54 protein-coding genes (1 of these 54 running past the window's edge) are annotated in these 57,671 nt (G+C 35.0%); 27 read left to right on the plus strand and 27 right to left on the minus strand.

From position 1 onward, the window contains the following. On the plus strand, positions 1-294 hold a 294-nt coding region (locus ACSHWW_RS04995; protein ID WP_435681325.1), incomplete at its 5' end, for a T9SS type B sorting domain-containing protein. A 101-nt stretch (positions 295-395) separates the two neighbouring features. Here ACSHWW_RS04995 and ACSHWW_RS05000 read toward each other — a convergent pair. The 9 genes from ACSHWW_RS05000 to ACSHWW_RS05040 all read right to left on the minus strand — a co-directional run bounded on the left by ACSHWW_RS05000 (position 396) and on the right by ACSHWW_RS05040 (position 6,062). Next, complete coding sequence (locus ACSHWW_RS05000) at positions 396-779, minus strand: DUF2809 domain-containing protein (RefSeq protein WP_435681326.1); 384 nt, start codon at positions 777-779, stop codon at positions 396-398. Then, entirely contained in the window at positions 779-1,480 is a 702-nt protein-coding gene (locus ACSHWW_RS05005; protein WP_435681327.1) for a hypothetical protein, read from the minus strand. The genes ACSHWW_RS05000 and ACSHWW_RS05005 overlap by 1 nt, the downstream gene beginning before the upstream one ends. A 9-nt stretch (positions 1,481-1,489) precedes the next feature. Beyond that, a complete protein-coding gene (locus tag ACSHWW_RS05010; RefSeq protein WP_435681328.1) occupies positions 1,490-2,173 on the minus strand; it encodes a DUF1361 domain-containing protein in 684 nt (227 codons plus the stop codon). 4 nt (positions 2,174-2,177) lie between these two features. Then, the gene (locus ACSHWW_RS05015; RefSeq protein ID WP_435681329.1) at positions 2,178-2,480 is read right to left on the minus strand and encodes a hypothetical protein; all 303 of its coding nucleotides are present in this window, start codon (positions 2,478-2,480) and stop codon (positions 2,178-2,180) included. Beyond that, the gene (locus tag ACSHWW_RS05020; RefSeq protein WP_435681330.1) at positions 2,477-2,809 is read right to left on the minus strand and encodes a hypothetical protein; all 333 of its coding nucleotides are present in this window, start codon (positions 2,807-2,809) and stop codon (positions 2,477-2,479) included. The genes ACSHWW_RS05015 and ACSHWW_RS05020 overlap by 4 nt, the downstream gene beginning before the upstream one ends. Further along, on the minus strand, positions 2,802-4,211 hold the full coding sequence (locus ACSHWW_RS05025; RefSeq protein ID WP_435681331.1) for a DUF4153 domain-containing protein: 1,410 nt from the start codon (positions 4,209-4,211) through the stop codon (positions 2,802-2,804). Before ACSHWW_RS05025 ends, ACSHWW_RS05020 begins: the two co-directional genes overlap by 8 nt. Before the next feature lie 11 nt (positions 4,212-4,222). Next, a complete protein-coding gene (locus tag ACSHWW_RS05030; RefSeq protein WP_435681332.1) occupies positions 4,223-4,729 on the minus strand; it encodes a hypothetical protein in 507 nt (168 codons plus the stop codon). Positions 4,730-4,941: 212 nt separating this feature from the next. Beyond that, the gene (locus ACSHWW_RS05035) at positions 4,942-5,232 is read right to left on the minus strand and encodes a winged helix-turn-helix domain-containing protein (RefSeq protein ID WP_435681333.1); all 291 of its coding nucleotides are present in this window, start codon (positions 5,230-5,232) and stop codon (positions 4,942-4,944) included. A 194-nt stretch (positions 5,233-5,426) separates the two neighbouring features. Further along, positions 5,427-6,062, minus strand: coding sequence for a hypothetical protein (locus ACSHWW_RS05040; protein WP_435681334.1), 636 nt, complete (start codon positions 6,060-6,062; stop codon positions 5,427-5,429). Positions 6,063-6,245: 183 nt separating this feature from the next. Here ACSHWW_RS05040 and ACSHWW_RS05045 point away from each other — a divergent pair, with 183 nt between their 5' ends. Further along, on the plus strand, positions 6,246-6,611 hold the full coding sequence (locus ACSHWW_RS05045) for a DUF1801 domain-containing protein (protein ID WP_435681335.1): 366 nt from the start codon (positions 6,246-6,248) through the stop codon (positions 6,609-6,611). Beyond that, positions 6,612-7,373 (plus strand): glycoside hydrolase family 25 protein, encoded by a 762-nt coding sequence (locus tag ACSHWW_RS05050; RefSeq protein ID WP_435681336.1) that lies wholly within the window; start codon positions 6,612-6,614, stop codon positions 7,371-7,373. Here ACSHWW_RS05050 and ACSHWW_RS05055 read toward each other — a convergent pair whose 3' ends face one another. The 9 genes from ACSHWW_RS05055 to ACSHWW_RS05095 form a co-directional block, all read right to left on the minus strand. Continuing rightward, entirely contained in the window at positions 7,374-8,546 is a 1,173-nt protein-coding gene (locus ACSHWW_RS05055; protein WP_435681337.1) for a cytochrome-c peroxidase, read from the minus strand. A 106-nt stretch (positions 8,547-8,652) separates the two neighbouring features. Continuing rightward, positions 8,653-9,135, minus strand: coding sequence for a GIN domain-containing protein (locus ACSHWW_RS05060; RefSeq protein ID WP_435681338.1), 483 nt, complete (start codon positions 9,133-9,135; stop codon positions 8,653-8,655). 164 nt (positions 9,136-9,299) lie between these two features. Next, positions 9,300-10,118, minus strand: a complete 819-nt coding sequence (kdsA, locus tag ACSHWW_RS05065; protein ID WP_435681339.1) for a 3-deoxy-8-phosphooctulonate synthase — start codon at positions 10,116-10,118, stop codon at positions 9,300-9,302. 46 nt (positions 10,119-10,164) lie between these two features. Then, on the minus strand, positions 10,165-10,473 hold the full coding sequence (locus ACSHWW_RS05070) for a rhodanese-like domain-containing protein (protein WP_435681340.1): 309 nt from the start codon (positions 10,471-10,473) through the stop codon (positions 10,165-10,167). Position 10,474: 1 nt separating this feature from the next. Then, the gene (locus ACSHWW_RS05075; RefSeq protein ID WP_435681341.1) at positions 10,475-11,890 is read right to left on the minus strand and encodes an MBL fold metallo-hydrolase; all 1,416 of its coding nucleotides are present in this window, start codon (positions 11,888-11,890) and stop codon (positions 10,475-10,477) included. A 103-nt stretch (positions 11,891-11,993) separates the two neighbouring features. Further along, entirely contained in the window at positions 11,994-12,689 is a 696-nt protein-coding gene (locus ACSHWW_RS05080) for a thioredoxin family protein (RefSeq protein ID WP_435681342.1), read from the minus strand. Between the two features lie 8 nt (positions 12,690-12,697). Continuing rightward, positions 12,698-13,180: a TlpA disulfide reductase family protein gene (locus ACSHWW_RS05085; protein WP_435681343.1), complete on the minus strand. Its 483-nt coding sequence runs from the start codon at positions 13,178-13,180 to the stop codon at positions 12,698-12,700. Positions 13,181-13,293: 113 nt separating this feature from the next. After that, on the minus strand, positions 13,294-13,791 hold the full coding sequence (locus ACSHWW_RS05090; protein WP_435681344.1) for a YkgJ family cysteine cluster protein: 498 nt from the start codon (positions 13,789-13,791) through the stop codon (positions 13,294-13,296). Then, a complete protein-coding gene (locus ACSHWW_RS05095; protein ID WP_435681345.1) occupies positions 13,791-14,354 on the minus strand; it encodes a DUF2059 domain-containing protein in 564 nt (187 codons plus the stop codon). The genes ACSHWW_RS05090 and ACSHWW_RS05095 overlap by 1 nt, the downstream gene beginning before the upstream one ends. A 30-nt stretch (positions 14,355-14,384) precedes the next feature. Here ACSHWW_RS05095 and ACSHWW_RS05100 point away from each other — a divergent pair, with 30 nt between their 5' ends. Next, the gene (locus ACSHWW_RS05100) at positions 14,385-15,158 is read left to right on the plus strand and encodes a membrane metalloprotease (protein WP_435681346.1); all 774 of its coding nucleotides are present in this window, start codon (positions 14,385-14,387) and stop codon (positions 15,156-15,158) included. 101 nt (positions 15,159-15,259) lie between these two features. Here the strand turns inward: ACSHWW_RS05100 and ACSHWW_RS05105 are convergent, their stop codons facing one another. The 3 genes from ACSHWW_RS05105 to ffh all read right to left on the minus strand — a co-directional run bounded on the left by ACSHWW_RS05105 (position 15,260) and on the right by ffh (position 18,006). Continuing rightward, positions 15,260-16,147 carry a bifunctional 5,10-methylenetetrahydrofolate dehydrogenase/5,10-methenyltetrahydrofolate cyclohydrolase gene (locus ACSHWW_RS05105; protein ID WP_435681347.1) on the minus strand — a complete coding sequence of 296 codons (888 nt, stop codon included), beginning with the start codon at positions 16,145-16,147 and terminating at the stop codon, positions 15,260-15,262. Positions 16,148-16,219: 72 nt separating this feature from the next. Continuing rightward, positions 16,220-16,609: a four helix bundle protein gene (locus tag ACSHWW_RS05110; RefSeq protein ID WP_435681348.1), complete on the minus strand. Its 390-nt coding sequence runs from the start codon at positions 16,607-16,609 to the stop codon at positions 16,220-16,222. 68 nt (positions 16,610-16,677) lie between these two features. Then, positions 16,678-18,006: a signal recognition particle protein gene (gene ffh, locus ACSHWW_RS05115; protein ID WP_435681349.1), complete on the minus strand. Its 1,329-nt coding sequence runs from the start codon at positions 18,004-18,006 to the stop codon at positions 16,678-16,680. 220 nt (positions 18,007-18,226) lie between these two features. Here ffh and ACSHWW_RS05120 point away from each other — a divergent pair, with 220 nt between their 5' ends. Continuing rightward, complete coding sequence (locus ACSHWW_RS05120) at positions 18,227-19,588, plus strand: peptide-N-glycosidase F-related protein (RefSeq protein ID WP_435681350.1); 1,362 nt, start codon at positions 18,227-18,229, stop codon at positions 19,586-19,588. A 120-nt stretch (positions 19,589-19,708) separates the two neighbouring features. Here ACSHWW_RS05120 and ACSHWW_RS05125 read toward each other — a convergent pair whose 3' ends face one another. Then, the gene (locus ACSHWW_RS05125) at positions 19,709-20,140 is read right to left on the minus strand and encodes an FKBP-type peptidyl-prolyl cis-trans isomerase (protein WP_435681351.1); all 432 of its coding nucleotides are present in this window, start codon (positions 20,138-20,140) and stop codon (positions 19,709-19,711) included. Between the two features lie 133 nt (positions 20,141-20,273). Beyond that, positions 20,274-21,341: a ligand-binding sensor domain-containing protein gene (locus ACSHWW_RS05130; protein ID WP_435681352.1), complete on the minus strand. Its 1,068-nt coding sequence runs from the start codon at positions 21,339-21,341 to the stop codon at positions 20,274-20,276. A gap of 214 nt (positions 21,342-21,555) precedes the next feature. Here ACSHWW_RS05130 and ACSHWW_RS05135 point away from each other — a divergent pair, with 214 nt between their 5' ends. The 6 genes from ACSHWW_RS05135 (at position 21,556) to typA (ending at position 30,310) form a co-directional block, all read left to right on the plus strand. After that, positions 21,556-22,182, plus strand: coding sequence for a hypothetical protein (locus ACSHWW_RS05135; protein ID WP_435681576.1), 627 nt, complete (start codon positions 21,556-21,558; stop codon positions 22,180-22,182). Beyond that, the gene (locus ACSHWW_RS05140; protein ID WP_435681353.1) at positions 22,169-23,305 is read left to right on the plus strand and encodes an AAA family ATPase; all 1,137 of its coding nucleotides are present in this window, start codon (positions 22,169-22,171) and stop codon (positions 23,303-23,305) included. The genes ACSHWW_RS05135 and ACSHWW_RS05140 overlap by 14 nt, the downstream gene beginning before the upstream one ends. Beyond that, positions 23,278-24,024: a hypothetical protein gene (locus tag ACSHWW_RS05145; RefSeq protein WP_435681354.1), complete on the plus strand. Its 747-nt coding sequence runs from the start codon at positions 23,278-23,280 to the stop codon at positions 24,022-24,024. The genes ACSHWW_RS05140 and ACSHWW_RS05145 overlap by 28 nt, the downstream gene beginning before the upstream one ends. Beyond that, entirely contained in the window at positions 24,017-26,539 is a 2,523-nt protein-coding gene (locus ACSHWW_RS05150; protein ID WP_435681355.1) for a hypothetical protein, read from the plus strand. Before ACSHWW_RS05145 ends, ACSHWW_RS05150 begins: the two co-directional genes overlap by 8 nt. Further along, positions 26,529-28,406, plus strand: coding sequence for a hypothetical protein (locus ACSHWW_RS05155; RefSeq protein ID WP_435681356.1), 1,878 nt, complete (start codon positions 26,529-26,531; stop codon positions 28,404-28,406). The genes ACSHWW_RS05150 and ACSHWW_RS05155 overlap by 11 nt, the downstream gene beginning before the upstream one ends. A 98-nt stretch (positions 28,407-28,504) precedes the next feature. Next, a complete protein-coding gene (typA, locus tag ACSHWW_RS05160) occupies positions 28,505-30,310 on the plus strand; it encodes a translational GTPase TypA (protein WP_435681357.1) in 1,806 nt (601 codons plus the stop codon). Positions 30,311-30,823: 513 nt separating this feature from the next. On the opposite strand, the gene ACSHWW_RS05165 is transcribed toward typA, so the two are convergent. Together ACSHWW_RS05165 and ACSHWW_RS05170 are read right to left on the minus strand one after the other, a co-directional pair. Next, positions 30,824-33,541 carry a CHAT domain-containing protein gene (locus ACSHWW_RS05165; RefSeq protein WP_435681358.1) on the minus strand — a complete coding sequence of 906 codons (2,718 nt, stop codon included), beginning with the start codon at positions 33,539-33,541 and terminating at the stop codon, positions 30,824-30,826. A gap of 36 nt (positions 33,542-33,577) precedes the next feature. After that, positions 33,578-33,958 carry a hypothetical protein gene (locus tag ACSHWW_RS05170; protein ID WP_435681359.1) on the minus strand — a complete coding sequence of 127 codons (381 nt, stop codon included), beginning with the start codon at positions 33,956-33,958 and terminating at the stop codon, positions 33,578-33,580. 104 nt (positions 33,959-34,062) lie between these two features. Here ACSHWW_RS05170 and ACSHWW_RS05175 point away from each other — a divergent pair, with 104 nt between their 5' ends. The 6 genes from ACSHWW_RS05175 to ACSHWW_RS05200 all read left to right on the plus strand — a co-directional run bounded on the left by ACSHWW_RS05175 (position 34,063) and on the right by ACSHWW_RS05200 (position 39,199). Beyond that, positions 34,063-34,626, plus strand: coding sequence for an RNA polymerase sigma factor (locus tag ACSHWW_RS05175; RefSeq protein ID WP_435681360.1), 564 nt, complete (start codon positions 34,063-34,065; stop codon positions 34,624-34,626). Further along, positions 34,626-35,414, plus strand: coding sequence for a tetratricopeptide repeat protein (locus tag ACSHWW_RS05180; protein WP_435681361.1), 789 nt, complete (start codon positions 34,626-34,628; stop codon positions 35,412-35,414). Before ACSHWW_RS05175 ends, ACSHWW_RS05180 begins: the two co-directional genes overlap by 1 nt. 96 nt (positions 35,415-35,510) lie before the next feature. Then, on the plus strand, positions 35,511-36,449 hold the full coding sequence (locus tag ACSHWW_RS05185) for a hypothetical protein (RefSeq protein ID WP_435681362.1): 939 nt from the start codon (positions 35,511-35,513) through the stop codon (positions 36,447-36,449). A 2-nt stretch (positions 36,450-36,451) separates the two neighbouring features. Continuing rightward, a complete protein-coding gene (locus tag ACSHWW_RS05190) occupies positions 36,452-36,742 on the plus strand; it encodes a hypothetical protein (protein WP_435681363.1) in 291 nt (96 codons plus the stop codon). Between the two features lie 67 nt (positions 36,743-36,809). Continuing rightward, a complete protein-coding gene (locus ACSHWW_RS05195) occupies positions 36,810-37,901 on the plus strand; it encodes a DegT/DnrJ/EryC1/StrS family aminotransferase (protein WP_435681364.1) in 1,092 nt (363 codons plus the stop codon). Beyond that, positions 37,901-39,199 carry an O-antigen translocase gene (locus ACSHWW_RS05200; RefSeq protein WP_435681365.1) on the plus strand — a complete coding sequence of 433 codons (1,299 nt, stop codon included), beginning with the start codon at positions 37,901-37,903 and terminating at the stop codon, positions 39,197-39,199. The genes ACSHWW_RS05195 and ACSHWW_RS05200 overlap by 1 nt, the downstream gene beginning before the upstream one ends. Here the strand turns inward: ACSHWW_RS05200 and ACSHWW_RS05205 are convergent. Then, positions 39,183-39,566: a hypothetical protein gene (locus tag ACSHWW_RS05205; protein WP_435681366.1), complete on the minus strand. Its 384-nt coding sequence runs from the start codon at positions 39,564-39,566 to the stop codon at positions 39,183-39,185. The two genes, ACSHWW_RS05200 and ACSHWW_RS05205, sit on opposite strands and share 17 nt — an antisense overlap. A 1-nt stretch (position 39,567) precedes the next feature. Then, positions 39,568-39,963 (minus strand): hypothetical protein, encoded by a 396-nt coding sequence (locus ACSHWW_RS05210; protein WP_435681367.1) that lies wholly within the window; start codon positions 39,961-39,963, stop codon positions 39,568-39,570. 158 nt (positions 39,964-40,121) lie between these two features. On the opposite strand from ACSHWW_RS05210, the gene ACSHWW_RS05215 reads away from it, so the two are divergent. From ACSHWW_RS05215 to ACSHWW_RS05260, 10 genes are all read left to right on the plus strand, one after another. Next, on the plus strand, positions 40,122-40,889 hold the full coding sequence (locus ACSHWW_RS05215; protein WP_435681368.1) for an exonuclease domain-containing protein: 768 nt from the start codon (positions 40,122-40,124) through the stop codon (positions 40,887-40,889). A gap of 129 nt (positions 40,890-41,018) precedes the next feature. Continuing rightward, on the plus strand, positions 41,019-43,796 hold the full coding sequence (locus ACSHWW_RS05220) for a helix-turn-helix transcriptional regulator (RefSeq protein WP_435681369.1): 2,778 nt from the start codon (positions 41,019-41,021) through the stop codon (positions 43,794-43,796). 245 nt (positions 43,797-44,041) lie between these two features. Beyond that, entirely contained in the window at positions 44,042-47,065 is a 3,024-nt protein-coding gene (locus tag ACSHWW_RS05225) for a SusC/RagA family TonB-linked outer membrane protein (protein ID WP_435681370.1), read from the plus strand. A gap of 10 nt (positions 47,066-47,075) precedes the next feature. Further along, positions 47,076-48,533 (plus strand): RagB/SusD family nutrient uptake outer membrane protein, encoded by a 1,458-nt coding sequence (locus tag ACSHWW_RS05230; protein WP_435681371.1) that lies wholly within the window; start codon positions 47,076-47,078, stop codon positions 48,531-48,533. Between the two features lie 10 nt (positions 48,534-48,543). Next, positions 48,544-50,577, plus strand: a complete 2,034-nt coding sequence (locus ACSHWW_RS05235; protein WP_435681372.1) for a hypothetical protein — start codon at positions 48,544-48,546, stop codon at positions 50,575-50,577. Between the two features lie 10 nt (positions 50,578-50,587). Then, positions 50,588-52,237 (plus strand): family 16 glycosylhydrolase, encoded by a 1,650-nt coding sequence (locus ACSHWW_RS05240; protein ID WP_435681373.1) that lies wholly within the window; start codon positions 50,588-50,590, stop codon positions 52,235-52,237. A 1-nt stretch (position 52,238) separates the two neighbouring features. Next, positions 52,239-54,563 (plus strand): beta-glucosidase BglX, encoded by a 2,325-nt coding sequence (gene bglX / locus ACSHWW_RS05245; RefSeq protein ID WP_435681374.1) that lies wholly within the window; start codon positions 52,239-52,241, stop codon positions 54,561-54,563. Beyond that, entirely contained in the window at positions 54,560-55,315 is a 756-nt protein-coding gene (locus tag ACSHWW_RS05250; RefSeq protein WP_435681375.1) for a glycoside hydrolase family 16 protein, read from the plus strand. The genes bglX and ACSHWW_RS05250 overlap by 4 nt, the downstream gene beginning before the upstream one ends. A 25-nt stretch (positions 55,316-55,340) precedes the next feature. Next, positions 55,341-56,672 (plus strand): T9SS type A sorting domain-containing protein, encoded by a 1,332-nt coding sequence (locus ACSHWW_RS05255; RefSeq protein WP_435681376.1) that lies wholly within the window; start codon positions 55,341-55,343, stop codon positions 56,670-56,672. A 116-nt stretch (positions 56,673-56,788) separates the two neighbouring features. Further along, positions 56,789-57,671, plus strand: the 5' portion of a protein-coding gene (locus ACSHWW_RS05260) for a T9SS type A sorting domain-containing protein (protein WP_435681377.1). Its footprint extends 434 nt past the window's final position; the window shows 883 of its 1,317 coding nt (coding positions 1-883); it begins with the start codon at positions 56,789-56,791; its stop codon lies off the right edge, out of view.

The following is a 57,671-nucleotide window of genomic DNA, read 5'->3' on the forward strand; positions in this document are numbered from 1 at the left end:
AATGGTTGTGGAACAGTTTCTATGGATGCTGTGATTATAGGTGGACCACCATATTTCACACCTAACCAAGATGGATATCACGACACATGGCAAGTAATTGCTATCGAGACTGTACCAGATGCTAACATCTACATCTTTGATCGTTACGGAAAATTACTAAAGCAAATTGATGCTCAAGGAATAGGTTGGGACGGAACTTATAATGGTAATCCTATGCCATCTAGTGATTACTGGTATTTAGTAGAATTAAGTGATGGTCGTAGTTTTAAAGGGCATTTTGCTTTGAAGAGATAATTTTTTAAAGCTTCATTAAAACACCCCAAAGATTTTAAAATCTTTGGGGTGTTTTGTTTTGCGATGTATTGGAATTACGCTTTCGCGAAAGCGTAATTATTCTACTTTAAAACTCCTTTATACTTTTCAATGATTAATATAATTGCAAAACCAATCGTATAACACAGCATATCCCACCAAGAAAAACTGGTGCCTATTATAATTCTAGCCCAGCTATATTCTCGCAAACCTAATAGGTCAATAATTTGTAAATATTGAGCCGTTTCTACGAGGTAACTGAACATTAAAGTAAAAATAGCCACATGCAAAATACGGTGTGAAGTCACTGCCATAAAGAAACAATAGAGTAATCCTACGACAAGGACGTCGCCTAGAAATGGCCTTACAAAGGAGTCGTTTACAAATAATGCGATACAAACTTCTATAGCAAATAATAGAATGGCTGCGATTAGGTAATATACTCTAGGACTTCGTTTTATATTCATTAATCTCTTTTTTTATTAATAATTTCATTTATTTTCTCATGAAGATTTATTCTAATCCATTCATCTAATTCTTTTTCGTCATAATTTGCAGGTGACGCCGCATGCCATGGACTTTCTTCATTAACCAATACAGTTGAAGAAGTAAGGTCATATAAAGAATGATACAAATTTTCTCTTTCCATCACTAGATAATTATTAATAATAAAAATCCTAACGTTTTCATCGTTTTTTGGTCCTTCATCGTAATTAGATAAAATGTGTTTAAACGATTTCTCATCAACACCATTGAAGTCTCTAAAACGCTCGTGGACTTGATAATTTTCTTTAGTGAACTTAACTATATCCCAAGACATATCGTCAAATCCTGCTAAGGAAAAAAAGAGCACATAAACATTCTCTTTATGGATTACATGTTGCAAATAGAGATAGTCATTAAAGTAATTAGATAATATCTGCATTTTAATTTCTAGATATTTCTCTGATCCTTCTTTATTAAGATACTTAGTTGCGGAGTCTAAATATGCTGGAGCAATTGTTACACTATCTAGAATTACTTGAGCATCTAATAATTCCTGAAATTCCAATTTATTAGCTTCTTGAAGATAGTAGTGGCAAGATCTTGGTTTTATATCTTGAGAGTTTGCAGTATTTATAAAGCCAAACAGATAACCTAACACAAGGATGTTTTTTACATATTTCATTTTACTAAGTTATAATGAGGACTTCGTTTCATAATTGACAAATAATCGGTAAAACACCATTAAAAATATGCTCATAGGTAAGATTTGCAACCATGCCGTCTGGTGCGATAATGGATGTATGAAAATAGCAAATGTATCTATGAAAAGTTGATCTGGATGCTGGATGATATCCCAACTGTTCCATCTTAAATCACGACCTAAGTAAATGCCTAGTGCACATAAAAAGAGCACACCATATTCTGCTGTTTTTATGATATAATTTTTATGGATCAATTGGATAGATATGAGTCCTTGAATCATTTGCTGCAGACTTTTAAAACCTGCCCAACAGCCTGTGATGGCAAAACATGATATAAGGATACTGTCATAAATCATCCAGCTGCCGCTAGCATGTTTTATATGTATTAAATCGGTGATTATATAAGGTGCGTTAGGTAAAACAAGCAACCACAAACCAAGAACTGGAACTGATAACAAACGCGCTTTTTTAATGCTCATATGAGGTATAATCGAGCTGGTAAACCATAGACTCAAAAAGTAAGGCAGTAGTGCTAGGAATAAATTCCAGACTAAAAATAACATATAGAAATCATGAGTGATTTTCATGCGTACTGCTAGAAACAGCATACTCAATATGCTTAACAGGAGTAAGTTGCTTATTTCGCTATAGCGATTTAAAAGAAGTGTTTTCATAAATCTAAAATTCTAAAACGATTAAAAAGTAACTAAATGCTATTGGGATATTTAAAAGTAGAATTCCAATAGTTTTAAAAGTTTCTACTAAAGAAGTTTTCTGACCTATCGCCGCTATGATTACTAGAATAAGTACAAGACAGTTCCATACAAATGCGACCATTAAATAGCCCATTCCCATTTCTACTAAATTATTCTCTTGAGTAATTATAAATACCAATAATAACATGGTTCCCACGAGAAATGACCCTAAGGCATTCCAGTGTGCAAATCGATTGATAGGTTTTAAGTTTTGTAAGTAAGTCATAATATAATTTTACCGTTTAAATGAGTGTTGAGCAATACCATTCCAGTGAATATCGGAATGTTGAGCAGCATCATGTATAATGTGAAAAAGGTTTCGATTAATCGATTGGAGCGTATTAATAAATTAATAAATACGCTCATCGCTACAATCACATTAATAATTACAACTATAAATGTAAATGCAAAACCTATAACAAAAATGAAATCTGCTCGTGTTGAGAAATAGCTTACCATTAATAGCAACATTCCCAGGAACGTGATAAATGCTGTTTTAATTCCAAACCTGTTTGCCGAATCAAATTCTTCTAATCTATGAAACCACTTAGTCATTGTCTTTCTTTTGGTTACCTTCTTTAATTTTATAAGCGATATAATTAAAGTCTTGCCAGTCGCGATCTATAAAATGTTCTTCCCAGTAACGTGCAGAGCTGTAACCTAGCTTATTATTGAGCTCTTGCGCATCGTCATAGTATCCATATTCTTTAAGAATAAGAGCATTTTGTGGAAGTAAACGCTCGAGTTGTTTGTTATCTACAAAGTCATTCTTGAGATTGTATTCTGTAACCACAGCAGACCAATTAAATAGCGAAAACAAAGAGACAATCACAAAGCTAATCGTCAGGTTGCGACGCCATAGATATACAAAATTTAAACGATGTTGCACTTTAAAGTAAGTAGTCACAAGTCCTATCATACACAGTGCGAGATACACTACAACTCCTATACGCTTCATGGATAAACCATATTGATCCATGTAAAGCGACGTTTTGATAAAAATGCTTGCAATCAATAGTGCATTTAAACCTATCCATAGAAAAGTCAGTGTCTTAAGAGTGCCATTTTCTTTTATGAAATTTAAGCTTCCGCGAAAGAAGGTGGCGATAATCACTACTGCCAGAATTATACTTACCATGCTTGCATAAACACCCGAGTGCACCGCACTGCTCAGTTCTGAGGCTGCAAAATCTTTGATATTTGTTATGAACATAAACTCAGAGATCAGTACGATTACGAGAAGTACGTTTAAAGCAGCAATAGAAAAAGTTCCTAGTTGTAACTCATTTTTAGTTTTGAGTTGTTGGTTTTCGTTCTGAGCTTTAGGAAGGAGAATATTATCTGTTTGAATGTCATCATCAGTAAGTGGAGTTAGTGCTTGAGGATCGGCAATATTTGCCATGATAAATCCACCTATGATGGCTGTAAAGAACCAAAATCCATCTATAAAACTCAAGTCTATAAATCCTAACCACTCTGCAAATACCGGATTTGCTAGACTGTATAAATAAGAGAACAAACTTATGAGTAGAATAGGAATGATGGTAATACGTGCTATTTGAGCGGCTGCATATTTGGGTTCGTTTTCCTCTTTGATTTTTTTAATGTTGAATATAAAATTATGAAACATCCCAAAAAACGCATTGTACAAACCATTTAACCAGGCTACATAAATACTTGCTTGGGAACTTGCCACCATACCTATAAAGAGAAAAACAGATAAGAAATAACACAGCATCGCCATACCAGAACCATGCATGATTATCGCAATAGATGATGCGATCATTCCCATCGAACTAGCTATAATACTAGGTTTAAGAAGAGACTTAGTATTCATAATGGCAAGCGCGATAATTAAGAACAGAGCATATAGCGCTGTGTTAAGTCCTAGAGAATGATTGTAGAATAAAGTAGCAAACGTGATACTTCCCAGAATAATGATGATTGATTTTTTCATGATATGATAAATTAAGATTGGGTTTTAAATTTTGAAATAGGTGACGATAAACATTGTTTAAAATCGATGTGATGAATAGGAGCAGTGTTCTTACCATTTGCAAGTGCTGTGGTAAAATTTGCATATTGATCTAGATATAGAATCATTCCTACGAGCATGGCAAGTGCTACAAAAGGACTGCGCTTCCCATTTCCCCATAACCAGAACTGCATGGCAATTTCTTGAGCGGTATCTACTTTAAAACCAGTAAGCACGTGGAAAACATCATGGTCCTCACAACGTGGTTGTGGTTCAAACTTATGTTGCAGTAAAAAACAACCTAGATGATAACCTAAACTTTCGCTAGGATAGGAAAGCAGTTGTCTGGTATGAATATGCCAAGGATTTCCCTTTTTGAAGAATACATAAAGCACACTTGATACATTAAACCCAAAGCCAACAAATAGCTCTCTGAGATATTGTAAAGTACTTTGTATTTCAAAGTTAATAGGTAAAAAAATAGTTTTTGAATTTTTCATAGCGATTCTATTTAGTGTGAATAGAGAGTAATGGAGTAGGGTTGTTCATGATTTTTATATGATTATTTTAAAATAGTTGATCTGTTTTCACAGGCATTTTTTACTTCGTTATTCGTTATTCGTTATTCGTTATTCAATTTCAATATGACTGCCTACTACATTTCAAGTTGCGTAGCAATCTTAAAATCAACCTGCCTACTGCCTACTAATTATTAACCTTTCAAAAGCTTTTCTAGAGCAGTGATGTGTTTTTTAAATTCCAGTTTACCTATGTCAGTAGCTATGTACTTCGTATTAGGTTTGCGGCCTATAAAACTTTTCTCGACTCTTATGTATTCTTCTTTTTCAAGAGCTTTGGCATGACTGGCCAGGTTTCCATCAGTGACATCTAGCAATTCTTTGAGCTCTTTAAAATCGGCATGATCGTTCACGACTAGGACAGACATAATACCTAGCCTAATGCGGTGATCAAATGCTTTATTTAATTTATTAATGAGACTCATTGAGAGAGTTATAGGTTTTTAGCTATTGGTTAATTGTTTTTCGTGGTGGAATACCTTCCGCCTTAACTGTTCTGTTTTCAATTTTGGTTAGTTCATGACATTAAGCTTTCATTATTTTTAAAATGACCGCCTACTACATTGATATGCAAAGCGTAGCGAGCAAATCAATCAAAACTGCCTACTGCCTACTGAACTTATCGATCATATTTATAATACATCACAGCACCATAAACGATATGACAGATCCCAAATCCAGCGGCCCAAAAATATAATCCATAACCTATGAATTGTGTATTTATTAATCCTAAAGCAATACAGGTTAAACCTAGATATAGAACTGTACCAATAGTATATTTTGAAGCATTTACACAAGCTAACCCATAAAAAATGAGCATTGCTGGCGCCACCAGTCCTATGATTTTATATTGAAGTAAAACAAGAACTATCACTCCACCAGTAAACAATGGAATTGCAAAATGAGCAACTAAGCGCTTCGTTTGACTGGACCAAATGCTTTGCTTGTGTTTACGAGCTTTCTTTTGTGTAAGTAGAAACGCCGTCACTATGGAAAGTAATGCAACTATTCCGGCGACTAGAATAATGAGCATCCCATGATTCTCTGCAATACTTGAAACCATGAGTTTTTCATAACTAAAAGTATCTCTGCGTATTCCGGCATCATTAATAATGCAATAACCTACCACACTACCTATGAGTGCATAAATCCCTGCCATCACACCGCTCATTCCCGATAAGGAAATAAATCGTGTGGATTTATCCATAATGGATCTGATCTCTTTTAAATCGTCTAGAACTTTATCTTTAGTCATAATTAAAGTACTTTGAAATACAAAGTAAATACATTTTATTCATTTCTCAACTATTTATTTGGATTTATTTTTACAGTAGAAGAGTATTTGTGAATTACGCTTTCGCGAAAGCGGAACCTAAAAAGTAAAGTTTATCCAGAGCATGTTGCTGTCCAAAAGCCTAAAAAGAATAACTTTACTACCATGAATCCTGCACTTGAGTATATCAATAAAACGCCCGAACCGTATCGTGACATTATGTTGCACTTGCAAGTTCTTGTGGAACACGCCATACCAGAGGCTCAACTCAAGTTCAAGTGGAGACTGCCTTTTTATTATCTGGATGATAAAACGATGTTTTGCTTCTTTAATTTTAGGAAGAAATTTGTGGATTTAGGGATGAGTTATGGGAATGAATTAAGTAATCAACATGGTGTTTTAATAGCTGGTGAAGGACGTAAAATGTTGCGTTCCCTGAGATTTGAAACTGTAGAAGATATAGATGATCGAGTAGTTATGGAGACCTTAAAAGAGCTTAAAGGCATACGTTTGAGCCATAAAAGGAAATAGATGAGAGCAAAAAAGTGGTTGGCAAGCATTATTCTCATGACAGTTATAGCTGGTGTTTTATACGTCAATAGATATCCTATATATAGATGGTACATCTATCAAACGAGATATGAATCCTCACTTGCTTATAAAAGTAAACGCATCCAGCAATATGATATTCATGGAATAGATATCTCTCATCATCAAGGTAAAATAAACTGGTCTGCGATTAAACATCCTGATAGTACAAAGCAAATAGACTTCGTCTTTATAAGAGCAGCAGTAGGTACTGATACTGATAAACGTTTTAAAGAGAACTGGAAAGGAGCCGCAAACGCCGACATTAAAAAAGGTGCTTATCACTATTACTGGAGTGATGTGAATAGTGCTAAACAAGCTGCGGTTTTTACCAGTCAGGTAACTCTTAAAAAAGGAGATTTGCCTCCAGTGCTGGATATAGAAGACACTTCAAATGTTCAAAATAAAGCCTCTTTAAGGAAAGGTCTTAAAAACTGGATTAAAATTATAGAAGCTCATTACGGTGTGAAACCTATAATTTATAGTGGTGAGGCTTTTTATAGAGATGTCCTCAAACCCGATGCTTTCTTTAAAGAATATCCGCGTTTATGGATAGCCAACTATAATAGAGTAGCTGAGCCTCGAGTTTCTTGGCATTTCTGGCAGTATAGTGATCGATTTCCAGTAAGTGGTATTAACACGCTGGTAGATGGAAATGTTTATGGTGGTAATGAAGAAGAGTTTGAGGAACTATTAGTGCCTTAACTATTGATTTTCAAATGGATTACTCCACTTAGGATTTGTGTAGATATCACTACCGCTTAGTGTTTTTAGGAAATTAATAAGAGCCTGTTTATCACTATCGGTTAATTGTAATTGTTGACCTACCGCGCCATTTGCTCCACCACCTTGAAATAAAATAGGATCAACAAGTTGTTGATTAGTCATATCTATATCATTATAGTGATTCACCATTTCTAGTAAAGTAGAAAACGAGCCGTTATGCATTAATGGTCCGTTAAGGTTCCCATTTGGGTCTGTGAGATCTCTTAAGGTAGGAGACCTTGTGTTGTTATGATCAAAAACGTTTGGATCTGCAATGGTTGCTATGACTCCATTATTATGAATATTATCTTTTATGGCAAATTCTGGTGCCACGTGACAGCTTACACAGCCTGCGCCACCATTTTCTGGTGTGGTTATGAATAAGAATTTCCCTCGATTTTCAGACATGTTATAATTAGGAAATGCTGGTCCTGGATCGCCTGTTGTCATTAAACCTTGATCATATTTTGAATCAAAGGATTGAATACTTAATACAAAATGTGATAAACTTTCTTGTAATCTTTCTTCAGTAATGGTTTCATCACCATAGATATGATTAAAAAGAACTTGATAGTAATCTATAGCAGCAAGTTTTACTAATAGATCTTCAAAAGTTGGAGCACCTTGTTCTCCAGAGAATCCCATTTCTGCATGGTCTTTAATGGGTTGTGTCACTTGACCTTCAAGTGAATTTACTCTTTCATTCCAGAAGTAATTTGTCCCAGGTTGAAATCCTGCATTAACCAGTCGCATACTATGTCTTCCAGTAACTCCATTAACACCTATACTAGCAACTGCGGTATCACTAAAGGCGTGTTCTTGCTGGTGACAGCTAGCACATGATATAGAGTTGTCAGTAGATAATTGTTTGTCATAAAATAAGATACGACCTAGTGTTGCTTTTTTATTATCGATATCATTTCCTTGATTAGAAAATCGGATGTAAGATGGAACACTAGTATTTTGATAGCTTGCTGGTGCCTCTAGGTTGATTTCATTCCCAAATGCACTTTCTAAGATTGCTTGATCCGTAGGCTTGTACTCATCTTTTTCACTTTGACAAGAGATTAGAAAAGTAAGTATAGCAAGGAAGAAAAAGAATTGAACTTTCATAAGTACTTTAATTGTCAGACTACTAAAGTAACTTAAAGTTTGAAAGCACACAAAAAAAGCTCTTATGTAATAAATAAGAGCTTTAATTATTCAACTTAGATAAGTTTTATTCTTGTAAGGTACCGTTGATGCTTTCTTGAACCTTTTTTGCGTTTTCAAAAATGGCTTTACTATTTGCATCTCTAGAAATCACTAGATTTTCTATGGTTGCATCACTTAAATCTGTGATGTAGCTTCCTTTCATAGATAAATAAAGGCTGTCTAGAAATGTAAACTTAGAAAGTAACATATTTCCATTTCCATTTAATGCAATTGCCTTTAAACTATTAGTAAAAATGCGTATTCTTAATCCTGGAATATCACTACCATTTTGCTGGATTGTTAGTGTGTTGTTCTCAGAACTAATAGAGAAATTTTTCAATTGCTCTTCACTTGCTGTAAACATGACTTGATCCTTATAAGAGTAAACAATTTCCACGTTTGCATTTGCATCAATTTTAATTTTTGAGAAAGATGCTACTTCCATGTTGATCTGTGCAAATCCCAGAGTTGTGACCAGGAATGCTGCAATACATAAATACTTTTTCATAATATAAAGTTTTAATTGTTAGGTGTATAGATAGGACTTAGCATTATAGGCAATGTTACAGAATAGCAATTGTTTAACACTTAAAATGAACAATTGGTAAACAGTTAAACAAAAAAAAGCCTGCAAAACTTAATTTGCAGGCTTAATAAAACTTTTAATTCTTTTTAGAACGATTGGACGGTTTTTCTAATGGCTACTAACCGTGTTAACAAACCTTCTAAATATTGTAAATCGAGCATATTTGCTCCATCACTTTTAGCATTTGCAGGATCAAAGTGCGTTTCTATGAATAATCCATCTACATGATTTACTATTCCCGCACGAGCAATAGTTTCTATCATTTCAGGTCTTCCACCAGTTACACCGCTAGTTTGATTAGGTTGTTGTAAACTATGAGTAACATCCAGTACTGTAGGAGCAAATGCTCTCATGGTAGGAATACCTCTAAAATCTACAATCATATCTTGATAACCAAACATAGTTCCACGGTCTGTGATCCATGCTTTATCGCTTCCAGAGTCTTTTACTTTTTGAACCGCATGTTGCATCGCTTCAGGTGACATGAATTGTCCTTTTTTAAGATTCACTACTTTTCCCGTTTGAGCGGCTGCAACAACTAGGTCAGTTTGTCTTACTAGGAATGCTGGAATTTGTAATATATCTACATATTCAGCAGCTTTTGCCGCATCGCTTACTTCGTGAATATCTGTAACAGTAGGAACTCCAAAAGTTTCAGAAACCTTACGTAAAATTTTTAATGCTTTTTCATCACCTATTCCCGTAAAGCTATCGATACGACTACGATTAGCTTTTTTGAAACTTCCTTTAAATACATAAGGGATTTTAAGATCATCAGTGATTTTCACCACTTTTTCTGCAATGCGCAGTGCCATTTCTTCTCCTTCTATGGCACATGGTCCAGCGAGTAGGAAAAAGTTATCAGCATTTGCGTGCTTAATTTGTGGGATATCAGATAATTGCATTTCTTTTTCTTTAGTTTGTAAATAGATTTTGGTCTAAATGTGGAGATTAAGCTCTATCGCCATCCCATTCACTGAAACCGCCTATAAGATTATAAGTAGTTTCAAAACCCATCTGGTCCATGATCTGGCAAGCCTGACCACTACGTCCACCACTGCGGCAGTAGATGTAGAAATTTTTAGTCTTATCCATTTTTTCCAGTGCCGCCATAAGTTCTTGCGGTTGGAAAATGTCGTAGTGTAAAGCGTTAGGAATCATACCTTCTGTGACCTCGTCGGCAGTGCGTACATCTATGATTACCGCATTGCTATCTGTTGCGGTAAGTTCTTTCCATTCCTGTTTTGTTATATCTTTCATATTAAAGTGAACAACTTGGTGTTTCAACAATTTTTTGAGTTCCTAAATTAGTCTTTTTTATTGCTCCAAAGCCGCCTTCTACATTCACTACATTATTAATGCCATGAGTGGCTGCAATACTTGCAAAAATCACAGAGCGATAACCACCACCACAATATACGTGGTAACGATTTTCTGCTTTTAATTCTTTCACATTGCTATGAATATCATCTAGAGTGTAAAGTGGTACATTTTCTACATGAGCGCTATTGTATTCTCCAGGTTTGCGAGCATCAATAGGATTACTTACAGTACCGTTAGTAAGTCCATCCATGAATTCTTGTGCTGTAACATTTTCTATTTTCTGTGTTTCAAAACCAGCCTCTTTCCATGCTGTTATTCCGCCTTTTAAATAGCCTTGTGTATTATCATAACCTACACGAGCTAGTCGAGTTACGGTTTCTTCCTCACGATTTTCTGGTGCAATAAAAACTATTTTTTGATCTATATCTTCAATTAAAGCACCTACCCAAGGAGCAAACTGCCCATCGAGTCCTATAAACCATGATCCAGGAATACTAGCAGCAGTGTATTCTTGAGGTGAGCGCACATCGAGAACTAGATAATCTTGATCATCCACGAGAGCTTTAAATGAATGAGCATTCATGGCCGTATTTCCTCGAGCTATGATTTCATCTATACTTGAATTCACACCTTTATTCATTGACACGTTTTTAGGGAAATAACCTGGTGGTGGCGCAATTCCTGTGGTCAGTTCTTTAACGAAATCTTCCTTACTCAAGTCTGCTGCGAGAGCATAGTTTGTTTTCTTTTGATTTCCTAAGGTGTCATATGTTTCCTTGCTCATGCTCTTACCGCATGCACTTCCTGCACCATGCGCAGGATAAACTATAATATCATCTGGAAGTGGCATGATTTCGTTACGTAGAGAATCATATAAATGACCAGCAAGATCTTCAGTGCTTAAATCAGATTTTGCGGCTAGGTCTGGACGTCCTACATCGCCTATGAATAAAGTGTCTCCAGTAAAAATCGCTTTTTCTTTTCCTTCTTCGTCTTTTAATAAATAACACGAGGATTCCATAGTGTGGCCTGGCGTGTGTAATAGTGTAAAAGTTACATCTCCTACTTGGAATGATTGTCCATGTTTCGCTTTCGCGAAAGCGTAACTCGTCTCAGCATTTGGGCCCAAAACAATCGTCGCACCAGTTTTATCTGCAAGATCTACGTGACCAGAGACAAAATCTGCATGAAAGTGAGTGAGGAATACATATTTAATGGACACATTATCTTGAGCTGCACGGTCTATATATTGTTGTACTTCTCTTAATGGATCTATAATTACAGCCTCACCAGCCGATGCGATGTAGTAAGCACCTTGGGCAAGACATTTAGTATAATGTTGTTCTAATATCATGTGTAATGAACTATTCTTTTTGCAAAAATACGATTTTGAAATGTTTCCAAATAAGAAAGCCCATGCATAAACATGGGCTTGCTATCAATAAAATTGATACTTATTAATTCTTAATAGAACAGCCTATTGCGACTGTTTTAGTAGGGTTAACTTCCTCATTATTTAATAACTGATTTACGGCATCACGTAAGTAGTCATTTTTAATCGCGCTGGCATCTTTATGATTATCATCTATAGCACCTATATATTTCACCACGTTATTACCATTTTCTTTGCGCAGTAAAAATACGTGTGGAGTTTTAGTCGCTCCATATTGCGGATATATTTTCTGTCCAGCATCAAATAAATAAGGGAACGTAAAACCTTTCTTTTGAGCTCTTATTTTCATGTTCTCAAAACTATCATCGGGATAGGTAGCAGGATTATTAGGATTAATAGCAATGACTGGATAACCTTTTTCCTTAAATTCTTTATCGATGGCGATTATACGATCTTCATAAGCCACTGAATATGGACAGTGATTACAAGTGAATATGACTATAAATCCTTGAGCATTTTCATAGTCCTTTAAAGAAACCATTTTATCATCCACGTTTTTAAGAGAGAAATCTGTCGCTTTATCACCGATCTCATAGCCTTTCCTCACGGGCGCATTATCTAGGATCTTTACAGAAGATGTGCTGTTCATATCCTCACCAGACATATCCATGCTCGTAGACCCAAAATTTAGGGAACCACTTATTAATACGAAAGCAAGAGCTACTACAGCTACTAAGGTTAAAATTTTGAGCGTTTTCATCATCATCTTTATTTTTTGAGCAATGTTTCTACTTCTTGCTCTAATTCATTAAAATCAAATTCTTTATTAAAAAACTTACTTTCGTTTTTATACTTAAATAACGTTACAGGTATAGCTCCATCCCAATGTTCGTCTACTAACGGAATATACTCTGCCGCATATGGATGATCTAATAGCTTTACTTGAGACTGAATACTATGAGTTGCAAGAAACGGATTTACTTTGCTTTCCAGATTTTCAACATCATCCAGTGAGATTAAAATTACCTCAACTTGATCTCCATAGTTGGATTGCAATTTTTCAAATGCCGGCAATTCATCTACGCAAGGTTTACACCATGTAGCCCAGAAATTAATTACCTGAACTTTATCCGGTTGAGCGTCCATGATTTGGGTAATGCCATTTAAATCTATAACAACAGCTTGTTGAGGTGCCCGTGAACTGCAAGCCACTATAAAAATTAAGAAAATTATGGAATAAATACCTTTCATGTTTCAAATATATTTAATGAAAATGAAATAGTTCTAATTTTTAACTATCATTAGCATTGTCATGTTAAATGCTCTTAATATTTGTAAGTATAATAGCAGCTAAAATAAAAGCCTTAATTCATGGGAATTAAGGCTTTCATTTTTTCTACTATTTTAAACGCAGCTGGACATATTGCGGTATTCTTTACCGTAAGATTTCCCAGTTGCTGGAATTTACGTCGATCTGTATGTGGATATTCTCGGCAGGCCTTAGGGCGCACCTCATAAATGGAGCAGTAATTATCTACTCCTAGAAAATGACACGGCGTTTGTTGCAGTACATAATCTTTATCCTCATCAACTCTTAGAAATTGGTCTATGAAATCACTCGGTTTCATCTTGAAATGTTTTGCAATTCTATCGATGTCTTTATGAGTGAAAAGCGGACCAGTTGTTTTACAACAATTTGCACAAGTAAGGCAATCTACCTCTTCAAAGGTCCCGTCATGCAAGACTTGCATGCGACCGTCTAAATCTTTAGGAGCTTTTTTCTTAAGCTTTTTAAAATAGGCTTGATTTTCCTTTTTCTTTTGTGCAGCAAGTTGTGGAAGGGATTTTAAAAAATCTTCCATTAATTACATCTTCCCATAGGCATGGAGCTGGTGTAACCCATTTGCTTTAATTCACCTGTAACTTCACAAAAAAGTTCACGAGACCAGTAAACACTTGCGCTTTCTTTTGCTTTATTAATACGATCCATACGACCGAATAGTTTAGTTCCTGTATTAGATTGTCTAAAAGCCTGATAAGCCATCTTATCTTCCTCACTCATTGCATTTGGATTAGACTTCAATTGTTTTCCAGCACTAGAAGTGTAGAAGTTGATCAAGTTGCTCAAGTCTTGCTTATCATCAAAGATGCTGCGATATTCACTTGCAAGAATTCCTTTTAACTTAGCTACTGACGCACTTTTGTTAGCCGCATATTTTGCCCATATTTCTGCTGGAACTTCTTGAGTTTGATACGCATCTTTAAACATTTTCAGCATACCATCATAGGCTGCGTTATATTCTGCATCGATGCCACTTATTTCAAAGTACTTCATCATTAAAGATTGGTAAGAGTCGTTTGATTGCGCTTTCGCGAAAGCGGAAAAAACTAACAGAGTAAGGAATAATTTAATAGTGTGCTTCATTTTTATTTATTTTCGGTAAAAATATATGTTATGAAAAAGATAATTCAATTATTGTGCCTATTTATCATCGGCATCGGATTAAATGCATGTTCGTCAGACGATAAAGATAGTGATACTGGAGGTATTCTTTCTAACAAACTTAATTTAGGCGCTAGTGCACATGGGTTATTGAGTGATGAAGTCTATAAGAAAATAATTATTGAAGCCGTATATGTGGATGGATTTAAGCCAGAACAAGCTTCCTTAAATAACTTAATGTCTTTTTTAAATGCACGCCTTCATAAATCCCAAGGAATTTCATTAATCGAAAGAAACGTGCCTTCTCAAAATATGAGTTCTTATACTCTTGATCAGGTTGCAAGTCTTGAAGATCAATTGAGAACACAATTTAATACAGAGGATACTCTTGCTATATTTATTTTATTTACTGAAGAATCAAATGCGTCTGACACTAGCAACAGTGTGACTCTTGGAACCGCTTATAGAAATACTTCACTAGTCATGTATCAAAAAACCATCGAAGAATTGAGTGGTGGAGTTGGACAATTTAGTAGGGTTGATGTGGAAACTACGGTTTATGAGCATGAATTCGGTCACATTATGGGATTAGTAAACGTGGGAACTATGATCCAATCAGATCATGAGGATTTAGTGAATACTGGTCATTGCGATGTAGATGGTTGTTTAATGAATGCAGATTTAGACACTCTTAATCCGTTAGGAATGACGGGAATGATGGGTTCTGGTATATTATCGCTGGACGCTCAATGTATTGCAGATCTGCAAGCTAATGGTGGAAAGTAGCTTTATTTATAACTCTGCGAAATAGTTTGAAATTTTGCTGTACATAAAAAGCCTGTTTATGAATTTATAAACAGGCTTTTATATTAAACGTAAAATAGTATTTATCTCTGTGCTGCGCGGTGTCTTTCTCTTGCAAGCAATGTGTTTTTTAATAACATAGCAATGGTCATAGGACCTACACCACCTGGAACTGGAGTGATATGGCTTGCTTTTTTAGAAACGTTCTCAAAATCTACATCACCAGTTATGTAATAACCACGTTCGCGAGATTCATCCGGCACTCTTGTGATTCCTACGTCTATTATGACGGCATCATCTTTAACCATTTCGGCTTTTAAGAATCCTGGAACTCCTAATGCTGTAATAATAATATCTGCTTGAGATGTGATTTGGGTAATGTTTTTAGTATGACTGTGAGTAAGTGTTACTGTAGAGTTACCAGGGAATCCTTTTCTTCCCATTAATATACTCATAGGACGACCTACTATGTGAGAACGACCTATTACTACGGTGTGCTTACCTTGTGTATCAACATTATAACGATCCAGTAATTCTAAAATCCCAAATGGTGTAGCTGGAATAAAAGTGCTCATATCGAGTGCCATTCTTCCAAAGTTAGTAGGGTGGAAGCCATCTACATCTTTATCAGGATCAACGGCCATCAATACTTTTTGTGTGTCAATTTGTTTAGGAAGTGGAAGCTGAACTATGAATCCGTCGATTTCTGGATTATCGTTTAATTTCTTAATCTCTCTTAATAATTCTGTTTCACTAGTGGTATTGGGCATGCGAACCATAGTGCTTTCAAAACCTACTCGCTCACAAGCTCTCACCTTAGAACCTACATAAGTTAAACTAGCGCCATCATTCCCTACGATTACCGCAGCCAGGTGAGGTACTTTTTCACCTTTGTTTTTCATTTCCTGAACGATTTCAGTGATTTCGTTCTTAATGTCGTTACTTGTTTTTTTTCCGTCGAGAATAATCATAATTTCTGATTGCCTATTTTCTAATTACTTCGTAATTAATTATTACCAATTTTTAAAGTTGGACTCTTAATCCTAATCGTATTTATTACCTCTGCGTTCACTGTTTTTTAAATATTTCATAAATCCAGCAATTTGCTTTTTACAATTTTCCATTTGAGCTGATATATCATCAAATTGGATTTGTGTAATATACTTGCGATCCAGACATCTATATAGTTGTGATTTTGATTCATCACAACTTGCTTTGGCAATACTTAAAAATTGAATAAATTCTTTATTTCCATCTCTATCAAAACCTTCCGCTATGTTATCCATAATAGAACCCGTTGAACCATTAAGCTGATTCCATAGTTTATAATCTTTCTGTAAATCAGATAAAAGATAAACTTCATGAACTTTATCACATATAACTCTAGCGATTTTCCAAATCTCTAAATCTTCAAAAGTTGTAAAATGTGCCATAACTTATCAAACGAAAAAATCGGCAATCCTATTTTGCGAAGCAAAATGGAATGAAAAATTGGCGATTTTTAGCGCATTTTACCTAGCGCGTTCATCATCGCTTTTCCTTTTCCACCTTGCATCATTTTCATCATCTTACTCATTTGGTCAAACTGCTTTAAAAGTTGATTTACCTCAGTAACAGTTGTACCACTTCCTTTTGCAATTCTCTTTTTACGTGAACCATTAATTACATGTGGTTGTGTTCTTTCTTCAACAGTCATAGAATGAATGATAGCTTCTATTCCTTTAAAAGCATCATCGTCTATATCTACATCTTTAAGCATTTTGCCGGCTCCTGGGATCATTCCCATAAGATCCTTCATATTACCCATTTTCTTGATTTGCTGGATTTGAGAAAGGAAATCGTCAAAACCAAATTGGTTCTTGGCAATTTTCTTACTCAATTTACGAGCCTGCTCTTCATCAAATTGTTCTTGCGCACGCTCTACAAGTGAGATAACATCTCCCATACCTAGAATACGATCTGCCATACGGTCTGGATAGAAAACGTCAATCGCTTCCATCTTTTCACCAGTACCTATAAATTTAATAGGCTTATCAACTACAGACTTAATAGATAACGCTGCACCACCACGAGTATCACCATCAAGCTTTGTTAATATCACTCCGTCAAAGTTCAATCGCTCATTAAAAGCCTTGGCAGTATTCACAGCATCTTGACCTGTCATGGAATCCACGACAAATAAAGTTTCTTGTGGTTTTACAGCCGCGTGAACATTTGCAATTTCAGTCATCATTTGCTCATCAACAGCTAGACGACCAGCGGTATCAATAATAACGACATTAAAGCCATTCTGTTTTGCATGAGCAATAGCTGCCTCAGATATCTTTACAGGATCTTTTTCATCACGATTAGAATACACTTCTACACCTACACTTTCACCTACTACGTGCAACTGATCAATTGCCGCAGGACGATATATATCACAAGCTACCAGAAGAGGTTTTTTACTCTTTTTGGTTTTTAAGAAATTAGCTAGCTTACCAGAAAATGTCGTTTTACCAGAACCTTGTAGTCCTGACATTAAAATAACCGTAGGATTACCAGTAAGGTTTAATCCTATGGCATCACCACCCATTAATTCTGTAAGCTCATCCTTTACAATCTTGGTAAGAAGTTGACCAGGCTTAAGTGTAGTAAGTACACCTTGACCTAGCGCTTTTTCCTTAGCACGAGCTGTGAATTCTTTAGCAATTTTATAGTTTACATCGGCATCTACTAGGGCGCGACGTATTTCTTTAAGTGTATCTGCTACGTTTACCTCGGTAATGCTACCATGTCCTTTAAGGACGTGCATGGCTTTATCGAGCTTGTCAGTTAAATTATCAAACATATTTTTGACTCATTTTTTGAAGATTGCAAAGATACCATTTCGTCACTTTATGTTCAAGCATTTATAGGCTTTTGTAAATATGTTGTTCCCTAGGATTCAGATTGTTTAAGTTGATATTTAAAATAAAGCTTTTCATTACCTTAAATTGTTAATTTAAATTCCATAATTCTGTGTTTTACAATCTTATGATTACATTGCTATTTGATTCTTAAAATTTATTATGAAAGCAATTAAAATTTCATTGCGTCTTTTTTGTCTGATATTAACCACTACGTTAATGGTGAACTGTAGTTCTGAAAAAGATGGTGGATCAGGATCAGGCACTACTAATGATCCTAGTTTATCTGCATCTGTTAGTCAGTTATCTTTTAACGACACGCAAATAGATAATGTGTCGGCACTTAAAATTGTAAATCTGACCTTTGCAAATCTTACTAGTGATATCAACCTTTCAGCAACGAGTGCTTTTGAGCTATCGCTTGATGGAGCTACTTTTTCTAATAACCTAGTCTTTCCTTTAGTCAATCCTTCAACAGCTGTTTTTGTTAGGTTTAAGCCTGTCGCGGTAGATAATTATCAAGGTGCTCTTACTATTCAGAATCCAGCAATTGCAAATGATATTGTTATTAACTTATCAGGCGCTGGAACTCCTAGGGTCCAAAACGTTCAGACATTCTCAAGAGAACGACTCGCTTTTGGTGGTGGATTTTCTCAAAGCGCTACACAAACCTTTGCGCTACCTACAGATTTATCAAATGTAGAAGCGATAAAAATGTACGTGAAATTAACTTGCCCTACAGGTGGTTGTGATGAATGGGATGTGTTTGCAAATGTAAAAGTGACTGATGCTGCAAGTGGTGAAAAGTATGAACTTGCAAGATTTATTACACCTTACTGGAATGATAACAGTCAGTTGCCTCGTGGCTTTGAATATGACGTAACAGATTTTAAATCATTGCTCACAGGAAATGCAGAGCTTAGAATTTTCACAGAATGCTGGAATGCCAATGGTTATGAAGTAAGTGTAGATTTTGATTACATAGAAGGAACGCCAGATTTTCCATATTATGCCGTTTCTAGACTGTTTAATTATGACAGTCATTCACTTGCAGGAATACCTTATGGAGTAGCGCACTCCATGGATTTAACTAGAACGGTTTCTGTTCCTGCAAACTCACAAAGTACACATTTGCGTACAGTAATCTCTGGTTGGGGACATGCAACACCAAGTGATGCTGGCGGACGCACTTGTGCAGAATGGTGTTATAGAACACACAATGTTCTTATCAACGGAGCAAGTATGTTTCAGCATGATCTTGCACCACTTGGATGTGCAAGTAATCCTGTCAATAATCAATCTCCAGGTAATTGGGCTCCAGATCGTGCAGGCTGGTGTCCTGGAATGGAAGTGCCTACTCGCATAGATGATTTTGCGACAGCTATGGCAGGTTCTACTTTCAGCTTTGGATATGATCTTGAAAACTGGACTAATGATGGAGCGAGCAATGCATTTTATGCGATTTCCACATTTGTGGTGGTGAAAAGTGATACACCTATAAGTAAGCCAGTTGTTGTGGACTAGTGTACTTATTGCGCTTTCGCGAAAGCGTCATTAAACCAACTCTTTCAATCTAACATTTAACCCATAAAAAAATCCCATCGAGATCAAACGCGATGGGATTTTTTATAACTAAAATGAAATTTACTGGATAGAAACTACCTGTAAATCAAATACTAAATCCTGTCCAGCAAGTGGATGGTTTGCATCTACAACGATGTGATCTTCTTCAACTTGAGCTACGCGCAACTGGCGCTCAGTTCCATCAGGATTTTGAGAAATCAATCCCATTCCTACCTCAGGCTGTACTTCTTGTGGTAATTGAGATCTATCTACTTTATGGAATAATTCTTCCATGACATCACCGTAAGCCTCGGCCATAGGAATTTCAATTGTTTTTTTCTCGTCCACTTTCATGTCCACAAGACCTTTTTCAAAACCTGGAATCAACATTCCTTGACCTAGTTGAGCTTCTAGCGGCTCTCTGTCTGCAGATGTATCAAATACCTGTCCGGTTGCTTTTAATTTTCCTGTGTAATGCACTTTTACAGTGTCATTTGCTTTTACTTGACTCATAATAAATTGATATTTTTTGTATCAGCCGGCAAAGGTATGGTTTACAATCTCTTGACAAAGTTAATATGCAATTATCTCAGAGCATTAAGAAAGACTTAACGATTGAAAATCAAAATCAAAATCAAAAATAGATTTATGATTTTTTATAGCTAGTAATATTAGCTTTAGTGATGTTCTTAAATTTTGCACCATCGTAATTATAAAGTCCAGAGTAGCCGCCTAACCATATCGTTCCACTACGATCTTGATAAATGGACTGAATAGCGTTTGTTGTTAAACCATCATTTTTATTAAAATTAGTAAAGCTATTACCGTCATATCTATATACTCCATGATGCTCTGCAGGAAACCAAATATTTCCATCGCAATCTTCATAGATGCTCCATATTTCATCTCCAGTGATCGTTCCATCAACAGTGAAGTTTGAGAAAGTAGTGCCATTGAAACGGCTCACTCCTCTATAATGTGTCGCAAACCAAATGTTATGATTTCTATCTTCCAGAATATCATTTACAGAATTATGAGCGAGACCATTTTTATTAGATAAGTTTTTAAGTTTTTTTCCATCATACATGTAAGCACCATTTCCTGTGCCTAGCCACATATTTCCTTTATGATCTTGCATGATACTATTCACTATTTTAGAACTTGAAACACCTCGATTAGGATCGGGTATAGATTCTGGTAGGGCAAAGGCAGTGAAGTTTTCTCCGTCATAAGTACATGCTCCTTTTAGCGATCCTATCCATAAAATACCTTTGCTGTCTAGTGATAAGCACCATAAGTTTCTACTTGGTAATCCATCATCTTCTGTGAAATTAGTAAACGAAGTGCCATCATATTTAGAAAGTCCATTTTCAGTAGCAAACCATACTATTCCATTGTTATCCTCAACAATCGATCGCACTGCAGCTCCTGCAAAACCTTCTTCTCTATTAAAATATACTAACGATTTACCGTCATATCGTGCCACACCATCACCATTTGTTCCTAGCCATAAATTTCCTTTGCTGTCCTCAAAGATTCTGCGTACAAACTCACTTATTCTGTTTTCTTCTTCATAGATATCCAGATTAAAGTCAGTCACAGGAGTTGTTGCACTTTTCTCCTTTATAGGTTCTGTTTGAGAAGTGGTTTCTTTTTCTTGACTGTTGCAGGAAATAAAAGCAATCAGGAAGTAAATGAGGAAGAGGTTTTTCATGGGTGTTGAAGGATAGTAAGGATAGAATTATTGTATTTGACATCCATAAATAAATGCGTTAATGTGTAAATATAACTTTTATACATATTTTATTTTTCTTGATTTATAGGAGAATTCTACATTTTACTATTACTACTTCTATTCAATTTATTAAATTGAGCCTTCTAAAAAAGCCATTATTAACTCAGTCAAAACTTACGATTTTTTAAAAACTATCACTTTACTTCGTGAAGAAGGTGAGCTTTTTTTACATGAAAAACCTTTGAAAATAAAAACCTTTCAAGAGAAGGAAATAATACTATATCTTGAAAATGAGTACTATCGTGAGGTACAAGACTATCCTTTTAAAGCTCCACCATTTGATTCCATGGCTGCCTTATGGGCGTCAAAAATAGTTTATTATGCTGCTTTATTTGTTATTTACAGAAAGGGTTCTGATCAATCAATTAAAGATGTATTGCCTGATTATAATGGAGATTTAGAGGCATCACAAATTCTGAGTGCTGATTTGATGTTGCGGTTTTTACCGTTTCTTTATCATTCTTTAGAAAATTTAGACCCGAAGGATCCAGTCCTAGAAAGGTTAGAAGAAATATTGAATAAATGGCATTATAGCGCTATTGATTTACATTTTGAGTCTAAAAACTTGAACTTAGCGGTGTATTTTGATAATCCATGTATACTTCAATTATTTCTCAATAGAATCGTTGAACAAAAAAATCAATCTTGGGGAATGCACCCAGCAATCAATAAAAAATTAATCAAGCATTTGGGATTTTACAAAGATGAAATCTGGAAATCCTTAAAAGAAATTGAAATAGCAACTGATGAGTCAGAATAATATACAACCACTTAAGACTTTACTCGATCACGTTAAATCCACTTTCGTGGGTAAAGATGATGTGATTGATCTTTTAGGGATTAGTCTTATTGCAAAAGAAAACACCTTTTTGTTTGGTCCTCCAGGTACTGCAAAAAGTGCTATAGTTAAAACACTGTCAAAAGGTATTGAGAACGGTAAGAATTTTGAATACTTACTTACTCGATTTACAGAGCCTAACGAACTCTTTGGACCGTTTGATATTAAAAAGTTAAGGGAAGGCGAGTTAGTTACAAACATAGAAGGTATGATGCCTGAAGCATCCTTAGTATTCCTAGATGAAATCTTTAATGCTAACTCTGCCATTTTGAATAGCTTGTTAATGGCACTCAATGAAAAGATTTTAAGACGCGGTAAACAAGTTCTTGAGTTGCCAGCCTTAATGTTTGTAGGAGCAAGTAACTCATTACCAGAAGATGATGCTCTAGACGCATTATTTGATAGGTTTTTGGTTCGTGTGAAATGTGATTATGTTCATCCAGATTTATTAAATCAAGTATTACTAGCGGGATGGAATCTTGAACTCAATAGAAATATAGAAGCACCTACGGTAACGCCTGAGTACATTAAAAAACTACAGAAAAAATCAAAGCAAGTTGACTTGAGCGGTATATTAGAAACATATATTGATCTAGTAAGGAACTTGAGAAATACGGGTATTAATATTTCTGATCGACGAGCAGTAAAAATTCAAAACCTTATTGCCGCCAGTGCTATGATGTGTGATCGTGATCAAGCTATGATATCAGATTTATGGGTGCTCAAATATATTTGGGATACAGAGGAACAAATCGAGATTCTAGAAGGAATAGTGAACAATGCAATTGAAAATGAGATTACTGAAAAATCTCATCCTCAAGCTATGTTCAATAAAGCACCTAATCCAGAAGAGGTTATGAAAGAAGTGAAAATACTTGTAGAAAAATGGGATTCCAGTTCACTTAATTATGAGGAGCAGAATGTGATAAAGGATAAATTAAGATATATCCAAAACCGAGCAGATTGGATACAAAACGAGCAACAAAAAGCATATATTAAAAAAGAAATAGACGCCTTATGGCAACAAATATTACAGAGCGTCTAGATTACGTTTTACATATCCATATATCCCATATAGACTTACTTTCCCAAATATGGCATTTTGAAAATCTCAAAATTACCATGGATGGTGAAAATGTTTGGGTGAAAGGTTTTACTCTAGATCAGATAAATAGTAAAGAATTGAAAGTAATGCCACACGCTACTATTTATTATTTAAAAGAAGGAAAACTATTTCCTAAAGGTAAACTATTACCCGTCGCTCGTTTGGAAACATTATCTGAATGGAAAGGGATTCAATCAGCCCTAAAATTAGAATTACCTGATTTAAACCATAATTATTTTGGTATTCAAGAAAAAGCGACACTTCAATTAACAAAGTTTGATTCAGAAAAAAGTGCCAAAGCACAACTTATAAAAATCTCAAATTTCAATTCACGTATCATAGAAACGGCAGCTAGTTATCGATTAGAAAATTTGATATACACTATCATAGCTCCTGACCAGATGTTAATTTTAGGGACACCTCTCTTACCATTAAAAGGTTATAGTTTTTGGAATAATGGAGATAGTCTTTACCCGACAGGTTATTATTTAAAATATTCATCTGTAGAATCTATTATTCAACAGTTTATAAATCCCGATAAAACACACTTAATTATATGGCAGAAGAACAATAACTACACCTTAATTAAGAAAGATCAATTTGTTCCACTTACGATTAGCTCCTATCGCAAAAGTTTAAAACTCATAAAAGATGAGTAATTACTTTATACAATACAGGGATTATTTCTGGAAATGGGATAGGGACATTACGGACAGTATTGTGGTTGAAATACCTGGTGTAGGTACTTTAATTTATGAACAACCGTTAAGAGAACTATTGATACCACTAGCAATTAGTGGCTTACCTCAATTTGGCTCTATCATAATCATCTTAGTCGCAACAAATGAGCATATTGAGAGTGAAGGCTATGAGACATTTAAATCCCAGTTAGCTTACTCATTAGAAACGGCTCATTATGGACATCACTACGTGGAAAATGTACTAACCATCATGGAGTATGTTCACAATTTACCTAGAGATTTACGAACTGGTGATAATTTAATTTATTTATTAGAGGTCCTTTTTGAAAATTCTCATAATAAAAATGGTATTCAAAAATCAAAACAAATACTAAGTAATACTAATGTAATTAATGCGGTAGAAGCTAATTATACCATTTTATCTCCTACTAAATCTACTTACGATAAGGATACTCGTGCCATTGCACTAATGGTAAGACGATTTAAGTCCATGCAAGATATAATTGATGCACTTACAAGCATTCCCATTATAAATGAAGAAGAACAGCTGGTAACTGAAATGGAGCCTGTCTATAATCCTGAAAGCTCTATTGTTGAACAACTACTTGCACATTCAGAAACCTCAGAAATAGGTTCTTTAATAAAAAGAATATGGTCTGGACTCCATATTCCTATGCATCAAAATGCCTCTAGTGAACAACCTCTAGGTGGTGTGTCTGATATTACCAATAAAGGTGATATGAACAAGCTTCTAATTTCAGAGTTTGCTTATGATCAAGATACTTTTTTATCACGAGTTGCAAATAAAGAAGCTCTTTATATAGAACGAGAAACTGCTAATGAGGATAATGATAATAGACGTGTCTTTTTAATAGATTCTTCACTTAAAAATTGGGGAATACCTAAAATACTGTCTTTTGCTACCGCACTAGCAATTGCAAATCATCCTAAATCTACATTTGAATACGCCGCTTATGTTATAGGTGATACAGTTCGTGAAGTTAATTTTAATGACATTTTAGAAATCATTTCAAGTCAGCAATTGCTTAGTGCTCAATTGGATCCAGCTGTAGGTTTACATTACTTTTTTGAAAATGAATATGAAACAAGAGATGAGGTATTCTTCTTAACTACCTCAGATACTCTAGAGAGTAATGATCTTCAATATGTGATTTCAGAACGTATGGAGCAGTTAAATTATCTCATTACGACCAGCTCGAGTGGTGATGTTGATTTTTATAGGTATCGCAACCGTAGTCGTAAGCATTTAAAACAAATCTATTTACCGTATGAAGAGCTATGGGCAGATCGACAGACTACAGCTACGCCTCCTAGGTTTATAAAAAATCTAGATTTTGTTAGAGAAGATGCTCTTTTAACACCACTATTTAGGTCTGAGGCACATTATTTACCTTATCATGATCAAGTTTATATAGTCCAGAATGGTCATTTATACACCTTTACTTCTCATGGAGTTAAGAAAGGTTTAGAATTAGTTTTTAAGAATGTAATTGTACATCCAGATAGCGCCTACCTCGTTTCTTCGCCATCTAAGAATGCTCTTATTTTTCATGAATATAACGCTTGCGCGAAAGCGTACTATAAAACTAGTCTAGAAACTGGCGTGCAAACAAGTCATCGTAAATATTCTAAAAATATTGAAGGAAAATGTGAGTTGTTTGAGATAGGTAAAAAGATAGTTGTAGCTCATAACGAGCACTATTATCATATTACCGAGGAGAAAATTGAAAAAATTCGTGAGTCTAAGAATGACTTTTTAACAAGGTTCCAAAGCAAAAAAGAAGATCAAATAAAAAACTGGAAGCAATTACTGGGTAATGCTAATACTAAATATAACGTACTCAAAAACATTGAAAGAATTACTATTATTAATTTTTATAACGAACTTATTCCTCAATTCAACAAGTTTTATCTCAATACTCGAGTAAATATCTTAGGTGACCATAATAGCGATTATCGTTTTTTAAATGATAAGGATAAGCTTGAACTTACACCAGTAGTAGATCTATATTTAAAAAGAATAGGAAACGTAGAACACATCTCATTTTTACAAAAACAACTGGATATATCCCTCAAGGAAGCAAAGGAATTTGCCTATCAATTACCTACAGTTATAAAAACTGATATAGAATATAAAAAGGGCAGTAATTTAAAAACGCGATTAGAATCTAGGGGAATGACCTGTTTCATTAAGATTAAAAGCTTTCAAACAGCCGATGGTTCTACCATTTCTATACAAAATGGCAAACTCTATTTTCAATCAAATAGGAATAGCAAACTAGATTTTTGTATGACTGCTATACTAAATCAACCTATTGCTTTTGCAAGTAAACATCACTTTTCTGGAAACCAGTATTTTTTACCGGCTCAACATGCACTAGAGCTATTGGATTATAAAACTTTTAGACAAACTTATATTAATCCTTTTTTTGAATCAGCGCGTGAAGATTAAAATAGCTCCTTCTAGAAATAATACCTATCCTTTAAGTGGAATACTTATCAGGGGAAATTCTCCTAGTCGATGGCTTAAGGTGGTTGATAAATTAGCGGTCGACTTAAATCAAGTTAGCGCATTTGCCATACCTAGTAATAAGGCAAATGAACTCTATGGTTGTTTGTTAGTTACATCTCATTTGACAAAGCACTCACATCTAGCAAATGTGTTGTTCTTTCAATGCATTCATAACAGCATATTTATTCCTGAATACGCTGCGATTCATCCTCTTATTTCAAAAATTGAAACCAATCGAGTATTTAAAACACCACATGTATATCACCCAGATTTTGGATGGTTTGCTATGGAAAAGCCTATAAATTGGATTAATTGTATAAAATTGAATGACTTTATAAATATTGAAGTGATTAAACCTATGTTAGGTACAGTTATTCCTAAACATATTTATAAAATAGGGGCCATTCCTAAGGATGAAAAGGAAATAGAAAAAGATCTTGATTTACCACTTAAAAAAATATCAGATGATGATTTAACCACTATGGATAAATTACGTTTAGGTTTATTCAAAACTTTATTTAGTAGTCGTAGTAAAAGTCCAGGGCAATTTGATGTAAAGGAAAAAGGGTTTTTAAAACTGTTAAATAGATGGTATGGAAATAGAGAAAGGAGTTCACGATGGGGCAAGAGTATGGACGCTCTATTGCAACGTAATTCAAAAGAAGCAGATCGATTACTAGCCATGTTTGCAAAAAACCCGAAACTAGCAATGAAATTTGCTATTCCTCTTGATTTGATTGGTGCGTCGAGAGATTCAGGTAAAAGTCTTTTATCATTATCAGGCAGGAATAAAGGCACAAGTGGTCCTAAGCAAATACCACTTCAATCACTTGCCTTAATCCTAGCTGTTATAACCAGTGTAATCAGTTTTGTATTACGTGTAAAGCCGAGAAGTGGCTCCTCCGATAATGGATTAGGTTCACTTATAGCGTTTTTATTAATAGGGTTTATTATTTATTCCGTTTTATCCAGTTTATTCAAAACAACAAATAACTCTGGTGGTACCGCTACGATACATGATGACCGTATGGAAGCATTGCGCAAGCAATATTTAAAAATTATAGAAGCAGAAAAAAAAGAAGGTAATTATCGTAAAGCCGCTGCTATGCAAATAAAGTTATTGAATAACCATTGGGAAGCAGCAAGTACGTTAGAAGAAGGAAGGTTTTATGAAGAAGCTGCATTTCTACATATTAAATATACTAAGAGTAAATATCATGCTGCAGAACTTTATGCAAAAGGTCAGTTTTATGATAAGGCAATTTCCATCCATAAGGAATTAAAAAACTATGAAAACGTTGGTGATTTATATAAAGAATCTGGAAATATCCATGATGCAAATGAGTATTTTCAAATGGTAATTGATAACCATTTACAATCAAATAATTATTTAAAAGCTGCCGCTGTTTATAAGGAAAAGCTGGAAGATTTAGCTACAACTCAATCAACGCTATTGCGAGGATGGAGATCATCTAAACAGCAGTCTAAGTGTCTCAAAGAATATTTTAATAATATAACTGATCCTCAAATAATTGAAAAGGAGTTGTTATACTTCTATAAAAATGAAACGAATGCTGGAAATATCAGGTTATTCATTAAGGAATTAAAAGCTCAAAAAGACAAGACGCCTGAATTACAGACTTTTTCAAAAAATATTATTTATAAGATTATTAGTAGCTATTATAATGTTGATCCAGGAATTAGTTTTGAGTTAGGGAGCTTTGATGAAGGTAACAAAAGGATACATCGTGATTCTAATATTTTTGTTAGAGAGCATAAAAAACACAATAAAAACAAACCCAATTGAAAACCAACTAGTTATAGGTGACCATCATTTAACTTAACAAAACGCTAAAAACCAATAAATAAGAGTATTTTTGCAGCCGCTTAGAAGCATTATTTTTTATGAAAGACATTAGAAACATCGCGATTATTGCTCACGTAGACCACGGTAAGACTACGTTAGTAGATAAGATTTTACACCACTGTGAAACTTTCCGTGAGAACGAGACAACCGGAGATTTAATACTTGATAACAACGACATAGAACGTGAACGTGGGATTACTATTCTTGCAAAGAACGTTTCTGTAATGTACAAAGGAACTAAGATTAACATCATAGACACACCTGGTCACGCCGATTTTGGTGGAGAGGTGGAACGTGTATTGAACATGGCTGATGGTGTACTACTTCTAGTAGATGCATTTGAAGGTCCTATGCCTCAAACGCGTTTTGTATTACAAAAAGCTATCGACCTTGGGTTGAAGCCTTGTGTGGTTGTAAACAAAGTAGATAAAGAAAACTGTACTCCAGACGAGGTACATGAGTCTGTATTTGACTTAATGTTTGAACTAGGAGCAGAAGAGTGGCAGTTAGATTTCCCTACCGTTTATGGTAGTGCAAAGAACAACTGGATGAGTGAAGACTGGAAAAACGAAACTACTGATATCGAGCCATTACTTGATATGGTAATTGAGCATGTTCCAGCTCCTAAGGTAGAAGAAGGAACAACTCAGTTATTGATAACATCTTTAGATTTCTCTAATTATACAGGTCGTATTGCGATAGGTCGTATTAAAAGAGGATCTATAAAAGAAGGACAAAACGTTTCTTTATGTAAACGTGATGGTTCTATCACTAAGACTAAAGTGAAAGAGGTATACGTTTTTGACGGAATGGGTAAGGCCAAAGCTCAAGAAGTAATGGCTGGTGATATTTGTGCGATTGTAGGATTAGAAGGTTTTGAAATAGGTGACTCTGTCGCAGATTTTGAAAACCCAGAGGCGATGGAAACTATCGCTATCGATGAGCCTACTATGAGTATGTTATTTACTATAAATGATTCACCTTTCTTCGGTAAGGACGGTAAATTTGTAACATCTCGTCACATTAAAGATCGCTTAACTAAAGAACTAGAGAAGAATCTTGCTTTACAGGTACACGATACTGGTAGTGCAGATAAGTTCATGGTTTTCGGTCGTGGTGTATTGCACCTTTCTGTATTAATTGAAACGATGCGTCGTGAAGGTTATGAATTACAGATCGGTCAGCCACAGGTTATTATTAAAGAAATAGATGGTGTGAAATGTGAACCTATTGAAGAGCTTACTATCGATTTACCAGAAGAGGTAAGTGGTAAAGCTGTTGAAATGGTAACGCTTAGAAAAGGTGAAATGACCAGTATGGCGCCTAAAGGGCAACGTATGGTTTGTGAATTTAAAATTCCTTCTCGTGGAATCATAGGTTTACGTAATCAATTGATTACTGCTACAGCTGGTGAGGCGATTATGAACCACCGTTTTGTAGGATTTGAACCTTATAAAGGAGAAATTCAAGGTCGTATCAACGGCTCTATGATTTCTATGGAAAAAGGAACTTCTATTCCTTACTCTATGGATAAATTACAAGATCGTGGTAAATTCTTTATCGCACCTGGTGAAGAGATTTATGGTGGTCAGGTAGTAGGAGAGAACTCTAGACCAGATGATCTAGCGATTAACCTTACTAAAACTAAAAAGCTTTCTAACGTGCGTAGTGCAGGTAACGATGATAAAGTAAAGATTGCTCCACCAGTTAAGTTTACACTGGAAGAAGCTCTTGAATATATCCAGAAAGATGAATATGTTGAGGTAACTCCTAACTTCTTAAGAATACGTAAAGTCCTTCTCGATGAGAACGAACGTAAACGTGCAGGAAAACAACTTTCTTAATACGTAATTAAGTAGATTTATATTAAAAAAGCAGATTCGTAAGAATCTGCTTTTTTTATGTCATGATTTAAAATTATGAAATAAAAAAGGCAGGGATTGAATCCTGCCTTTTTAAACGAAGATGAGTTCCCCAATCAAACGAAAAGATCCGTTTGATCAACACCTTCCACTCTCTAAACTATAAAAATCTTGTATTGTTCTTTCTTCATTTCTTTGAAACTATCTTCAAAACAAATCTTGTGTTTATAGGGATACACAAGACTTGTTAGAAAAGATAATGTAGATAAGTACATTTTCAGGGTTTATTAATCTGTTAATTCTAATAACCTTAAAAAGAGTTCCTAAATCAAATTCAAGAAAACTTTCTAATGGTATGTTCCAGTACATTACGGTTTGTTACCCAACAAAAGTGATTTTTTTTATTTTTTTTGAAAAACTATAGAAGACTAGTGAGCCGCATGAGAATAATCAGCTATTAATTACCGCTTACGCGAAAGCGAAAAGTATATAGAGTTACTGCTTTGAAGATATTTTGAGTTTCCATAAAAGGAGTAGAATGCAAGTAATAAGAGCTATTAAAAATAGCAACCATCCATAAGATAAAGAATCTTCTAATTCAATATTTTTATTATCTCCCAGAGCGATAAGTGAAGACCAATAATAAGGTGAAACCTCAGATAAATTGTGATTCTTTAAATACTTAAGTTTAGCTAAATGCAATGCCGTGGAGACACCTTTTTCATCTTCTATATTTTTGTAGAATTCTTCTACAATAAATGCCGTTGATTTATCACTCGTTTTCCATAAAGAAGCAACCACAGATTGTGCTCCTGTGTTGAAAAATCCGCGCGCAATAGTAAGTGCTCCTTCTCCTTGAGCTATCGCGCCTACAGAGGTGTCGCATGCACTTAAGAATACTAATTGCGCATTGTTGTTTAAAACATATAATTCTTCAATACTTAATTTACTATCGTAAAATGCAAGAAATGGATCGACTCCAGAACTCGCATGAGTTGCTAGATGTACTATTTTAAACTTGTCAAATTGTGATAAAAATGCTTCTTTGGTGGCAAGGCTATCAATGAAAATATCACTTTTTATAAATTTATGTATAGAGTAAACCTCTTTATTAGTATCATAGAGTTTAGGTAAGCCTATTTTATTAAAGTTACTGGGTGAAAAACTAATTAAATTTTGAGCTGCTGATCTCTGTAGAGCGTTGTTTTTATTTGAAAAAGACAAAGAATATGTATAGTTAATTTGACTTTCTTCTATTAAGTATGAACTTGGTTTGAGCTTAGTAATTAATGCTTCAAATGGAATGTTCTGTAATTGGCCATCGGCAATTATGGTTATTATTTTACCTTTTAATAGCTCTTGAATTTCAAGAGTAGGGAAAAGCTTGTTGTAAACGGTATGTGCATGTTTGTTGTATGCTGTAATATCTTCTTTGGTTTGAAAAGGCTTAACGATTGCTTGTAAAAAAATAGTGAGTTCATTACTAAGCTCACTGGCATGCTCAATCTCCAGTAACTTAACATTCTCTTGAGTTATTATTAAGCACATGAGGTGATCCTTGAAAAGGACTTCTTTATTCCACACGTATGAGATGACTACTTCATTCTTTTTTAGATTTCCTTGTATTTCTTGTAAACTGAGAATTTTCAAATCTTCAATCTTCTGTGATAATGCTGGATAAGCTTTCTGAATGGAATCATCATGTTTCTTGACAGCCAACTTTTGATTTAATAAAGCCTTTGAGTAAAATTGAATTAATGTAGTGTCTGTATTATTTTCTAAATTGTTTTCATATTCACGTAGTTTATATCTTAAGAAACGCTCTCTATTTTTAACGGATTGCGGTAGTTTAAAAGAGTTTTTAATAATATCTTCAGTGAGAAGGATGGCTTTATTTTTCTCACTGTATGTTAATGCTAGTTCATGATTGTTTAATAAATAAGAACAATAAACTGCATTGTGATATACTTTTGAAGCCTCTTTACGCCAGTATAATCTGGAGTTTTCTTCTCGATTAGATGATTTGAGATGATCTATTAAAGAATCTGCGGTTTGAAGATTTCTAAAGGCCTGTTCTACTAGAGAAAGATTTTTTAATTCTTCGTTCATTTCTAAAAGAATTTCAGCTTTTTGAGATAATGCAGCAATCACCCCAGTGAGTTCATCGGTATCTTTCAAATCGGTCAAGTTGGGATGCTCTAAATTAATTTCTTGATTTTGATAATTTATTTTTATTGCATGATTCAAATATTGAAGAGCGCCATCTTTATCATTTTTTTGAAGTTGGTAACTAGCGAAATTTCTAAAGACTTTAGACCTATCACTTTCTGGTAAGGGATAATCAAGGCTTTTTTCTAAATAATAACCCGTGCTATCTGATTCTTCTCTTAAGTGAAGATTTCCTAAGTTTCCATATGCCATTCCAGTCACACTGTAGTCAGCATTTATTATGGAATTCTCGACTAATTTTTTATAATAGAATTCGGCTTTATCAAAATCAAAAGTTTTATCACTGTTATAATAGTTTGCCATACTATTAAGAAAAACAGAAAGCCTTCTATTACTCAGCGGTTCAATTTTATCAATTTCAAGGACTTTGTTTAAAATTGCTAGTTCTTTCTCTCTAGAAGTTTCATTATCAAGAGTACGGTAAATCATAGCAAGACTTAAAGAATGAGAAGCTATGAGTCCTAAATTGTTATTTTTTTGTGATTCACTTATAGCCTTGAGGTAATAAGTCTCGGCTTGATAATAGTTTCCTAATTTAAAATAGCAACTACCTAGTTTGCTATATGATTGTATTGCTTTTAAAGAGTTAGGATCGGTAAGGATTACTTTATTATAATTATTGATGGCATTATCAAATTGCGCCGTTAATTCATAAAAATATCCTAACTGAAATAATGCTCTGACATATTTTTCATTTTTAATCCCTTCATTTTCAAAATGTTTAACTTCTTTTGATGCATATTTTATTGCTGCTTCATAATCTTTCTTCTTGTAGAATTTAACAGAAAAATCATGCGACATTTTCAAGTAAATTTCAGAATTTTTGGAAGTGTCTAATAAACTATCTAGTTTATATTGTAATAAAGAAGCGCCTTTATCTTGTTCTATTTGATCAACAATGTCATAAAAAGTTTGGCTACTTACTTGGTTGTTAAAACACAAAGCGAGTAGCCAAAAAAGGATGTAATAGTTTTTTAATTTCAATTTGTCATGGTTAAACCGAAATTTACACATTAATTATTAAAAAGGCTCAAAACTAGCGTTTTCAACAACAGTTTCTTCTTTTACAAAGATGATAGGCTTAGTCACGTCTTGTGATTCATATGTAATCTGCCATTCTTCACGGTTTTCATTACTAGCATCAATTTGAAATGAATATAATTGAATAATGGTTTGAGAGAACATTAAGTTTTCTCTCAAGTTAAATTTATCAGTTTCAGTCACTCCTTCTTCCCAGCTAATGTATAGCGTAGAAGTTGCGTTTTTTTGAGAGTTATTTGTAAGTGCAATATTTGACGCCTCATTCATTAATCCTTCATCTTCAAGAGAATTAACACTACAAGATGTAATGAATACAAATAAAAGAAGATAGATTGAAATTTTTGAGAGTGAATTTTTCATAATAGTAGGGTTTTGTAATTAAGTTGTTACCCTACTGTTACCTTTAAGTTCTGTTTGTTACCCAAAAAAATAAACTGATTTCAATTTCTACTATATTTGCTTTGATGGCCGAAAATTTAAAGTACCTAAATGCCTTATTAAATAGTGACTCAGTCGTGATTTCTGAGTTATATAAAGAGACACTTCCCAAGGTTATAAAATTCGTCGTCAATAATAATGGAACAGTACAAGATGCTGAGGATGTTTTTCAAAAGGCACTGGTCCAAATCACGGTGAGATACAAGAAAAACCCTTTTATAATTACTTCAAATTTTAATGCTTATTTATTTACTGCCTGCAAGAATTTATGGCGTCGAGAATTAAATAAATCATCTCGATGGGTAACAAATGGTGTCCATGATGAACAATTCTATAAAGACAAGGATGAGGCTCTTGCATTATTAGAACAAGAACGATTGGAGCTATTTGAAGCTGCGATGGACTTAAGTTCTGAAAATTGTAAATCTATTCTTAAAATGTTTTTTAAGAATATTTCTTACGAAGAGATAGTTAATGACTTAGGTTATAGTTCAGAGATTGTTGCAAGACAACGTGTTTTTAAATGCAAAAAGAAACTGATAGAGCTTATCCAAAGTAGCCCTCGATTTAATTTGTTAAAAGAATTATGATGATGACAGATAATATTTTACTCGAAAAATTTTTCAAGGATCAATTAAATGATAATGAAAAAGACCTATTTGAAAAAAGAAAACTGGATCCTGAATTCATGGAGCAATTGGTTCTAGAAAAACAGTTGTATGATACTTTTAATGATAATAGCTGGAGTTTTGCAAATAGTGTAGATAAAGCTATTGTAGAAGACTATCAGGAATCATTTGAGTCAGAAGATATCCAAAAACTCAAAAACACATTAGACTCTATAAGCTCAGGGAATACAACATATCATTTCAACTGGAAACCATTGCTATTTGCGGCCGCAGCTATCGTTGTGATTATTCTGAGTATCTCTGGATTTAATAATGATAGTTCAAATGCTGATGACCTTTATGCTGCGTATTTTGATAAGAATGAGGTAATTTATTCTGTAGTAAGAAGTAGTGAAAACGAAACTACATTTAATAAAGCTAGCGAACTCTATTTAAATGGTGATTATAAATTAGCACTGCCATTGATAAATGAAACTATTACAAATTTTGAAAATGATTTACCTACACTTTTGATTATGAAGGGTATTTCTTTAACTGAGTTAGGTTCCTATGAACAAGCCGCCGTGGTTTATGATGAACTTATAGAAAGTAATTATATAGATTCTCAAAAAGGATACTGGTATAAAGGATTGTTAATTTTGAAAAAAGGTGAAGTTGAAAAAGCTCTTGTAATATTTAATAAAATAAAGAATGAAGAACTTTATAATTCTAGTAAAGCTTCTGAAATTATAGAGATTCTGGAAGATTAAAAAATTCTTTCTTTATACGTCTTATGTTGGGTTTCAATTAATTTTCTACAAATAAGATAGAACCTTCTACTATCTTAGCAGTTAGAATAAATTCTATTGAAAATACGAGTTCAAAAATATCATGTTAGTCAAGCTGTAGAATGGAATGCTTTTATAAGGCAAACTATACATGGTACTTTTTTGATGGAACGTAATTTTATGGATTATCATCAAGATCGTTTTGAAGATGCGAGCATGATGATTTATAAGGATGAAATTCTGTTTGCGTGTGTTCCAGGTAATAAAAAAGATGAACAATTCTACAGCCATCAAGGATTAACCTATGGAGGTTTTTTCTTTAAAGAAAATGCCACACCAACAGAAGTAGAGTACGCTTTTCAATATTTTATTACTGAATTAAAGAAGGAATACCGGCGTATAGAATGGAGATGGCAACCAGCGATTTATAATTCTAGTCATAACCACTTGCTAGAAATCTGTGAGCAAAATGGTTTTAAAAACTATCAAGCTTTTAATAATCTGCATATCAATTTAAAAGAACCCGTTGATATTTCTCCTAAAAAGACCGTAGGATATCGCAACGGTAAATTTGAAAATATGCAAGTGGTCATTAATCATAATTTTAAGAGTTTCTGGAATGAGATATTAGAACCTCAATTAAAGGCAAGGCATAATGCAACTCCAGTTCATAGTTTAGTGGAAATTGAATTGCTAGCATCACGTTTTCCTGATGGTATACAGCAATATCTTGTTTATGAAAATGACGAATTGCTAGCAGGAATTACATTCTTTATTAAGGGATTGATTGTTAAAACGCAGTACGCATCTGCAACAGCGGTTGGGATGAGTAAAAATGCAAACGACTTTATTTACATGGAAGCTATTAAAAATTTCCAAGAACGCGGAATGACTTTTATGGATTGCGGTCATGTAAATAATCCTGACGGCAGCATCAATAGAGGATTACAAAGATTTAAAGAACAGCTAGGAGCTATAAACCAACCTATGTATAGGTCACAATGGACTAAAATATAATTATGAAATACAGTAAACGTTCCTTTCATTTTGCCTGGATATCAATAGTTCTAGCATCTATGTTTTTAATTTTTTCTCAAATTTCTAGAGATGGAAGTACTGAGTTTGATATGCTCATAAGCTACTTAATTACTTTTCAGTATATGAGTATTTTGATAGGATTTGCCTGTGCTATCATGAGTAGAAAAGAAGAAAAGACGCAACCGCAACGCTGGGCTTATTACATTAATATCTTGCTATTTGCAATCATGGCAGGTTACTTTATTTTCTCTTATGTGAGTAAAGCCTCCTAAAAACAAGAACTAGTTTATACTTTCTTATTTTTAGGAACGTTTTTGAACTATACCAGCCTTATAAACTTTGAAAATACCATACCTACCATTACGTGAGCTCAGTGCTCGATTTACACAAGCAGATCAGCTTGCATTCACAGACGTGCACCTCTCTGGCAGGTATATTGGTGGTGAAAAAGTGAGTCAGTTTGAATATCAATTTGCAAATTTTTGTGGTGTTAAATATGCTATTTCTACTGGAAATGGTCTTGATGCACTGACCATCATTCTCCTTGCAGAGAAACAACTAGGTAATTTGCCCGAAAACGCAAAAATCTTACTGCCAGCACATACTTACATCGCGACCTTTTTAAGTGTCATTCATGCTGGAATGCAGCCAGTACCTGTTGATGTGACTGATATGTTACTTACTGTAGAAAATTTAAAATCTCAAATCCATAAAGTAGATGCTGTTATAACTGTCGATTTATATGGTAAGCTCGTGGATGATGCGGTTTACGCTTTCGCGAAAGCGGAACAAAAACCAGTTTATTGTGATAGCGCACAATCACACGGCGCCATAAATAAAGAAGGAAAAAGATCTGGAAGCATAGCAAGAGCTAGTGCATTCTCATTTTATCCTACTAAAAATCTTGGTGCCTTGGGCGACGGCGGCGCATTAACTACAATGGATGACGAGCTTGCAACCATGGCGCGTAGCATAGCAAATTATGGTCGTACTAGTCAATTCAAGAACGCTGTAAAAGGAGTGAATAGTCGACTAGATCCATTACAGGCTGTATTTCTATTAAACAGATTACCATCACTCGATGCAGATAATAAAAGGCGTGTAGAAATCGCTAAAAGCTATTATGAAAACATAAGACACGATCACGTGGTCTTACCAGAATCTGCATTTCTTGAAAATAACGCTATGCATGTTTTCCCAGTATTTGTCGATGACAGACCACATTTTCAGAATTATATGGAAGAAAAAGGAATAGGGACAAATGTTCATTATCCGCTAGCGCCGCATCATCAAGAGGCTTTTAAAGAATTAAGTGATTTGTCGTTCCCGCAAACTGAATATTTACATCGTACAGAAGTAAGTTTGCCATGTCATCCTTTATTAACTGATGAGGAAGTTATTTACATTATAGAATGTATAAATAATTATTAATGAGATCATTAATTTCTTTTTTTAAGAAAAACTTACTGCTCAAAGTGGCTAGTTTTAATGGTGTTTTTATACTAGTTAAAATAGCAATAGGCGCAATCATGTCACGCATAATTGCAGACTATGCTGGTGCTGCTGGAATGGCGGTTATGGGAAACCTGCGCAACTTTACACAAGGTGTCCAGACCTTTGCGATATTAGGTTTTGAGCATGGTCTAGTAACTTACGCAGCAGCACATCAAAAAGATCCTAGTCAACTTAAAAAACACTACAAAACAGCTTGGTCACTCGCTATCATTTCAAGTGTTGTTCTCGCGATTGTAATTTACTTTGCCGCTCCATGGCTGGATGATTACCTTATAGCTCTTGATGTATCTTTTATTAATGTCTTTAGATTGTTTGCTGTTTCATTACCGTTTTATGTGGTGTTTATATTTATAACATCTTTATTACAAGGTTATGAGGTGTTTAAAAAATACATCACATTACAAATTATTATCAGCTTGATTATCTTTTTGATATCTGCTTACTTAATTTATAACTATAACCTTACCGGAGCACTTTATGGGATTGTAATTGTTCCATTTGTGCAATGTGTTATAGGACTCATCATGCTTAAAAATGCTCTCGGAAATGAGATTTCATTCAGGAGCTTGATAGGATTTCAATGGGACGCTACTATCACACGTAAATTGTTTTCTTATAGTTTAATGGCGCTAGTAAGTGCTGTTCTATTGCCTACAGTGGCTATTCTAGTGCGCAATGAAGTGCGTGTACTGGAAGGTGATGACGCGGCTGGATGGTGGGAAGGAATCGTGCGTTTGTCTGGTTACTATTTACTTTTTGCAACTAGCTTGATTAGTATGTATATCTTACCTAAGTTGAGTAAAGATGACAGCTTCAAAAATTTTAGAAATACGATAAGTCATTTCTATAAAACTATTTTGCCTATTCTATTTCTGGGTTTAATAGCTGTTTATTTATCTAGAGACTTAATCATTAGCATTCTTTTTAATGCAGATTTTGATGGTATGGAACCACTATTTAAATGGCAACTGGCTGGAGATTTTGTGAAGATTGTAACGACCGTACTAGCGTTTCAATTTGTCGCGCGCAATAATTTTAAAAAGTATCTTATTTCAGAGTTGATAAGTGTCGCCTGTTTTTACCTATTGAGCATGTATTTGCTGCCTCAGTATGGTGTAGAAGGAATAGTAATGGCGCATTTAGGAACTTACATAGTTTACCTGATTGCGTTAATAATCCTTCTTAAAAAAGAGCTTTTTAGTTCTTCTTCTTAGGATCTATGCGCATAACATCTTTAACAAGTGTATCTGTCTTACGCAAGTCTATGTTGTTCTCTTTTTTAGTTACTACGGCAATATAAGTGTGAGTCGTGTCCTTACCTTTAAGAGGAATTAAGGTTATTAAAGCTTTTTTAGTTTTGGCAGGTATGGTTTCTATCATAGGTCGATCTGCACTGCGGCGGAAACCCGAACTGTTCACCTTAAAAAATAAATCCAGGTCTTTATCGGTCACATTTTCTGCAAAGTAAGTGATCTTTTTATGTCCTTTTTCGACCGTAATGTTAATTCCGTCGGGTTGCTGTTGCGTTGTGCTAGCGCCCAAAAATAAAAATATAGCGATAAAAATTTTCAATGGATTCATGTTATTCTTTTTCTAGTTGAGCCTTAAAAGCCTCATATTGTTGTTGTAAAAAATCTGTGCCATATTCCTTTTCAATAGCAGCATTCATCGCAGCGGCATAGCATAAATCTTGCGGAGTTACCGCACAACCTTTGCTTTCAAATGAGATGTTATACTTGTCAAGCACGTATTTACGGAAAGCCACCTGATTACTCATCGGTGCCGGCATCAATCCATAACTTACACTTATGAACTCTTTACGTGCCGCCATTTGAGCAGCTTGTTCCTTAATAGCTTCACAAGTTTCAGATCCGCCAGGTTGAATTAATTCAAATTGCTTTCCCTTAGTTTGTACGCTATCTTGACCATAGGAAAGAGTTGAGATAGTTATAAAAGTAAGTAGTATGAATAATTTCATGGGTTCTTTTGATAAGTTCTATCCAATTTCCGTGCCTAGCTCAAGACAGCAACTATATTTGTAAAAATAATAAAGAAATTACAATCGGTGAGGAGTGTTTTTAAGTACGCTTTCGCGGAAGCGTGTTTCTCACAACCTATTCTTTTAAAATTATCATTATGAAACTGAATCTACACAGGCCTATCTGTTTTTTTGACCTTGAAACTACTGGAGTTAATATTTCTAAGGATCGTATCGTGGAGATTTCTATTCATAAAGTAATGCCTGATGGAACTGAGAAAACCTATACTTTTAAAGTGAATCCTACCGTTCCTATTCCTGCCGAAACTACTGCTGTGCACGGAATTACTGATGAAATGGTGAAAGACAAACCTACTTTTAAAGAACTCTCTCATGAAATTCACAACTTGATAAAGGATTCTGATCTTGCTGGTTTCAACTCAAACAGATTTGATATTCCGTTACTTGCAGAAGAGATGTTACGTGCAGGAGTGGACTTTGATATGGGGAATCGCAATGCGATAGATGTACAGACTATTTTTCATAAAATGGAACAGCGCACACTCGTGGCTGCTTATAAATTCTACTGCAATAAAGATCTTACCGACGCGCACAGTGCTGAGGCCGATACCATTGCTACTTATGAAGTTCTAAAAGGTCAACTAGAACGATATCCAGACCTAGAAAATGACATGAAATCCCTTGCCGAGTTCTCCACTCGACGCAAACCAGTTGATTTTGCTGGAATGCTTGCTTTTAATGAAAATGGAGAAGAGTGTTTTAACTTCGGTAAACATAAGGGAAAACGTATCGTTGATGTGCTGGAAAAAGAGCCAGGTTATTACAGTTGGATACAAAACGCTGACTTTCCTTTATATACTAAAAAAGTACTCATTGCTATAAAACTGCGAGGTTTCAATAGTTAAAATGTTGTAGTGCCTGTTTTCTTGGGTAAATAGTGAATAACTGATTAAAAGCTAGTTAAGTTATTGTTTTTAGCAGTTGTTGTTGCATTGTTGTAGTAGTAGTTATTACATTTGATGAAAATGTAACTATTGAAAACTGCTTTTTATTTTCTGTTTTTCTGTTTTTCTATGTTGTTGACTGCGCAAGAATTGCCGCCAGTCATCAACTACTTACCTGCAGACTATAATGCGGGAAATCAAAACTGGATGATTACGCAATCGTCTAACGAATTTATCTACGTAGCAAATAATAAAGGATTACTCGAGTTCAATGGTGCGCAATGGAAATTGTATCCTACACAGAACGAGAGTATTATGCGATCTGTGAAATCTATTGATGATCGTGTTTATTCTGGTTGCTATATGGATTTTGGGTATTGGCAAAGAGATGCATATGGGGCAATGCAATACAGCTCAATAGTGCAAAACCTCAATGTAGAAGTTAAAGAAGATGAGCAGTTTTGGAATATCATAGATGGAGATTCTTTTGTGCTATTTCAATCTTTGAGCTCTATCTATTCTTATAACAAGATTTCCCAAGAGGTCGTTCAAATCGTGAGCCAACCTGATATTACTAAACTTTTTAGAGTTGAAGACCACTATTATTATCAAGTGATTGGGCAAGGACTATTTGAAATTGTTGCCGGTAAACCTGTTCTGGTAAATGAGAGTCCTTTGATTAAAGAAACTTCGATAATATCCATGTTTCAGTATCAAAATAAGCCACATTTTTTAACAGTTCAGAATGATTTGTACATACTGGACGATAATAAACTGTTACTGAAAATTGAAAATACTATTAAGGAAAATATTAGTGTTTATAGTGCTAGTTTATTAAGTGATGGTACGTTAATGATAGGTACTATTTCAAATGGTATTTTTAATCAAACGATAGATGGAAAAGTCTTATATCAAATGGATCAGTCTGATGGGATCCTAAATAACACGTCACTGTTCACATTTGAAGATATAAATAAAAATGTATGGATAGGACTTGATAATGGAGTAAGCTGTCTCAATGTGGATTCTCCTTATAAACTATTTGTAGACCAGAATGGTACTTTGGGAACGGTTTATACTTCGCTCTTTAAAGATGGGTTTTTGTACTTAGGTACTAATCAAGGTTTGTTTGTAAAAAGTAATGATCAACAGGGATTTAAGTTTATAACTGGTACTGAAGGACAAGTATGGAAATTAAAGTCCATAGGAGATACCATCTTTTGTGGTCATAATTCTGGTACTTTTTTGATTGAAAATGATAAGGCTACTTTAATAGCTAAGGTTCCAGGTTCTTGGGATTTTCAATCTATTGTGGACAACGAGTTAATTTTACAAGGGAATTATTCCGGTCTTTATTATTTACATAAGGTCAATGGGAAATGGGGCATAAGGTCAAAACTCGATGGTTTTGAGATGAGTTCAAAAGACTTTGCACTCATAGAGAATGAGATTTATGTAAATCACGAGTATAAAGGAGTTTATCAACTATCGCTTACTGATGATTTATTCTCGATAAAAGATATTAAACAGATTGAAAAATTAGGGAAAGGAATAGGTTCAGATCTAGTAGTGTTTAATGAACAGCTACTTTTTGCAAAACGTGACGGTATTTATGTAAAAAGTAAAAGTAATAGTGACTTTGCGATTAGTGAGCAATTAAGTGTCATTTTAAAGGAAGATGATTATTCTTCTGGAACAATGGTGAAAACTAACGATAATAGCCTTTGGGTTTTTACAGAACGATTAGTCCATAAAATAAGTAAGGATAATATTAATGATGGTTTCATCATTAAAAAGATTTATCTGAGTAAGGAAATGCGTAATGAAAAAATAGGTTACGAGAATGTTTCTATAGTGAATGATGATCAATATTTAATAGGTTCTTCTACAGGTTATTTGTTATTTAATGAAGACTATGAGTTCGCTCTTGATCATTCTGTTTTTATTGATAAAGTGTATGATGTAAACGCTTCTACATATCTCAATCTTCAAAGTTCAGAACCTATAGAATTAAAGCCTAAAAACAATGACTTGAAAATTAGTTTTAATTCTCCTGTTTTTAAAGGGTTAGGTCATGTAGAATATCAACATAGATTTTCAAATGATTCAGATCTATGGAGTCCATTAACTAAGGCTACTGCAATTGATTTAAGTAACTTAAACTACGGTTCATATAAGTTTGAAGTGCGATCTTCATTTAATAATCAGATTTCTAATAATGTTGCGGCTTTTGATTTTATAATTGAAAAACCTTTTTATGCAACTAACCTTGCTATCGTATGTTATGTGTTATTAGGGATTCTAGCTTTACTTGCAATTAATTATTATTATAAATGGCATTATAGAAAAGAAGAAGAAAAAGCACTAGCGCAACAACAAAAAGAATTGGAATTGAAAAACCTAGCAAATCAGAAAGATTTGATTCAGTTACGTAATGAGCAGTTGAATAAGGATATTGAACATCGCAATAATGAATTGGCTATTTCAACCATGGCGATGATTAAGAAGAATGAAACACTTAATGAGATTAAGGCTGAACTTGAAAAAGTAAAGGATGCGACACAAGTAAAATCTGCAAAAAGACTTGTGGAGAAGAATTTGAGTAGTAAACAGGACTGGATCACCTTTGAAGAAGCATTCAATAATGCTGATAAAGACTTCTTTAAAAGAGTCAAGGATAAGCATCCTAATTTAACCACTGGTGATTTAAGATTGTGTGTCTATTTAAGACTCAATCTTTCTTCAAAAGAGATAGCTCCGCTGCTTAATATCTCACCACGTAGCGTAGAGATTAAGCGATATCGTTTGCGTAAAAAAATTGATATGACAGCAGAAATGGATCTGAACGAGTATTTTATCAATTTTTAGAACCACAACTTCAACCTGATTTACCACAACATTACCACAACATTCAACCATTTACAACGGTGTAGTTGTCGTTTTAAATATGTTTTATAATTTTAGATTCCTTTGATTATAGCCTTGTTTAAAGGGTTTATTGTGAAATCTTCAATAAATCGACCTTTATTTTGTCATGTTGAGATGGTGTAGCAGACTTATTTCCTAAATACGCAGTTCTTACTCGTAGATTTAAACAACCAAAATTTAAAAGGATGAATAAATATTTTCTTTTTCTTCTATTTACAACGTTTTCGTTGTTTGCACTTGCTCAGCAAGTCAAATATACGGGTACTGTAATGGATGGAGCTTATCAAGAACCTTTATTAGGTGCTTCAGTAATTATTAAAGGAACTAATGTAGGAACAACAACAGACCTTGACGGTAAATTTATTGTTCTGGCAAAACCTACAGATGTACTTGTAATTTCTTATCTAGGGTATCTTACCCAAGAGGTTCCCGTGTCAGAAAATCTTGTGGTTACACTTGTAGAAGATGTTGCTTCACTAGATCAAATAATTATAGTAGGTTATGGAACACAGGCAAAAAGAGAAATCACCGGAGCAATAACTGTTGTAGATGCTGAGACTATTGAGAATTTAAAACCTACTCGTATCGAGCAAGCATTACAGGGACAAGTTGCAGGTGTTACAGTAACATCAACATCAGGTTCTCCAGGTGCAGCATCTAACATAAGGATAAGAGGAGTTTCTACAAATGGTGATAACAGACCATTAATTCTTGTAGATGGTAACGTTGTAGAAGATCTGAGTGTAATTAATCCTGGTGATATAGAAAGTTATACCGTTTTAAAGGATGCAACAGCTGGTATTTATGGTGTTCGAGCAGCAAATGGTGTAATTCTAATTACAACTAAGACTGGTAGAAAAAATCAAAAACTACAGTATCAATTTGATGCTTACATAGGATTCCAACAGACCACTAGGAAATTACCAACTTTAAATTCAAACCAATATGCTTTATTAAAGAATGAAGCCTATTCAAATAATGGTGAGGCAGCACCATTTACTAGTCTTGTAGGTTTGAATAATACAGACTGGCAAGATCAAGTATTTGATAATGCTCCTATTTTTAATAATAACATTGCTTTACGTGGTGGGACAGAAAAGGCGGCATATGCATTTGGTGCTTCCCTGTTGAGACAAGATGGTATCGTAGGAAGAGGTAAAAGTAACTTTACACGTGGTACAGTAAGATTTAACTTTGACTATGATTTATTAGATAACCTTCAAGTTAAGACTGGATTATTTTATACAGGAACTTCACGTAATACTATTTCAGAGAATGGTTTAGGTAGTGTCCTTTTTAATGCCGTGAATAACGCACCTACTTTTGCAGTAAGAGATTCAAATGGAGACTTCACACTTGCTGAAGGTTTAGGTAACGAAGTTATTAATCCTGTACATCAACTTGAGAATACCTTTAATTCTAATAAGGTAGATAAAATCAGTGGAAACTTTGGATTGACTTATAAATTTTGGAATGACTTTACTGCTGTTTCACGTATTCAATTCAATTATGCTGAATCTTATGGTGATAATTTTGCACCTGAGGCCTTCTATGGTTCAGGAAAAGTGTTTAACATAGATCGTAATGTATACGGGCAATACAGTAATTATTTCAGAGATTACACTTATGACGCCTTTCTTAATTATGAACACGCTTTCGCGAAAGTGCACAACGTAAAAGCTACAGTAGGTATGTCTGCTTTCCGTACTACGGGAAAATTCAATGGATTAACTGGATTTGATATTCCAGGAAACAGCTGGTCTAATGCCAGCCGACAAAATGCTAGTGATATAGTAGATAATTTCCCTAATGGTGGTGATGAATATGATGCTCGTCTTTTATCTCACTTTGCAAGAGTACAATATGATTATGATGGTAAATATTTATTTTCTGGTGTTTTAAGACGCGATGGATCTACAAAATTTGGTCCTGAAAATAAATTTGGATTCTTCCCATCAGCATCTGCAGGTTGGGTGATGAGTGAAGAAAATTTCTTGCAAGAATCTAAACACATCAATTTCTTAAAATTAAGAGGTTCTTATGGTATTATAGGAAACGATAGAATTCCAGATTACAGATTTATTTCTCTATTGAATGGAGAAGGAGCTTATGTAATTGGTGATAACCTGATTTTTGGAACTGCAATTGGTGCTATTTCAAATCCTGAAATCAAATGGGAAGAACAATACACGGCAGATATAGGTCTTGAGGCAGAATTCCTAGATTACAAATTAAATGTTACCATTGATTACTTTTCAAGACGTACGGAAGACTTATTACTAGTGCCAGTCGTATCTGGAACACTAGGGACGAGCGCACCAGGTTCTGGGGCACCAGTAATTAATGGTGGTGATGTACGTAATAGAGGACTTGAATTTGCAATGAGCTATAAAGATAAAATCAATGATAATTTATCATTTACAGCAAGCTATAATTTTGCAACTCTAGATAATGAAGTTCTTAAAGTAAATAATTCAGTTGGTTTCTTAGAAGGTGGATCCTTCGGTGTAGGTCAGCCAGCTCCATCTAGAATGGAAGTAGGTAAACCTATAGGTTACTTTTATGGATATCAATCAGACGGTATTTTCCAGGATGCAAATGAAGTAGCATCGCATCCATCACAAATCGCGCTAGGAGCAAATGCTCAACCTGGTGACATTAGATATGTTGATATTAATGAAGATGGAGTTATAAATACTGACGATCGTACAGATTTAGGAAACCCTATTCCTGATGTAACTATGGGATTAAACTTAACGGTTAATTATAAAAACTGGGATATTCAAACCTATTTATATGCATCCATAGGTAATGACGTAGTAAGAAACTATGAACGTAACCAAAACCTAACAAATTTAACGACTAATTATTTAGATCGATGGACTGGTGCTGGAACTAGTAATTCTACTCCTAGAGTAACTACAGGTGCTACTTCAAATCAGGTTTTCTCTGATTTCTATGTAGAAGATGGTTCTTTCTTACGTGCACAAAACATGCAAATAGGATACACGATTCCGTCGGCCAACATAGATGCCGTTAAATTTAAAGACGTACGTTTCTATCTTTCAGTAAATAACTTATTCACTTTGACTAAATATCGTGGTTTTGATCCTTCAGCCTCCGATGGGCAACCTATCGGTGGAGGAATCGATTATGGATTCTATCCTGTACCACGCACATTTCTTGCAGGTGTTAACTTAAAATTTTAATCTCATCATTATGAAAAAAATAATATATACATTTCTTATCATGAGTGTCGCAGTTGTTTTCAACGGCTGTACAGATGATTACATAGACGTAGCCAGTCGAGATGAAAACTCAGAGGATTTTTTCAATACTCCAGAGGATTACCAGAGTGCACTTATAGGTGCTTATGATTTATTGCAAACCACATACATCAATGCGATGTTAGGTGAAATCGCATCAAACAATACACTCGCTGGTGGTGAGAGCGCGACAGACGTGATTGGTATTCAGCAAATCGATGACATGACGCACACTCCGGTAAATGCTCAACTCAAAGATCTTTGGGGTTGGATGTATTCTGGAGTGAATCGTGCAAATTACATTCTTGAGTTTCAAGATAAAATTGATTTTCCAGAGAAGCAGCAAGTACTTGCTCAAGCACGTTTTTTAAGAGCTTACTACTACTTTGAATTGGTTAAGTTTTTTGGAGATGTTCCATTAGTAGTTGATAAGAGAATCCTTTTTGGAGATCAATTTGAAATTAATAGAACACCTAAAAGTGAAGTTTACATGCAAATCGAGTTAGATCTCATTTTTGCAGCAAATAATTTAGATTATACAACAACAGAATCTGGCCGAGTGACTAAAGGTGCAGCACAAGCTCTATTAGGTAAAGTATATTTATTTCAAGACAAATTTACTGATGCAGCAAATGTGCTTGATGACGTAATCACCATGGGACCTTATGATCTTGTAGATGATTACAGCACCATATTTGAAAATGATAATGAAAACAACATAGAATCTGTATTTGAAGTTCAATATACTGACGTAGAAGGAGCTGGCTTCGGTTGTTTACAATGTAGTGAAGGAAACGTTGCTGTAGGATTCAATGGAATCCGTAATTATACAGGACCTGTATTTGATTCTGGATTTAGTTTTAATGTTCCTACACAAGATGTTGTTGATGAATTTGAACTTAACGACTTAAGATTACCAGTCGCTATCTTAGACATAAATGCTTGGGCAACTGCAAACAATGCCACTTTTAATACAGGATTTGAGCATACTGGATATTTCAATAGAAAATATATAGCAAGACAAGGTGACCTAAACACAGGTGATCAAAACTTGACTAATCCTAACAACTATAGAGCTATAAGATTTGCAGACGTGTACCTAATGGCTGCCGAAGCTTACAATAGAGGTAATCTTGGTGACGACATAGCAAGAGATTATCTTAATGAAGTAAGAATGCGTGCAATGATGCCATTAGTAACTGCAACAGGTGCTGCATTAACAGACGCTATTTATCATGAACGTCGAGTAGAATTCGTAGGTGAAGGACATCACTTTTTTGACCTAGTGCGCACAGGTAGAGCTGCCAGTGAAATAAATGGATTTGTAGCTGGTAAACATGAAGTATTCCCTATACCACTCGATGAGATCATTTTATCGGGTAACCGATGGGATCAAAACCCTAATTACTAATAAAGACAACATGAAAAAGACATTATATTTTTTAAGTGTTCTATTGATATCTATTTTCACAATGGTAAGTTGTGTTGAAGATGACCTTACAGAACAGGTGCAAAATTTAAGCGCACCTCAAGAATTAGACATCACATTTAATATCACTCAAGATAATTCAGGATTAGTAACATTAACTCCATCAGCATCTGGTGCAGCTTCTTATGAGTTGTTTTATGCAGACGGTACTGACGAGTCCATTGATTTACTTCCTGGAGAAAGCACAGAGCGCATGTATCCTGAGGGCAATTATCCGATCCGTTTAGTAGCAACTGCTATTAATGGGAAAACCTCAGAACTGGTAAAGGATTTAATGGTTTCATTTAGAGCACCAGAGAATCTAGTAATTGACATTCAGCAGGATCCAGCCTCTAATCTAGGAATTATCGTAAAAGCAACCGCAGATTTTGCTACCATGTTTGAAGTGACTTTTGGAGAAGACCCATCACTTCCAGCGCAACCTCTAGCAGTAGATGGTGAGACTAGTTATTTATACACAAATACGGGAGATTATATCGTTACAGTTACGGCTTTCAGCGGTGGAGCAGCGACCACTTCAGGTACTCAAACGGTTACTATTTTAGATCCATTTGTATTACCAGTAGATTTTGAATCAGCTACATTGCCTTATAACTTCATTGATTTTGGTGGTGCCGCTTCCGCGAAAGTTGCTAATCCAGACACAAACGGGAACTCAAGTGCCTTTGTAGCAGAAACTATCAAAACTGCCGGAGCTCAAGTTTTTGCAGGAACCGTGGTTGAATTAGATAATCCAATTGATTTTACAACATTCCAAAAATTAAAAATTGACTCTTGGTCACCACTTCCAGCAGGAACAGTAGTGAAAATGAAATTAGAGAATGCGGCAGATGCTAATATAAATACAGAAATTGATGCAGCAACTTTAGTTTCTAGTGCTTGGGAAACATTAGTTTATGATTTCTCTGCGGCAGATTTAACTCAGGAATATCACAAAATCATTCTGTTTTATGATTTTGGAAATACAGGAAATGGAGATACTTTTTACTTTGATAATATAGAATTGACTGATCAGAGTGCGGTCGCCTTAGAGTTACCACTTGATTTTGAATCACCGGTATTGAATTATGGATTTACAGAGTTTGGTGGAGCACCTACCAGCGTAATTGCAAATCCAGATATGAGTGGTATCAATACTAGTCCTATGGTTGCAAACACTTTAAAAGTGAATAATGCACAAACCTTTGCAGGAGCCTTTATTGATTTAGATAACCCTATCGACTTTGGAACATTTGACAAAATTAAAATGAAAGTTTGGACACCACAAGCTGGTCAAATTGTAAAGCTTAAAATTGAAAACCTTTCAGATCCTAATATTAATATAGAAGTTGATGTGATGACTACCGTTGCAAATGCTTGGGAAGAACTCATTTTTGACTTTCCAGGAGTAATGTCTAGCAATGATTACCAAAGAATAGTCGTTTTCTTTGACTTCGGTAACACTGGAGTAGGAGCAGACTATTATTTTGATGATTTAGAAGTTACAAATGGAGCACCGGCACTAGCACTTCCATTAACTTTTGATAATGCTGCATTGACTTACAATTTTACAAACTTTGGTGGAGCAACATCTACTGTTATTGCAAATCCAGACGCGACTGGTGCAAACACTACTGCGATGGTAGGAAACTTAAATAAGTCCTCAGGATCACAAGTTTGGGGTGGTTCTTTTATTGAGTTAGACGGACCTATTAATTTTTCTTCATTACAAAAGATTAAAATGAAGACTTGGTCACCTCAATCAGGTATTGTTGTGAAAATGAAATTAGAAAACCTCGCAGATCCTAATATAAATATTGAAGTTGATGTTACTAATACAGTGGCAAGTGTATGGGAAGAATTGACCTTTGACTTTACGGGTATTAATAACGCAAATAATTACCAGCGTTTAGTAGTCTTCTTTGACTTTGGTAACGCAGGAACTGGAGCAGACTATTACTTTGATGAAATAGAATTAACAAATTAAAAAAAGCATTATGAAATTCATTAATAAAATATTTTTCTTAGCCTTTGCAGGCTTGTTGATTTTATCATGTCAGGAAGATGATTTAAAATTTGGTGACATTACAGCACCTACAGAACTGGTCGTTAATTTCACAGTACAAGGTCAGGACGCGGCAAATCCTTTCGGTGATGGAAGTGGAAAGGTAGATTTTACAGCTTCGGCTCAAAATGCTATCAACTTCACCTATGATTTTGGAGATATGCGCTCAGGTTCTGCATACGATGGTACTATTACACATCAGTTTGTAGAACAAGGAACAAACGTTTATAGTGTTACAGTAACAGCAACAGGAACAGGTGGAGCGTCAACTACTCAAACGGTATTAGTTGAAGTGTTTAGCGCGTTTGATGATGCCGAGGCAAAACAATTTTTGACCGGTGGAACTACTAAGACTTGGTATTGGGCAGCTGCTGAAGCTGGTCATTTAGGTGTAGGTCCTAACGATCCCAATATTGCAAATCCTGGAGAAAATAATTTCCCAGCATACTACAGTGCTTCGCCATTTGAAAAAAATGGAGCTGGAGAAAGTATGTGTTTATATATGGATCAAATGGTCTTTACTATGAATGGTAATAATGTTGAATATGAGTTATTGAATGGTGGAGAAACTTATTTCAATGCTTCATTTGAAGGTGTTGCCGGCGGTGCAAACGGATTTGATTATTGTTATGCTTATGACACATCTGGTGTGAAAAACGTAACATTTTTACCATCTGATTCAATAGTTCCAGACACCGAGAAAAGAGGAACAACCATGCAGTTTAGTGGTGATGGATTTATGAGCTATTATATTGACTCTTCGGTTTATGATATTTTAGAGATTTCAGATAACAGGTTAGTAGTACGTTCCATAATGAATGGAAATCTAGCTTGGTATCACATTTTCTCAACAGATGATCCTAATGCAACTGGTGGCGGTGGTCCAACTGGAAGCTTAGTTTGGTCAGATGAGTTTGATGTAGATGGAGCACCAGACGCAACTAAATGGACTTATGATTTAGGTACTGGAAGTAATGGATGGGGAAATGGTGAGTCACAAACTTATACGGATCGTGTTGATAATGTAAAAGTTGAAAATGGTTTATTGAAAATCACTGCCAAAGCTGAAAGCCTTAACGGTAGCAACTACACTTCTGCAAGAATAAAATCTGAAGGTCTTTATGAGTTCACATATGGGACTGTTGAAATTAGAGCAAAATTACCTACAGGTGTAGGAACGTGGCCAGCTTTATGGACACTTGGCGCAGATTATCTAACTAATCCATGGCCTGCAGCTGGTGAAATGGATATCATGGAGCATGTAGGTAGAGATCAAGATAATATTTTAGGTACCGTACATCATCCTGGAGCTTTTGCTGGCACAGCAGATGGTGGATCACTTCCAGTTCCTGGAGTATCTACAGATTTCCATGTTTATAAATTAGAATGGACTGCAACTGATATTAAATTCTTTGTTGATGATCAGCAATTTCATCAAGTGGCAAATAACTCTTCTCTTCCTTTTGATAAAGACTTCTTTTTCATTATGAATGTAGCTATGGGAGGAACTTTAGGTGGAACGATTGATCCTGCATTTGTTGAAAGTACTATGGAGGTTGATTATATAAGAGTTTATCAATAAAATGAATTTTAATAAAACACATATTAAATTATCTATTTTGGTCTTAATTGTCCTGTCAGTGATGAGCTGTAATGACAATTCTAAGTTACTGGCAGTAGGTAATTCTGAAAGTCAAGCACCTAAGTCTTCTGATCTTGATAAAAGAGTAGATTCAGTATTGAACCTAATGACTCTTGAAGAGAAAATAGGTCAAATGAATCAGTATAATGGATTCATGGACTTTACGGGTCCTGCACCTAAAGGTGGAGATGCTGAGCGTAAATTTGATCATATTAAAAAAGGATACGTAGGTTCTATGCTTAACGTGCGTGGAGTTAAAGATGTTCTTGCGGTTCAAAAAGTAGCCGTAGAAGAATCAAGATTGGGAATACCGTTGATTATAGGTTTTGATGTAATTCATGGTTATGAAACTATGAGTCCTATTCCACTGGCAGAATCTGCAAGTTGGGATTTAGCGGCAATTAAAGAATCTGCTAGACTCGCTGCAAAAGAAGCAGCTGCAGCAGGAATTAACTGGACATTTGCTCCTATGGTAGATATCTCTAGAGATGCGCGATGGGGAAGAGTGATGGAAGGAGCTGGAGAAGATCCTTTTCTAGGAAGTAAAATAGCAATCGCTAGAGTTGAAGGATTTCAAGGTAATGATTTAACGAGCTATGAATCAATCGCTGCATGTGCAAAGCATTTTGCAGCATATGGTTTTGCTCAAGCTGGAAGAGATTATAATACTTCAGATATTGGAACTTCAACTCTTTATAATACCGTTTTTCCACCATTCAAAGCAGCTAGCCAAGCTGGTGTGAAATCATTTATGAACAGCTTTAATGATCTCAATGGAATTCCTGCTACAGCAGATAAATTTCTAATGAGAGATGTGTTAAAAGATGAATGGGAATTTGAAGGTTTTGTAGTTTCAGATTGGGGCTCTATTACAGAAATGGTGGCTCATGGATATGCCAAAGACGGTAAAGCCGCTGCTCAATTAGCTGCAAATGCAGGTTCTGACATGGATATGGAATCATATCTCTATGTAAATGAATTAGCTGGTCTAGTTAAAGAAGGTAAAGTAAAAGAGTCTGTTATTAATGAAGCTGCTCGACGTATTTTAAAAGTAAAATTTGAATTAGGATTATTTGATGACCCATATAAATACTGTGACTTAGAACGTGAAAAAGAAGTTACAGGAAGTAAGGAAATCATGGATGGTGCGCTTGATATGGCATTAAAGTCTATCGTGCTTCTTAAAAATGAGAATCAACTATTACCACTTAAAAAAGAAGGACAAAAAGTAGTCTTAATTGGAGCACTAGCGGCAGAGAAAAATAGTCCGTTAGGTAGCTGGAGAATAGGTGCAAAAGACAACACCGCTGTAAGTGTTCTCGAAGGAATGAAACAGTATGATGCTAACCTTACTTTTTCCAAAGGTCCAGACTTGACGATAGGAGAAACTGTATTTGCCAAAGAAGTGGTCATTAATACAAATGATAGAACTGGTTTTAAAGATGCGGTTAACAGCGCTCGAGGAGCAGACGTTGTAGTTATGGTTTTAGGAGAACACGCGTTTCAAAGCGGTGAAGGCCGCAGTAGAACGGTATTAGATCTGCCAGGTTTACAGCAAGAATTATTAGAAAAAGTTCATGCTGTGAATAAAAATATTGTATTAGTACTTAATAACGGTAGACCACTTGCATTACCATGGGCTGCTGAGCATATTCCGGCTATTGTTGAAGGATGGCATTTAGGAACTCAAAGCGGTCATGCAATTGCTCAAGTATTATATGGAGATTATAATCCTTCAGGTAAATTACCTATGTCATTTCCTGAAAGTGTAGGTCAAGCACCTATCTATTATAATCATAAAAGTACTGGAAGACCATCATTACCAGCACCAGGAATTGTATTCTGGTCACATTATCAAGATGATTCAAATGATCCTTTATGGGCATTTGGTCATGGATTGAGCTATACAGATTTTGAATATTCAAATCTTAAAGTGACTGATGATTTTAATTCTAGTGGCAAAGTAGAAGTTTCCGTGGTACTTAAAAATACAGGTGACATTAAAGGTAAAGAAGTTGCACAATTATATATACAAGATCAATTTGCAAGTGTGATAAGACCGGTAAAGGAATTAAAAGGATTTGAGCTTGTAGAACTAGAAGCTGGAGCAAGTAAAACGTTGAAGTTTACTTTAGATAAGAGTCAACTAGGTTTCTACGATAACCATGGGAAATGGATTGTGGAAGATGGAACTTTTAAAATATGGATAGGTGGAACTTCACAAGCAGAACTATCGACCACGTTTGAATTAGGTAATATAGAATGAGACTAAGTTTTTTCATCATATCGCTTTTATTATTTACTTCTTGTAAAGCACAAGATGAGACGATTTTTGCGGAAGAATTTGATGGAGATATTTTGAATAGCGCACATTGGAATTATGATCTAGGAAACGGTTGTCCTGATCTTTGTGGATGGGGAAATAATGAATTGCAATTCTATACTCAAGAAAGTGTCGCCTTAAAGAATGGCAATCTAAATATTGAAACAACTTTTGATAATGGAATGTATCAATCTGGTAAGATTACGACCAAAGGAAAAGTGGAGTTTCAATACGGAACTGTTGAAATAAGAGCACAACTGCCTCAAGGGACAGGAATATGGCCGGCAATGTGGTTGCTAGGAAATGATATTGATTCCATAGGATGGCCAGCTTGTGGAGAGATTGATATGATGGAATTTGCAGGAAAAGATCCCTTGAAATTGCACACTACTTTGCATACTCCAGCGAGTCATGGAAATAGTGTGAATACAAAAATGAATCTTGTAGAAAATCTAACTGATGAGTATCATGTTTTTAAAATGACTTGGACTGAGGATTACATCGAGTTTTTTATAGATGGAAACAGTTTATATAAATTCAATCCTGAAATTAAAAATGAAGAAACTTGGCCTTTTAATAAACCCTATTACTTAATCATAAATACTGCCGTAGGAGGAACCTTTGGTGGCGAGGAAGTAGATAATGCTATTTTCCCTCAAAACTTAAAAATCGATTATATAAAAATTTACAATTAATAATTATTACTAAAACCCGTATATCATGAAAAAAATTACCCTTATTTTATTTTTATTTACTGCAGCTTTCAGTACAGCGCAGACTTTTCCATTAGATTTTTCAGATCCATTGGATGATTTTACTGACGCAGGAAGTGTTTTCAGTATCATCGCAGAACCTACAATGACTTCCAATATGGTTGGTGAAATCATAGGTGGTGGAGGACAGTACGATAACGTACAACTAGACCTTGCAAATTTTGTAGATGTATCTGGTGCAAACAAAGTAATCACATTTAGGTTCTTTAATCCAGATGCTGATGTGATGCCAGGATTATTTCAATTAGCAAATTCAAGTGATGGTTCTCCAGCAGTAGAAGTTCCTTTTACTTCAAATGTAAATGGAGCATGGCAAACAATTACAGTTGACTTTGCAAATGCAGGTAATGCATATCCATTCTGTGCAGGATGTCCTCAAGACACTCCAGTTGCTCTGGATAAATATTCAAAGATTGTTTTCTTTACAGATTTTGCAGTCTTCACAACAGATACTTATTATGTAGATGATATCGCTGGAGCTGCAGATGGTGGACCAGTAGGTGGATTACCTACACCACAAGTAGCAGCGCCTACACCTACAGCTCCTGCTGCAGACGTGATTTCTATGTTCTCAAACGCTTATACAGACGTTGCAGTGGACACATGGAGAACTAGCTGGAGCTCATCTGCGTTTGCAGATATTCAAGTTGCTGGTGACGATGTTAAAGAATACAAGGCTCTTGATTTTAATGGAATCGAAACAACATCTTCTCCTATCGATGCATCTACTCCAGGAATGATGTTTTTCAATTTAGATGTGTGGACTTCAAACGCTACTACATTTAGAGTGAAGTTAGTTGATTTTAAAGGTGATGGTTTCCAAGGGGCAAACGGTGATACTGAAGCTGAATTAAGCTTTAATCCAGGATTCAATGCATGGGAAACTATAAGCATTCCGCTTAGTGACTTTACAGCAGCTGGTATGACAGATTTTGCAGACATTAACCAGTATATCATTTCTGCTCAACCAGTAGGAACAGCTGAGGTTTATATCGATAACGTTTATTTCTCTGTAAACTCTACAGCAACTAATAACGATGTTAATAAAGCAGCAATTACTGTTTATCCTAATCCTTCTGAGAATAATTACTGGAATATTAATTCTGCAGGCGCAACTATTGAAAGCGTTCAGTTATTCTCTACACTAGGTCAGGAAGTTTTAAATCTTCAAGTATCTGGTAATGATGTGCGTATCGATAACTCAGACTTAACGGCTGGTATTTATCTTGCAGTTGTTTCAAGTGCAACAGGAACCCAAACTTTCAAGCTTATTAAGTAGTAATAATTTCCCCTTGAATTATTCTATAGACACTGGTAGGATTTAATTCTTACCAGTGTTTTTTTTAATCACGCTTTCGCGAAAGCGTATTCACAATAACCACAAAACTTAAAACTATGAAAACGTTTAACTTTTTAATGATGTTTATGGCGATCACCGCGATGGCTCAAACAAATCCTATCGATTTTGAACCTGCTGGAAACGGTGCTTCATGGACATGGAATGTTTTTGAAATGGGTGCGCAACCACTACAGTTTGTGGCAAATCCAGATACCTCTGGAATTAATACTTCTAGCACTGCAACTGTTTTTACAGCCCAGCAAACAAATACTTTCTATACCGGTTGCGTTACTAATAATATTGCGCCATTTACTTTAAACGCTTCAAATAGCACTGTGAAAATCATGGTATATAAAACGGTAATAAGTAATGTAGGGATTAAGTTTGAAGCAGCAGCAGCATCTACTGGTGAACTGCTTGTTGCAAATACGTTGATCAATCAGTGGGAAGAATTAACCTTTGATTTTTCAAGTAAAATAGGAGAACCTTCCTCTACAAATATTGATGGAATCGCTATCTTCCCAGACTACGATAATGCGCGTGCACAGGATAACGTTGTGTATTTTGACAACATTACATTTGGTGCTCAAGCTAGTAGTGGAAATGATCCTATGGTTGCTGCACCAGATCCTACGTTACCTCAGTCTCAAGTTATTTCTATGTTCAGCGGTGTTTATAACGATGTGCCTGTTGATACTTGGAATACAGCGTGGAGTTCTGCAACGTATAGTGAAGTAATGGTTGCAGGTAATCCTACTAAGAAGTACGAGAATCTAGATTTTAATGGGATTGAAACTGTCGCTAGTTCTATAGACGCTACGGCTGCAAATATGCTTTATTTAAACATGGATGTATGGAATGCAAACAGCACGACGTTTAGAGTGAAGCTAGTTGATTTTGGTGGTGATGGTTACCAAGGCGCAAATGCAGATACAGAGG

This window comes from Nonlabens sp. (assembly GCF_051251825.1).
Taxonomy (GTDB): Bacteria; Bacteroidota; Bacteroidia; order Flavobacteriales; family Flavobacteriaceae; genus Nonlabens.

What these genes read in the sequence shown, in the direction of transcription:
- ACSHWW_RS05020 (WP_435681330.1), bottom strand. Translation starts at nt 2,809, where the DNA reads ATGACTAAGTGGTTTCATAGATTAGAAGAATTTGATTCGGCAAACAGG.
- ACSHWW_RS05025 (WP_435681331.1), bottom strand. Translation starts at nt 4,211, where the DNA reads ATGAAAAAATCAATCATCATTATTCTGGGAAGTATCACGTTTGCTACT.
- ACSHWW_RS05175 (WP_435681360.1), top strand. Translation starts at nt 34,063, where the DNA reads ATGGCCGAAAATTTAAAGTACCTAAATGCCTTATTAAATAGTGACTCA.
- ACSHWW_RS05235 (WP_435681372.1), top strand. Translation starts at nt 48,544, where the DNA reads ATGAAAAAGACATTATATTTTTTAAGTGTTCTATTGATATCTATTTTC.
- ACSHWW_RS05180 (WP_435681361.1), top strand. Translation starts at nt 34,626, where the DNA reads ATGATGACAGATAATATTTTACTCGAAAAATTTTTCAAGGATCAATTA.
- ffh (WP_435681349.1), bottom strand. Translation starts at nt 18,006, where the DNA reads ATGTTTGATAATTTAACTGACAAGCTCGATAAAGCCATGCACGTCCTT.
- ACSHWW_RS05095 (WP_435681345.1), bottom strand. Translation starts at nt 14,354, where the DNA reads ATGAAGCACACTATTAAATTATTCCTTACTCTGTTAGTTTTTTCCGCT.
- ACSHWW_RS05105 (WP_435681347.1), bottom strand. Translation starts at nt 16,147, where the DNA reads ATGATTATTCTCGACGGAAAAAAAACAAGTAACGACATTAAGAACGAA.
- ACSHWW_RS05230 (WP_435681371.1), top strand. Translation starts at nt 47,076, where the DNA reads ATGAAAAAAATAATATATACATTTCTTATCATGAGTGTCGCAGTTGTT.
- ACSHWW_RS05130 (WP_435681352.1), bottom strand. Translation starts at nt 21,341, where the DNA reads ATGAAAAACCTCTTCCTCATTTACTTCCTGATTGCTTTTATTTCCTGC.
- ACSHWW_RS05145 (WP_435681354.1), top strand. Translation starts at nt 23,278, where the DNA reads ATGGCAACAAATATTACAGAGCGTCTAGATTACGTTTTACATATCCAT.
- ACSHWW_RS05205 (WP_435681366.1), bottom strand. Translation starts at nt 39,566, where the DNA reads ATGAATCCATTGAAAATTTTTATCGCTATATTTTTATTTTTGGGCGCT.
- ACSHWW_RS05140 (WP_435681353.1), top strand. Translation starts at nt 22,169, where the DNA reads ATGAGTCAGAATAATATACAACCACTTAAGACTTTACTCGATCACGTT.
- ACSHWW_RS05005 (WP_435681327.1), bottom strand. Translation starts at nt 1,480, where the DNA reads ATGAAATATGTAAAAAACATCCTTGTGTTAGGTTATCTGTTTGGCTTT.
- ACSHWW_RS05085 (WP_435681343.1), bottom strand. Translation starts at nt 13,180, where the DNA reads ATGAAAGGTATTTATTCCATAATTTTCTTAATTTTTATAGTGGCTTGC.
- ACSHWW_RS05170 (WP_435681359.1), bottom strand. Translation starts at nt 33,958, where the DNA reads ATGAAAAATTCACTCTCAAAAATTTCAATCTATCTTCTTTTATTTGTA.
- ACSHWW_RS05075 (WP_435681341.1), bottom strand. Translation starts at nt 11,890, where the DNA reads ATGATATTAGAACAACATTATACTAAATGTCTTGCCCAAGGTGCTTAC.
- ACSHWW_RS05045 (WP_435681335.1), top strand. Translation starts at nt 6,246, where the DNA reads ATGAATCCTGCACTTGAGTATATCAATAAAACGCCCGAACCGTATCGT.
- ACSHWW_RS05250 (WP_435681375.1), top strand. Translation starts at nt 54,560, where the DNA reads ATGAGACTAAGTTTTTTCATCATATCGCTTTTATTATTTACTTCTTGT.
- ACSHWW_RS05225 (WP_435681370.1), top strand. Translation starts at nt 44,042, where the DNA reads ATGAATAAATATTTTCTTTTTCTTCTATTTACAACGTTTTCGTTGTTT.
- ACSHWW_RS05010 (WP_435681328.1), bottom strand. Translation starts at nt 2,173, where the DNA reads ATGAAAACACTTCTTTTAAATCGCTATAGCGAAATAAGCAACTTACTC.
- ACSHWW_RS05070 (WP_435681340.1), bottom strand. Translation starts at nt 10,473, where the DNA reads ATGAAAGATATAACAAAACAGGAATGGAAAGAACTTACCGCAACAGAT.
- ACSHWW_RS05120 (WP_435681350.1), top strand. Translation starts at nt 18,227, where the DNA reads ATGAAAGCAATTAAAATTTCATTGCGTCTTTTTTGTCTGATATTAACC.
- ACSHWW_RS05125 (WP_435681351.1), bottom strand. Translation starts at nt 20,140, where the DNA reads ATGAGTCAAGTAAAAGCAAATGACACTGTAAAAGTGCATTACACAGGA.
- ACSHWW_RS05215 (WP_435681368.1), top strand. Translation starts at nt 40,122, where the DNA reads ATGAAACTGAATCTACACAGGCCTATCTGTTTTTTTGACCTTGAAACT.
- bglX (WP_435681374.1), top strand. Translation starts at nt 52,239, where the DNA reads ATGAATTTTAATAAAACACATATTAAATTATCTATTTTGGTCTTAATT.
- ACSHWW_RS05060 (WP_435681338.1), bottom strand. Translation starts at nt 9,135, where the DNA reads ATGAAAAAGTATTTATGTATTGCAGCATTCCTGGTCACAACTCTGGGA.
- ACSHWW_RS05255 (WP_435681376.1), top strand. Translation starts at nt 55,341, where the DNA reads ATGAAAAAAATTACCCTTATTTTATTTTTATTTACTGCAGCTTTCAGT.
- ACSHWW_RS05190 (WP_435681363.1), top strand. Translation starts at nt 36,452, where the DNA reads ATGAAATACAGTAAACGTTCCTTTCATTTTGCCTGGATATCAATAGTT.
- ACSHWW_RS05015 (WP_435681329.1), bottom strand. Translation starts at nt 2,480, where the DNA reads ATGACTTACTTACAAAACTTAAAACCTATCAATCGATTTGCACACTGG.
- ACSHWW_RS05240 (WP_435681373.1), top strand. Translation starts at nt 50,588, where the DNA reads ATGAAATTCATTAATAAAATATTTTTCTTAGCCTTTGCAGGCTTGTTG.
- ACSHWW_RS05030 (WP_435681332.1), bottom strand. Translation starts at nt 4,729, where the DNA reads ATGAAAAATTCAAAAACTATTTTTTTACCTATTAACTTTGAAATACAA.
- ACSHWW_RS05050 (WP_435681336.1), top strand. Translation starts at nt 6,612, where the DNA reads ATGAGAGCAAAAAAGTGGTTGGCAAGCATTATTCTCATGACAGTTATA.
- ACSHWW_RS05040 (WP_435681334.1), bottom strand. Translation starts at nt 6,062, where the DNA reads ATGACTAAAGATAAAGTTCTAGACGATTTAAAAGAGATCAGATCCATT.
- ACSHWW_RS05080 (WP_435681342.1), bottom strand. Translation starts at nt 12,689, where the DNA reads ATGAAAACGCTCAAAATTTTAACCTTAGTAGCTGTAGTAGCTCTTGCT.
- ACSHWW_RS05100 (WP_435681346.1), top strand. Translation starts at nt 14,385, where the DNA reads ATGAAAAAGATAATTCAATTATTGTGCCTATTTATCATCGGCATCGGA.
- ACSHWW_RS05035 (WP_435681333.1), bottom strand. Translation starts at nt 5,232, where the DNA reads ATGAGTCTCATTAATAAATTAAATAAAGCATTTGATCACCGCATTAGG.
- kdsA (WP_435681339.1), bottom strand. Translation starts at nt 10,118, where the DNA reads ATGCAATTATCTGATATCCCACAAATTAAGCACGCAAATGCTGATAAC.
- typA (WP_435681357.1), top strand. Translation starts at nt 28,505, where the DNA reads ATGAAAGACATTAGAAACATCGCGATTATTGCTCACGTAGACCACGGT.
- ACSHWW_RS05200 (WP_435681365.1), top strand. Translation starts at nt 37,901, where the DNA reads ATGAGATCATTAATTTCTTTTTTTAAGAAAAACTTACTGCTCAAAGTG.
- ACSHWW_RS05210 (WP_435681367.1), bottom strand. Translation starts at nt 39,963, where the DNA reads ATGAAATTATTCATACTACTTACTTTTATAACTATCTCAACTCTTTCC.
- ACSHWW_RS05110 (WP_435681348.1), bottom strand. Translation starts at nt 16,609, where the DNA reads ATGGCACATTTTACAACTTTTGAAGATTTAGAGATTTGGAAAATCGCT.
- ACSHWW_RS05000 (WP_435681326.1), bottom strand. Translation starts at nt 779, where the DNA reads ATGAATATAAAACGAAGTCCTAGAGTATATTACCTAATCGCAGCCATT.
- ACSHWW_RS05090 (WP_435681344.1), bottom strand. Translation starts at nt 13,791, where the DNA reads ATGGAAGATTTTTTAAAATCCCTTCCACAACTTGCTGCACAAAAGAAA.
- ACSHWW_RS05055 (WP_435681337.1), bottom strand. Translation starts at nt 8,546, where the DNA reads ATGAAAGTTCAATTCTTTTTCTTCCTTGCTATACTTACTTTTCTAATC.
- ACSHWW_RS05150 (WP_435681355.1), top strand. Translation starts at nt 24,017, where the DNA reads ATGAGTAATTACTTTATACAATACAGGGATTATTTCTGGAAATGGGAT.